The 56,781-nt window shown below is 64.6% G+C and carries 51 protein-coding genes and 1 other RNA gene (2 of these 52 running past the window's edge); 40 read left to right on the top strand and 12 right to left on the bottom strand.

Going from position 1 to position 56,781, the window contains the following annotated elements; genetic code table 11:
- Positions 1-845, top strand: the final stretch of a protein-coding gene (ppk1, locus tag ACIP21_RS12990) for a polyphosphate kinase 1 (RefSeq protein ID WP_400687930.1). 1,387 nt of this gene lie to the left of the window's left edge; only the last 845 of its 2,232 coding nucleotides appear in the window; the start codon falls outside the window, past its left edge; the stop codon is at positions 843-845.
- Here the strand turns inward: ppk1 and ppx are convergent.
- A complete protein-coding gene (ppx, locus tag ACIP21_RS12985) occupies positions 832-2,334 on the bottom strand; it encodes an exopolyphosphatase (RefSeq protein WP_400687928.1) in 1,503 nt (500 codons plus the stop codon). The genes ppk1 and ppx overlap by 14 nt on opposite strands.
- A 242-nt stretch (positions 2,335-2,576) precedes the next feature.
- Here ppx and trxA point away from each other — a divergent pair, with 242 nt between their 5' ends.
- From trxA to ACIP21_RS12960, 5 genes are all read left to right on the top strand, one after another.
- Positions 2,577-2,906, top strand: coding sequence for a thioredoxin TrxA (gene trxA, locus ACIP21_RS12980; protein ID WP_400687926.1), 330 nt, complete (start codon positions 2,577-2,579; stop codon positions 2,904-2,906).
- Positions 2,907-3,137: 231 nt separating this feature from the next.
- Positions 3,138-4,397 carry a transcription termination factor Rho gene (gene rho / locus ACIP21_RS12975; RefSeq protein WP_003253661.1) on the top strand — a complete coding sequence of 420 codons (1,260 nt, stop codon included), beginning with the start codon at positions 3,138-3,140 and terminating at the stop codon, positions 4,395-4,397.
- A 198-nt stretch (positions 4,398-4,595) separates the two neighbouring features.
- The gene (gene ubiD, locus ACIP21_RS12970) at positions 4,596-6,062 is read left to right on the top strand and encodes a 4-hydroxy-3-polyprenylbenzoate decarboxylase (protein ID WP_013974733.1); all 1,467 of its coding nucleotides are present in this window, start codon (positions 4,596-4,598) and stop codon (positions 6,060-6,062) included.
- Positions 6,062-7,030 (top strand): CDP-6-deoxy-delta-3,4-glucoseen reductase, encoded by a 969-nt coding sequence (locus ACIP21_RS12965; protein WP_400687924.1) that lies wholly within the window; start codon positions 6,062-6,064, stop codon positions 7,028-7,030. Before ubiD ends, ACIP21_RS12965 begins: the two co-directional genes overlap by 1 nt.
- A 246-nt stretch (positions 7,031-7,276) precedes the next feature.
- Complete coding sequence (locus ACIP21_RS12960) at positions 7,277-7,936, top strand: gamma-glutamylcyclotransferase (RefSeq protein ID WP_400687922.1); 660 nt, start codon at positions 7,277-7,279, stop codon at positions 7,934-7,936.
- A gap of 73 nt (positions 7,937-8,009) precedes the next feature.
- Here ACIP21_RS12960 and ACIP21_RS12955 read toward each other — a convergent pair whose 3' ends face one another.
- Positions 8,010-8,987: an NADPH:quinone oxidoreductase family protein gene (locus tag ACIP21_RS12955; RefSeq protein ID WP_400687920.1), complete on the bottom strand. Its 978-nt coding sequence runs from the start codon at positions 8,985-8,987 to the stop codon at positions 8,010-8,012.
- A 169-nt stretch (positions 8,988-9,156) separates the two neighbouring features.
- On the opposite strand from ACIP21_RS12955, the gene ACIP21_RS12950 reads away from it, so the two are divergent.
- Positions 9,157-9,564: a flagellar basal body-associated protein FliL gene (locus ACIP21_RS12950; RefSeq protein ID WP_400687918.1), complete on the top strand. Its 408-nt coding sequence runs from the start codon at positions 9,157-9,159 to the stop codon at positions 9,562-9,564.
- A 281-nt stretch (positions 9,565-9,845) separates the two neighbouring features.
- Here ACIP21_RS12950 and ACIP21_RS12945 read toward each other — a convergent pair whose 3' ends face one another.
- Positions 9,846-10,298, bottom strand: coding sequence for an EVE domain-containing protein (locus tag ACIP21_RS12945; RefSeq protein ID WP_400687916.1), 453 nt, complete (start codon positions 10,296-10,298; stop codon positions 9,846-9,848).
- Between the two features lie 178 nt (positions 10,299-10,476).
- Here ACIP21_RS12945 and ACIP21_RS12940 point away from each other — a divergent pair, with 178 nt between their 5' ends.
- On the top strand, positions 10,477-10,626 hold the full coding sequence (locus ACIP21_RS12940; protein WP_400687914.1) for a hypothetical protein: 150 nt from the start codon (positions 10,477-10,479) through the stop codon (positions 10,624-10,626).
- Positions 10,627-10,642: 16 nt separating this feature from the next.
- Here ACIP21_RS12940 and ACIP21_RS12935 read toward each other — a convergent pair whose 3' ends face one another.
- From ACIP21_RS12935 to ACIP21_RS12920, 4 genes are all read right to left on the bottom strand, one after another.
- Positions 10,643-11,251 (bottom strand): 5-formyltetrahydrofolate cyclo-ligase, encoded by a 609-nt coding sequence (locus tag ACIP21_RS12935; protein WP_400687912.1) that lies wholly within the window; start codon positions 11,249-11,251, stop codon positions 10,643-10,645.
- A gap of 57 nt (positions 11,252-11,308) precedes the next feature.
- Positions 11,309-11,488, bottom strand: a non-coding RNA gene (gene ssrS / locus ACIP21_RS12930) — 6S RNA.
- A 17-nt stretch (positions 11,489-11,505) separates the two neighbouring features.
- Entirely contained in the window at positions 11,506-11,826 is a 321-nt protein-coding gene (locus tag ACIP21_RS12925; protein ID WP_400687910.1) for a cell division protein ZapA, read from the bottom strand.
- On the bottom strand, positions 11,823-12,005 hold the full coding sequence (locus ACIP21_RS12920) for a TIGR02449 family protein (protein ID WP_031322377.1): 183 nt from the start codon (positions 12,003-12,005) through the stop codon (positions 11,823-11,825). Before ACIP21_RS12920 ends, ACIP21_RS12925 begins: the two co-directional genes overlap by 4 nt.
- Before the next feature lie 182 nt (positions 12,006-12,187).
- Here ACIP21_RS12920 and ACIP21_RS12915 point away from each other — a divergent pair, with 182 nt between their 5' ends.
- The 10 genes from ACIP21_RS12915 (at position 12,188) to gcvP (ending at position 24,697) form a co-directional block, all read left to right on the top strand.
- A complete protein-coding gene (locus ACIP21_RS12915; protein WP_400687909.1) occupies positions 12,188-12,742 on the top strand; it encodes a YecA family protein in 555 nt (184 codons plus the stop codon).
- Between the two features lie 22 nt (positions 12,743-12,764).
- Positions 12,765-14,099, top strand: a complete 1,335-nt coding sequence (pepP, locus tag ACIP21_RS12910; protein WP_400687907.1) for a Xaa-Pro aminopeptidase — start codon at positions 12,765-12,767, stop codon at positions 14,097-14,099.
- Complete coding sequence (gene ubiH, locus ACIP21_RS12905; RefSeq protein WP_400687905.1) at positions 14,096-15,295, top strand: 2-octaprenyl-6-methoxyphenyl hydroxylase; 1,200 nt, start codon at positions 14,096-14,098, stop codon at positions 15,293-15,295. The genes pepP and ubiH overlap by 4 nt, the downstream gene beginning before the upstream one ends.
- On the top strand, positions 15,292-15,774 hold the full coding sequence (locus tag ACIP21_RS12900; protein ID WP_400687903.1) for a DUF4442 domain-containing protein: 483 nt from the start codon (positions 15,292-15,294) through the stop codon (positions 15,772-15,774). Before ubiH ends, ACIP21_RS12900 begins: the two co-directional genes overlap by 4 nt.
- 9 nt (positions 15,775-15,783) lie before the next feature.
- Entirely contained in the window at positions 15,784-17,001 is a 1,218-nt protein-coding gene (locus ACIP21_RS12895) for a 2-octaprenyl-3-methyl-6-methoxy-1,4-benzoquinol hydroxylase (RefSeq protein ID WP_400688000.1), read from the top strand.
- A 201-nt stretch (positions 17,002-17,202) separates the two neighbouring features.
- A complete protein-coding gene (locus tag ACIP21_RS12890; RefSeq protein WP_400687901.1) occupies positions 17,203-18,204 on the top strand; it encodes an extracellular solute-binding protein in 1,002 nt (333 codons plus the stop codon).
- Positions 18,205-18,366: 162 nt separating this feature from the next.
- Entirely contained in the window at positions 18,367-19,989 is a 1,623-nt protein-coding gene (locus ACIP21_RS12885) for an ABC transporter permease (protein WP_400687899.1), read from the top strand.
- 123 nt (positions 19,990-20,112) lie between these two features.
- A complete protein-coding gene (gene gcvT / locus ACIP21_RS12880; RefSeq protein WP_400687897.1) occupies positions 20,113-21,195 on the top strand; it encodes a glycine cleavage system aminomethyltransferase GcvT in 1,083 nt (360 codons plus the stop codon).
- A gap of 48 nt (positions 21,196-21,243) precedes the next feature.
- Complete coding sequence (gene gcvH, locus ACIP21_RS12875) at positions 21,244-21,627, top strand: glycine cleavage system protein GcvH (RefSeq protein WP_400687895.1); 384 nt, start codon at positions 21,244-21,246, stop codon at positions 21,625-21,627.
- A 196-nt stretch (positions 21,628-21,823) separates the two neighbouring features.
- Complete coding sequence (gene gcvP, locus ACIP21_RS12870) at positions 21,824-24,697, top strand: aminomethyl-transferring glycine dehydrogenase (protein ID WP_400687893.1); 2,874 nt, start codon at positions 21,824-21,826, stop codon at positions 24,695-24,697.
- Between the two features lie 136 nt (positions 24,698-24,833).
- Here the strand turns inward: gcvP and ACIP21_RS12865 are convergent, their stop codons facing one another.
- From ACIP21_RS12865 to ACIP21_RS12855, 3 genes are all read right to left on the bottom strand, one after another.
- On the bottom strand, positions 24,834-25,148 hold the full coding sequence (locus ACIP21_RS12865) for a DUF2388 domain-containing protein (protein WP_400687891.1): 315 nt from the start codon (positions 25,146-25,148) through the stop codon (positions 24,834-24,836).
- Between the two features lie 88 nt (positions 25,149-25,236).
- On the bottom strand, positions 25,237-26,919 hold the full coding sequence (locus ACIP21_RS12860; protein ID WP_400687889.1) for a GspE/PulE family protein: 1,683 nt from the start codon (positions 26,917-26,919) through the stop codon (positions 25,237-25,239).
- Positions 26,920-27,123: 204 nt separating this feature from the next.
- Positions 27,124-28,491, bottom strand: coding sequence for a CYTH domain-containing protein (locus ACIP21_RS12855; RefSeq protein ID WP_400687887.1), 1,368 nt, complete (start codon positions 28,489-28,491; stop codon positions 27,124-27,126).
- Between the two features lie 114 nt (positions 28,492-28,605).
- On the opposite strand from ACIP21_RS12855, the gene argE reads away from it, so the two are divergent.
- Together argE and argA are read left to right on the top strand one after the other, a co-directional pair.
- Positions 28,606-29,748 (top strand): acetylornithine deacetylase, encoded by a 1,143-nt coding sequence (gene argE / locus ACIP21_RS12850; RefSeq protein ID WP_400687885.1) that lies wholly within the window; start codon positions 28,606-28,608, stop codon positions 29,746-29,748.
- 125 nt (positions 29,749-29,873) lie between these two features.
- The gene (gene argA / locus ACIP21_RS12845) at positions 29,874-31,172 is read left to right on the top strand and encodes an amino-acid N-acetyltransferase (protein WP_400687883.1); all 1,299 of its coding nucleotides are present in this window, start codon (positions 29,874-29,876) and stop codon (positions 31,170-31,172) included.
- A gap of 151 nt (positions 31,173-31,323) precedes the next feature.
- On the opposite strand, the gene ACIP21_RS12840 is transcribed toward argA, so the two are convergent.
- Positions 31,324-32,700 (bottom strand): glutamine synthetase family protein, encoded by a 1,377-nt coding sequence (locus ACIP21_RS12840; RefSeq protein WP_110734219.1) that lies wholly within the window; start codon positions 32,698-32,700, stop codon positions 31,324-31,326.
- Positions 32,701-33,273: 573 nt separating this feature from the next.
- Here ACIP21_RS12840 and ACIP21_RS12835 point away from each other — a divergent pair.
- From ACIP21_RS12835 to ACIP21_RS12805, 7 genes are all read left to right on the top strand, one after another.
- Entirely contained in the window at positions 33,274-34,632 is a 1,359-nt protein-coding gene (locus tag ACIP21_RS12835) for a glutamine synthetase family protein (RefSeq protein WP_400687881.1), read from the top strand.
- Between the two features lie 46 nt (positions 34,633-34,678).
- A complete protein-coding gene (locus ACIP21_RS12830) occupies positions 34,679-36,055 on the top strand; it encodes an aspartate aminotransferase family protein (protein ID WP_400687879.1) in 1,377 nt (458 codons plus the stop codon).
- 168 nt (positions 36,056-36,223) lie between these two features.
- Positions 36,224-37,321, top strand: a complete 1,098-nt coding sequence (locus tag ACIP21_RS12825; protein WP_400687877.1) for a polyamine ABC transporter substrate-binding protein — start codon at positions 36,224-36,226, stop codon at positions 37,319-37,321.
- A gap of 158 nt (positions 37,322-37,479) precedes the next feature.
- Entirely contained in the window at positions 37,480-38,574 is a 1,095-nt protein-coding gene (locus ACIP21_RS12820; protein WP_400687875.1) for a polyamine ABC transporter substrate-binding protein, read from the top strand.
- 71 nt (positions 38,575-38,645) lie between these two features.
- On the top strand, positions 38,646-39,788 hold the full coding sequence (gene potA / locus ACIP21_RS12815; RefSeq protein WP_400687873.1) for a polyamine ABC transporter ATP-binding protein: 1,143 nt from the start codon (positions 38,646-38,648) through the stop codon (positions 39,786-39,788).
- On the top strand, positions 39,785-40,705 hold the full coding sequence (locus tag ACIP21_RS12810; RefSeq protein ID WP_400687871.1) for an ABC transporter permease subunit: 921 nt from the start codon (positions 39,785-39,787) through the stop codon (positions 40,703-40,705). Before potA ends, ACIP21_RS12810 begins: the two co-directional genes overlap by 4 nt.
- Positions 40,702-41,595 carry an ABC transporter permease subunit gene (locus ACIP21_RS12805; RefSeq protein ID WP_400687869.1) on the top strand — a complete coding sequence of 298 codons (894 nt, stop codon included), beginning with the start codon at positions 40,702-40,704 and terminating at the stop codon, positions 41,593-41,595. Before ACIP21_RS12810 ends, ACIP21_RS12805 begins: the two co-directional genes overlap by 4 nt.
- 154 nt (positions 41,596-41,749) lie before the next feature.
- Here ACIP21_RS12805 and ACIP21_RS12800 read toward each other — a convergent pair whose 3' ends face one another.
- Positions 41,750-42,205, bottom strand: coding sequence for an REP-associated tyrosine transposase (locus ACIP21_RS12800; RefSeq protein ID WP_400687867.1), 456 nt, complete (start codon positions 42,203-42,205; stop codon positions 41,750-41,752).
- 318 nt (positions 42,206-42,523) lie between these two features.
- Between ACIP21_RS12800 and ACIP21_RS12795 the strand changes: the two genes are divergently transcribed.
- The 13 genes from ACIP21_RS12795 to ACIP21_RS12735 all read left to right on the top strand — a co-directional run.
- Entirely contained in the window at positions 42,524-43,612 is a 1,089-nt protein-coding gene (locus tag ACIP21_RS12795; protein ID WP_400687865.1) for an efflux RND transporter periplasmic adaptor subunit, read from the top strand.
- Entirely contained in the window at positions 43,609-44,676 is a 1,068-nt protein-coding gene (locus tag ACIP21_RS12790; RefSeq protein ID WP_400687863.1) for an efflux RND transporter periplasmic adaptor subunit, read from the top strand. Before ACIP21_RS12795 ends, ACIP21_RS12790 begins: the two co-directional genes overlap by 4 nt.
- Positions 44,673-47,738: an efflux RND transporter permease subunit gene (locus ACIP21_RS12785; protein WP_400687861.1), complete on the top strand. Its 3,066-nt coding sequence runs from the start codon at positions 44,673-44,675 to the stop codon at positions 47,736-47,738. Before ACIP21_RS12790 ends, ACIP21_RS12785 begins: the two co-directional genes overlap by 4 nt.
- A gap of 225 nt (positions 47,739-47,963) precedes the next feature.
- Positions 47,964-48,146 (top strand): sulfur starvation response protein OscA, encoded by a 183-nt coding sequence (gene oscA, locus ACIP21_RS12780; protein ID WP_012274726.1) that lies wholly within the window; start codon positions 47,964-47,966, stop codon positions 48,144-48,146.
- A gap of 50 nt (positions 48,147-48,196) precedes the next feature.
- A complete protein-coding gene (locus ACIP21_RS12775) occupies positions 48,197-49,204 on the top strand; it encodes a sulfate ABC transporter substrate-binding protein (RefSeq protein ID WP_400687859.1) in 1,008 nt (335 codons plus the stop codon).
- Between the two features lie 184 nt (positions 49,205-49,388).
- Positions 49,389-50,207: a sulfate ABC transporter permease subunit CysT gene (gene cysT, locus ACIP21_RS12770; RefSeq protein WP_400687857.1), complete on the top strand. Its 819-nt coding sequence runs from the start codon at positions 49,389-49,391 to the stop codon at positions 50,205-50,207.
- A gap of 10 nt (positions 50,208-50,217) precedes the next feature.
- On the top strand, positions 50,218-51,090 hold the full coding sequence (gene cysW, locus ACIP21_RS12765; protein WP_400687855.1) for a sulfate ABC transporter permease subunit CysW: 873 nt from the start codon (positions 50,218-50,220) through the stop codon (positions 51,088-51,090).
- A gap of 3 nt (positions 51,091-51,093) precedes the next feature.
- Positions 51,094-52,083 (top strand): sulfate/molybdate ABC transporter ATP-binding protein, encoded by a 990-nt coding sequence (locus ACIP21_RS12760; protein ID WP_400687853.1) that lies wholly within the window; start codon positions 51,094-51,096, stop codon positions 52,081-52,083.
- A 402-nt stretch (positions 52,084-52,485) separates the two neighbouring features.
- On the top strand, positions 52,486-53,274 hold the full coding sequence (locus tag ACIP21_RS12755; protein ID WP_400687852.1) for an energy transducer TonB: 789 nt from the start codon (positions 52,486-52,488) through the stop codon (positions 53,272-53,274).
- Positions 53,275-53,304: 30 nt separating this feature from the next.
- The gene (locus ACIP21_RS12750) at positions 53,305-54,024 is read left to right on the top strand and encodes a MotA/TolQ/ExbB proton channel family protein (protein WP_400687850.1); all 720 of its coding nucleotides are present in this window, start codon (positions 53,305-53,307) and stop codon (positions 54,022-54,024) included.
- Between the two features lies 1 nt (position 54,025).
- Positions 54,026-54,427 (top strand): ExbD/TolR family protein, encoded by a 402-nt coding sequence (locus ACIP21_RS12745; RefSeq protein WP_400687848.1) that lies wholly within the window; start codon positions 54,026-54,028, stop codon positions 54,425-54,427.
- 788 nt (positions 54,428-55,215) lie between these two features.
- Complete coding sequence (locus ACIP21_RS12740) at positions 55,216-55,734, top strand: Hcp family type VI secretion system effector (protein WP_400685093.1); 519 nt, start codon at positions 55,216-55,218, stop codon at positions 55,732-55,734.
- Between the two features lie 73 nt (positions 55,735-55,807).
- Positions 55,808-56,781 carry the beginning of a type VI secretion system tip protein VgrG gene (locus ACIP21_RS12735; RefSeq protein WP_400687846.1) on the top strand. Its footprint extends 1,981 nt past the window's final position, so the window shows 974 of its 2,955 coding nt (coding positions 1-974); the start codon lies at positions 55,808-55,810; its stop codon lies off the right edge, out of view.

The following is a 56,781-nucleotide window of genomic DNA, read 5'->3' as shown; positions in this document are numbered from 1 at the left end:
CCAACCTGCAGATGGCCAGCCGCCTGCAGGCCGCCGGCGCGGTGGTGATCTACGGTGTGGTCGGCTTCAAGACCCACGCCAAGATGATGCTGATCCTGCGTCGCGAGCAGGGCGAGATCGTCCGCTACGCGCACCTGGGCACCGGCAACTACCACGCCGGCAACGCCCGCCTGTACACCGACTACAGCCTGCTGACTTCCGACGACGCCCTCACCGAGGACGTCGGCAAGCTGTTCAGCCAGCTGATCGGCATGGGCAAGACCCTGCGCATGAAGAAGCTGCTGCATGCACCGTTCACCCTGAAGAAGGGCATGCTCGACATGATCGCCCGGGAAACCCAGTTCGCCCTGGAGGGCAAGCCCGCGCACATCATCGCCAAGTTCAACTCGCTGACCGACGCCAAGGTCATCAAGGCGCTGTACAAGGCCAGCCAGTCGGGCGTGAAGATCGACCTGGTGGTGCGTGGCATGTGCTGCCTGCGCCCGGGCATTGCCGGGGTGTCGCACAACATTCAGGTGCGCTCGATCATCGGCCGCTTCCTCGAGCACACGCGGGTGTTCTACTTCCTCAACGGTGGGGATGAGCAGATCTACCTGTCGAGCGCCGACTGGATGGAGCGCAACCTCGACAAGCGCGTCGAGACCTGCTTCCCGGTGGAAGGCAAGAAGCTGCTGCTGCGGGTGAAGAAGGAGCTCGAGGGTTACCTGACCGACAACACCCACGCCTGGACCCTGCAGCCTGACGGCCGCTACGTGCGCAGCTCGCCGACCGGCAACCAGAACCCGCGCAGTGCCCAGGCGACCCTGCTGGAGCGCCTGAGCAACCCGGTCCTCAACGTACGCTGAGGACGAAGCCGACCCGGGCCAGCCACTCCGCCTCGTTGGCGAAGTCGGCCTGGGTCAGCTGGTTCTGTTCCAGCCAACCATCAGGGAACACCACGTCGAGGTTGTCTTCACCCGCCTTGAGTTCCACCTTCGGCATCTGCTGGGTGCCACGGATGTGGTGGAACAGGATGGCGAAGCGCAGCAGTACGCACAGGCGAATCAGCTGCACGGCATCGTCGCCGAACTCCGAGAACTTGTCCTTGGGGATGTTGCGGCGATGGCCACGCACCAGCAGGGCCATCATCTGCTGCTCCTCCCGCGAGAAACCGGCCAGGTCGGAGTGTTCGATCAGGTAGGCGCCGTGCTTGTGGTAGTGGTAGTGGGCGATATCCAGCCCGATTTCGTGAATCTTTGCCGCCCAGCCAAGAAGATCGCGCCAGTTTCCATCTTTCAGCCCCCACGCATCGGCCACCTGGTCGAAGGCGTGCAGCGCCTTGCGCTCGACCCGCGCAGCCTGGCCCTGGTCGACGTGGTAACGCTCCATCAGCGAGTTCAGGGTGCGCTCGCGCACGTCTTCGTGATGATGGCGGCCAAGCAGGTCGAACAGCACGCCCTCACGCAGGGCGCCGTCGCAGTGGTCCATGCGCTGCAGTTCCAGGGCGTCGAAGATCGCCTCGAGAATCGCCAGGCCCGCCGGGAAGATGGTGCGCCGGTCCGGCTTGACGCCATCGAAGTCGATCTTGTCGACGTCGCCGAGCTTGAAGAGCTTGCGTTTGACCCAGGCCAGGCCTTCGGCATTGACCTCGCCGTTGCCCAGGCCGCCGGCCTTGATCGCGGCGCCGATGGCGCGGATGGTGCCGGACGAGCCGATGGCCTCGTCCCAGGTCAGGCGGTGCAGGCCGTTTTCGATGCTCATCAACTCCAGGCGCGCGGCGGTGTAGGCCTGGGCGTAGCGCGCCGGGGTGATCTTGCCGTCGCGGAAGTAGCGCTGGGTGAAGCTCACGCAGCCCATCTGCAGGCTCTCGCGCAGCAGCGGCTCGAAGCGCTGGCCGATGATGAACTCGGTGCTGCCGCCGCCGATGTCGGCGACCAGGCGCTTGCCCGGGGTGTCGGCCAGGGTATGCGACACGCCGAGGTAGATCAGGCGCGCCTCTTCACGGCCGGAGATGACCTCGACCGGGTGGCCGAGGATGGCTTCGGCGCGCTGGATGAATTCGTTGCGGTTGCGCGCTTCGCGCAGGGCGTTGGTGCCGACGATGCGCACGGCGCCTGCCGGCATGCCGTTGATCAGTTGGGCAAAACGCTTGAGGCAGTCCAGGCCTCGCTCCATGGCTTCTTCGCTGAGCATGCGCGCTTCGTCGATGCCGGCGGCCAGCTGAACCTTCTCGCCGAGGCGCTCGAGAATGCGGATCTCGGTGTGGTGCGCCTTGGCCACCACCATGTGGAAGCTGTTGGAGCCCAGGTCGATGGCGGCGATCAGGGACAGGTTCTTCGCGGAGGTATGCGGCATTCTGTGTGTTCTCGGTCGGTAACCCGGCAATCGTGCCACGATCCTTGGCTGACGCCAACGCGCACCACACCGGGCCTTGATGCAAGGCAATGTGCCATTCGATGCTATGACACTTGTGTGACAGTTTCGATTCGCGGCGTCTTGCACAACTATAGTGACACTCAATCGTCCGCGACTTCCTGTAGGGCCTGGGTGCGGCTATCATGGGCCACGTTTTTTTGCTTACGACCCTGGAGATATCCATGAGCAGCGATCTGATCAAACACGTCACCGACGCCACCTTCGAAGCCGAAGTCCTGCAGGCTCAAGGCCCGGTGCTGGTCGACTACTGGGCTGAATGGTGCGGTCCATGCAAGATGATCGCTCCGGTTCTGGACGACATCGCCGCCACCTACGACGGCAAACTGACCATCGCCAAGCTGAACATCGACGAAAACTCCGAGACCCCAGCCAAGCACGGCGTGCGTGGTATCCCGACCCTGATGCTGTTCAAGAACGGCAACGTCGAAGCCACCAAGGTTGGCGCCCTGTCCAAATCGCAGCTGGCCGCGTTCCTCGACGCCCACCTGTGATGTGAAGCAAAAAACCCCGCAAATGCGGGGTTTTTTCTTTTTCAGAGCACTAGACGCAGAAAAAAGCAAGTGTTACATTCGGCCTCGCACTGCTTCTCCAGTGCCCTCTGCACGCCGTCGCCGAAGCATCCCTAATTCGAATCAGTACGCGATCCTGTCGCCATCTAGCGGCGCGGCCTCATTAAGCCAACGCTTAATTCTCCCTTCTTACATGATTACGTCACTCCCCTTATGAACCTCACAGAACTCAAGCAAAAGCCGATTACCGATCTTTTGGAAATGGCCGAACAGATGGGCATCGAAAACATGGCCCGTTCGCGCAAACAGGACGTGATTTTCGCCCTGCTGAAAAAGCACGCGAAAAGCGGTGAAGAGATCTCGGGTGACGGCGTGCTGGAGATTCTCCAGGATGGTTTCGGTTTCCTGCGTTCGGCTGATGCGTCCTACCTGGCAGGCCCCGATGACATCTACGTCTCGCCAAGCCAGATCCGCCGTTTCAACCTGCGCACCGGCGACACCATCGTCGGCAAGATCCGCCCGCCGAAGGAAGGGGAGCGTTACTTCGCGCTGCTGAAGGTCGACACCATCAACTTCGACCGTCCGGAAAACGCGAAGAACAAGATCCTGTTCGAAAACCTGACGCCGCTGTTCCCCAACAAGCGCCTGAAGATGGAAGCCGGCAACGGTTCCACCGAAGACCTGACCGGCCGCGTCATCGACCTGTGCGCCCCGATCGGCAAAGGCCAGCGTGGCCTGATCGTCGCACCGCCGAAAGCCGGCAAGACGATCATGCTGCAGAACATCGCGGCGAACATCACCCGTAACAACCCCGAGTGCCACCTGATCGTCCTGCTGATCGACGAGCGCCCGGAAGAAGTGACCGAAATGCAGCGCACCGTGCGCGGCGAAGTGGTTGCCTCGACCTTCGACGAGCCGCCGACCCGCCACGTGCAGGTTGCCGAAATGGTCATCGAGAAGGCCAAGCGCCTGGTCGAGCACAAGAAGGACGTGGTCATCCTGCTGGACTCCATCACCCGTCTGGCGCGTGCCTACAACACCGTGATCCCGAGCTCCGGCAAGGTGCTGACCGGTGGTGTCGACGCCCACGCCCTGGAGAAGCCGAAGCGCTTCTTCGGCGCCGCGCGTAACATCGAGGAAGGCGGCTCGCTGACCATCATCGCCACCGCGCTGGTCGAAACCGGCTCGAAGATGGACGAAGTGATCTACGAAGAGTTCAAGGGTACCGGCAACATGGAGCTGCCCCTGGACCGTCGCATCGCCGAAAAGCGCGTGTTCCCGGCCATCAACATCAACCGCTCCGGCACCCGCCGCGAAGAGCTGCTGACCGCCGACGACGAACTGCAGCGCATGTGGATCCTGCGCAAGCTGCTGCACCCGATGGACGAGATCGCCGCCATCGAGTTCCTGGTCGACAAGCTCAAGCAGACCAAGACCAACGACGAGTTCTTCCTGTCGATGAAGCGCAAGTAAGCGTTTTCAGCCGACACTGATTGGGGCTGCTTTGCAGCCCATCGCGAGCAAGGCTCGCTCCTGCGGCTAGATCCTGTAGGAGCGAGCCTTGCTCGCGATGGGCCGCAAAGCGGCCCCAATCCATTTTTGCCCCCAAACAGATCCCGAACGGCGCTACACTCTGCACCCCGACCGATACGGCCAACACGAGGCTCATGCATGCAGTATCGCGATTTGCGCGACTTCATCCGTGGCCTGGAGCAGCGCGGTGAACTCAAGCGCATCCAGGTTCCGATTTCCCCTGTCCTGGAAATGACCGAGGTCTGCGACCGCACCCTGCGCGCCAAGGGCCCGGCGTTGCTGTTCGAAAAGCCTACTGGCTTCGACATCCCGGTGCTCGGCAACCTGTTCGGCACGCCGGAGCGCGTGGCCATGGGCATGGGCGCCGAGTCGGTCGACGAACTGCGCGAGATCGGCAAGCTGCTGGCCTTCCTCAAGGAGCCTGAGCCGCCCAAAGGCCTGAAGGACGCCTGGTCCAAGCTGCCGATCTTCAAGAAAGTCGTATCCATGGCACCGAAGGTGGTCAAGGACGCGGTGTGCCAGGAAGTGGTGATCGAGGGCGACGACGTCGACCTTGGCGCGCTGCCGATCCAGCATTGCTGGCCGGGCGACGTGGCGCCGCTGATCACCTGGGGCCTCACCGTCACCCGCGGCCCGAACAAGGACCGGCAGAACCTGGGCATCTACCGCCAGCAGGTGATCGGCCGCAACAAGGTGATCATGCGCTGGCTGAGCCACCGTGGCGGTGCGCTGGACTACCGTGAATGGTGCGAGAAAAACCCGGGCCAGCCGTTCCCGGTCGCGGTAGCCCTGGGTGCCGACCCGGCCACCATCCTCGGCGCCGTGACCCCGGTGCCGGACACCCTCTCCGAGTACGCCTTCGCCGGCCTGCTGCGCGGCAACCGCACCGAGCTGGTCAAGTGCCGCGGCAGCAACCTGCAGGTGCCGGCCACCGCCGAGATCATCCTCGAAGGCGTGATCCACCCAGGCGAAATGGCCCCGGAAGGCCCTTACGGCGACCACACCGGCTACTACAACGAAGTCGACAGCTTCCCGGTGTTCACCGTCGAGCGCATCACCCACCGGCAAAAACCGATCTACCACAGCACCTACACCGGCCGTCCGCCGGATGAGCCGGCGATCCTCGGCGTGGCGCTGAACGAAGTGTTCGTGCCGATCCTGCAGAAGCAGTTCCCGGAAATCGTCGATTTCTACCTGCCGCCGGAAGGCTGCTCGTACCGCATGGCGGTGGTGACCATGAAAAAGCAGTACCCGGGCCACGCCAAGCGCGTGATGCTGGGTGTGTGGTCGTTCCTGCGACAGTTCATGTACACCAAGTTCGTTATCGTCACCGACGACGACATCAACGCCCGCGACTGGAACGACGTGATCTGGGCCATCACCACGCGCATGGACCCCAAGCGTGATACGGTGATGATCGACAACACGCCGATCGACTACCTGGACTTCGCGTCGCCGGTATCGGGCCTGGGGTCGAAGATGGGCCTGGATGCCACGCACAAGTGGCCGGGCGAGACTACACGCGAATGGGGCCGGGTCATCGTCAAGGACGAGGCCGTCACCCGCCGTATCGATGAGCTGTGGGATCAGTTGGGAATAGATTGATGCAGGTAACGTTGCAACCGTCCGGGGCGGTGCTGGCGCTCGAACCCGGGGAACGGATCCTGGATGGTGCGCGGCGGCTGGGCTATGACTGCCCGAACAGCTGCCGCAATGGCAATTGCCATGTCTGCGCCGCGTTGTTGGTCGAAGGCAGGGTGCGCCAGGACGGCGAAGTCCGCGACCATGGCGAGTTGTTCACCTGCATCGCCGAACCGCTGGAGGATTGCGTGTTGCTCTGGGATGGTGTGCTCGCCCTGGGCGAGCTGCCAGTGCGCAAGCTGGCATGCACGGTCAGTGAGTGCGTCGAGGTCGGTGGCGACGTCTGGCGCGTGCGCCTGCGCGCGCCGGCTGGCAAGCCGCCGCGCTACCACGCCGGGCAGTACCTGATGATCGAGCGCGAAGGTGGCAAGCAGGCGGCGTTCTCGCTGGCCTCGGCGCCGCATGCCGGGCGTGACCTCGAGCTGCACGTGCTGGGCCGCGAAGACAGCGCCCGGCAATTGCTGGCGCAGTTGCAGCGTGATCGCCTGGCGCGTATCGAGATGCCGTTCGGCGACACCCACCTGGCCGAGCTGCCGGACGGGCCGCTGGTGCTGATTGCCGCGGGCACTGGCATGGGCCAGATGCACAGCCTGGTCGAGCACTGCCGCGCGCAGGGCTTCAAGCACCCGGTGCATCTGTACTGGGGCGTGCGCCGCCCTGAAGACTTCTATGCCATCGAACACTGGGACGAGTGGCTGCGCCTGCCCAACCTGTTCCTGCACAAGGTGGTCAGCGACCTGTGCGGCTGGGAAGGGCGTTGCGGCATGCTGCACGAGGCGGTCTGCGAGGACGTGAACGACCTCAATGCCGTGCACGTGTATGCCAGCGGCTCGCCGAACATGGTCTACGCCACCCTCGACGCCCTGGTCGAGGCCGGCATGGATGCGCACCGCATGCGCGCCGATGTGTTCGCCTACGCACCGCGCGGTTAATAACCGAAGTTTGAAGTAGTGGGTATAAGGCGGTGATTGTTACCGCCTTGGCCATTAACTTTCCTGGCCTTCGAAACAGTGCTCCCCAGTCGTCGGAACTGTGCATGAAAGTCTCTTCATGGGACTTGAGCAGTGGCGCGTTTCTATCCTATGGTTACTGCAAGCGCCCGTGGCGCGGCCGCCCAGGCCGCGTCGCCAGCGCCTCACGTTTCATGCGTAGCAAATAGGGAATAATGGCGGCAGCTTATGTCGGCACTGGAAAGTTTGTCCTGGAAAGTTTCATATCCACCGACGCTCGACTTCGGTCAGCAACTGACTCGCGAGCAACTGTGCAACTCGATGCAGACGACCATGGCACGCCATCAGGGCGGGCCGGTGTGGCTGTTTGCCTATGGCTCGTTGATCTGGCGACCGGAGTGCAACTCCGTGGAACGCCAGCGCGCACGGGTGCATGGTTATCACCGCGGGCTGTACTTGTGGTCCCACGAACACCGCGGCACGCCGGAGACACCGGGCCTGGTGTTCGGGCTGGACCGCGGCGGCTCGTGCAGCGGTTTTGCCTACCGGCTCGAAGAGAGCAACCTCGATGATTCGCTGATGGCGCTGTGGCAGCGCGAGATGCCGTACCCGGCCTATCGGCCGCACTGGCTCAGTTGCCGGTTGGGCGATGGCAGCAAGGTGCAGGCGCTGGGGTTCGTGCTGGAGCGGCACTTGCCGTGCTATGCGGGGGACCTGCCGGATACCTTGCTGAGCCAGATCCTGGCCAGTGCCAAGGGGCGCTATGGCAGCACGCGGGATTATGTCGAGCAGACCTTGAACGCTTTGCGTAGCCACCAGATGCCCGATCGCAACCTCGAGGCGCGGTTCAGGCGTTGCCATAACCTGCACGGGCCTCTTCGCGGGTGAACCCGCTCCCACAGGTATTGCGCAACGCGGTCTCTGTGGGAGCGGGTTCACCCGCGAAGAGGCCGGACCTGCCTTACCTGGCCATTACCACCAACTTACCCACAGCCTTGCGCTGCCCCAGTTGCTCGATCGCGGCCCCCGCCTCAGCCAGTGGATAAGTCTTCGACACCAGCGGCTTCAACTTCCCTTCGGCATGCCAGGCAAACAACTGCCGGAAGTTCGCCGCATTGTCCTCCGGCTGACGCTGGGCAAAGGCACCCCAGAATACCCCGAGCACCGCCGCGCCCTTGAGCAGCACCAGGTTCGCCGCCATCTGCGGGATCGTCCCGCTGGCAAACCCGACCACCAGCAGCCGCCCTTGCCACGCCAGCCCGCGCACGGCCTGGTCGAACAGCTCGCCGCCGACCGGGTCGTAGATCACGTCCACGCCCTGGCCGCCGGTCAGGCGCTTGATTTCCTCCTTGAGGCTGGCCTGGCTGTAGTCGATCAGCTCATCCGCCCCGGCGGCCTTGGCCACGGCAAGTTTGTCTGCGCTGCTGGCCGCCGCGATCACCTTGGCGCCCATGGCCTTGCCGATTTCCACCGCTGCCAGGCCGACGCCTCCCGAGGCGCCCAGTACCAGCAACGTCTCCCCAGGCTGCAACTGGCCGCGCTGCTTGAGCGCGTGCATCGAGGTGCCGTAGGTCATGCCGAACGCCGCCGCCGTGGCGAAATCCATGGTTTCGGGGATCGGCATCACGTTGTAGAACGGCGCCGCCACCTGTTCGGCGAACGCGCCCCAGCCGGTCAGGGCCATCACCCGGTCGCCGACCTTGAAGCTGCCCGCGCGCTCACCGGTTGCTGCGACCACGCCCGCCGCTTCGCCCCCTGGCGAGAAGGGCAGTGGCGGTTGGAACTGGTATTTGCCTTCGATGATCAAGGTGTCGGGGAAGTTGACCCCGGCCGCCTGCACGTCGATCAGCACTTCGTTCTTCTTCGGCACCGGGCTGGCCACGTCTTCCAGCACCAGGCCTTTGGCCGGGCCCAAGGTTTTGCACAACACAGCTTTCATCGGGGCTATTCCTTTGCGTGTGGTGGCCGATAATTGTAGGAACACCGCCTGCCGGGTCAACGAGCATGCCCCGCCCTGATGGGCTGGCATAAGTGCCGGCACAAGCCCGGGCTTGGGTTTGCGCGGCATGCTCGGTAAGCTGGCGCCAATTGTATTGAGGAGCGAATTCGTGAAAGCGTGGATCTTGATGGTACTGGCCCTGATGCTGCCGGTGGCGGCCATGGCCGAAGAAGCCAAGGAAGGAGATGCCAACAAGGTCTCCTACATCAGCCTCAGCCCACCCTTCGTCGGCAACTACGCCCTCGACGGCAGCCCACGGCTGCGGGTGTACAAGGCCGACGTGGCCCTGCGAGTGACCGGCGATGCCGCCGCCGCCGCGGTTAAGCACCAGGAACCGCTGATCCGCAACCAGCTGGTGGCGCTGTTCGCCCAGCAGGGTGTGGATAACATGAGCAACGTCGATGCCAAGGAAAAGCTGCGCCAGGAAGCGCTGAAGCAGGTGCAGCAGGTGATGGAATCGGAAGAGGGCAAGCCGATTGTCGAGGATCTGCTGTTCAATAACCTGATTGTGCAGTGATTGGCCTGGCTATAGAGATTTGGCGCCTGTGAGGTCGAGCGCCGCCCGCGCGGCGCATCGCGAGCAAGCTCGCTCCTACGTTTGTTTCGGGCCAGTAACGCTTGCGGCAGGCGCGCGCGACTGCCCTGTTTGTACGACGCGATATCACGCCATGCGCCAAAGCGTTCGCGCGCAAATCTCACAGGAATAACTGGCCCGAACAGACGTAGGAGCGAGCTTGCTCGCGATGCGCCGCGCGGGCGGCGCTCGATCGCAAGCGCGCTGCAACACCCAAGCCGAACTCAGCGCGCCAGCGCAATGATCGCCGCCCACTGCTCTTCAGTCACCGGCATCACCGACAACCGCGTGCCTTTCTGCACCAGCGGCAATTCCTCAAGCGCAACCTGCTGCTTCAGCAGCCCCAACCCCAGCACCTGGCGGAAGGTCTTCACGTGGGCCACATCCACCGCGCTCCATGGGTTTTTCTCGTCGTTGGCCTTGGCGTCGAAGTAGTGGCTCTCGGGGTCCAGCGCGGTCGGGTCGGGGTAGGCCTCCGCAGTAATCCGGGCAATCCCGGCGATGCCCGGCTGCGGGCAACTGGAATGGTAGAAAAAGAACTCATCGCCGACGCTCATGGCCCGCAGGAAGTTGCGCGCCTGGTAGTTGCGTACGCCGTCCCAGCGCGCCTCGCCCAGGCGGCCAAGGCCTTCGATCGAGAGCTCGTCGGGCTCGGATTTCATCAGCCAGTAGGCCATGGATACTGCTCCTGAAAAGGTTTGAAATAACCTGTTGCACGAAACCGACAGCCGGTTGGCGTCAACGTTTGCGTGAAGGCTCAGGTTGGCGGAAAATGCGCCGATTTTAAAGCTAGACGCTCCGGCGGCACCCAGAAGGTCGCCGAGCCTGAACGTATGCCTAGGGGGGCATTCTTCGATGAATCAACGCAAACCGGATCTGCTGTGGATCCTGGTCTTCATCTTTGGTCTTGGCGTGGTCACCACCGGTTATGCCCAGGGTTTCTGGGAGCGCAAGCTGGACAACGCCTACCAATCCCAGGTCGACGCCAGCCAGCCGCAACGCTGATTTTCCGGCAAACCGTTCAGTTCGGCGCCAGGTACCAGCCCCGGTCGCTGACCGTACCCTGCAGGGGTACGTCCCAACTGGCCTGAGCCAGTCGCTCGACCTTCTGGCATTCATGCGCCAGCCCCAGCAGCAAGGGTTTTTTCCACGTCTTGCGGCGTGCCTGGTAGGCCAGGCTGCGGTCGTAGAAACCACCGCCCATGCCCAGTCGCCCGCCCACTTCATCGAACCCCACCAAGGGCAGCAGGATCAGGTCCAGCGCCCAGATCGGCCGTTGACGCTTGCGCTCGGTCACCGGCTCCGGAATACGGAAGCGGTTGCGCTTGAGCTTTTCACCCTGTTCGAAACGCTGGAACACCATGCGCGTGCGCGGCCAGGCGTGCAGCACCGGCAGGTAGGTGCGCTTGCCCCGGCGCTGGGCCTCGCGCAGCAGCAGGCGCGGGTCGATTTCACCGTCGTTGGGCAAGTACAGGGCGATGTGCCGGGCGCGGCGGAACAGAGGGTCCTGGGCCAGCTGGCGGTACAGGCCGAGTGAGGCCTGGCGTTGCTGGGCGGGTGTCAGGGCGCGGCGGGCGTTGCGCAGCAGGCGACGAAGCTGGGGACGGGTGAGCGGTGCACTTTCGGTCATGGCTCGCGCGTTCCCAGGTGTCGGATTGCCTGCCGTGGAAGGCAGGCAAAGAGAATCAGGCTCCCCGATAAGACCGCTATCGGTGTAGCCCTTGAACCCGAAAGTTCAAGGTGGAGATTGCAGGGGGCGTTAAGGCTTTCCGTCGGGCGGACATGCACACCGGCCCCAGCGTGCAACCCCCGTGGTTGTGCGTATCGGCTCAGGGACATAACCGACTGGCGCATCCCCCAGGGAGTGGCGCCAGTATACCAATCTCAACCGATTTTGGTACCCGCGTCGTCGGACAAAGCCTGATCGACCCGTTCCAGCAGGTCGCGCACCTGTTCGCGGTTGGTGCCACTGGCCGGCACGTCGTTGCGGTCTTCCTGGCGATGCAGCATCTCGTGGGTGATGTTCAGGGCCGCCATCACCGCGATGCGGTCGGCGCCGATCACCTTGCCGCTGCTGCGGATCTCGCGCATCTTGCCGTCCAGGTAGCGCGCGGCGCTGACCAGGTTGTTGCGCTCCTCAGGCGGGCAGATGATCGAGTATTCCTTGTCGAGGATCTGCACGGTGACGCTATTGCTTGAACTCATGAGTCTTGCTCCAGGGCCTTCAGGCGTAAAATCATCGACTCGACCTTGCGCTTGGCGATTTCGTTCTTTTCGATGAGGTGGGCGCGCTCCTCGCGCCAGGATTTTTCCTGAGCTACTAGGAGTGCATTTTGCCGTTTTAGTTGCTCGATGCGCTCGATCAGCAACTCGAACCGGCTCATCAGCGCTTGCAGATCGTTCTCTTGCGTGGGTTGCACTCGCTTCGCTCCGTCGTTGATTCACCCTGCGATGATGCCTCGCCCTGCGCGATGCAGGCCAGTGCCGATGGTCTTGGCGCGCCTGCCGGTGCTAGGATACAAGGTCTTCATTCTAGTCAAATGCGCCGCCTGGCGCCTAGCCGACCATGCCTAATACCCAATCGCCCTACACCGCTTTCGCCGCCTTGCTGTCGAGCAATGGCCACCCAGTTTCCCCTGCCGAGCTGCACGGCCTGCTGATCGGCCGCAGCTGCGCCGGTGCCGGCTTCGATGCCGACGCCTGGCTGGCCGACGCCGCCGGCCTGCTGGAGAACGAGCCGCAAGACACCGTGCGCGCCGCGTTGCTCGGCCTGCAGGAGATGGTCAAGGCCGAGCTGACCGGCGAGGACATCGCCATCGTCCTGCTGCTGCCGGGCGACGAAACCGCGCTGACCGAACGCGCCACCGCGCTGGGCCAGTGGTGCCAGGGCTTCATCACCGGCTTCGGGCTGAACGCCGGTGGCAAGGAACTGTCCACCGATGCCAAGGAGGTGCTGCAGGACCTGGTGGCGATTTCCCAGGTCCAGGAAGCCCTCGAAGAATCCGAAGACGGCGAGAGCGACTACATGGAAGTCATGGAATACCTGCGCGTCGCACCGCTGCTGCTGTACACGGAGCTGGCCGCGCCTGCCGCACCCGCGCCGAAACCTTCGCTGCACTGATCAACCGGGGGTCGTCCTGCCCATGAGCCACATTCCCAAGGCCGAGTATGCCCGTCGGCGCAAGGCGCTGATGGCGCAGATGGTCCCCAACAGCATCGCCATCCTGCCCGCCGCCGCGGTTGCCATCCGCAACCGCGACGTCGAGCACGTGTACCGCCAGGACAGCGATTTCCAGTACCTCAGCGGCTTCCCCGAGCCCGAGGCGGTGATTGCGCTGATCCCTGGGCGCGAGCACGGCGAATACGTGCTGTTCTGCCGCGAGCGCAACCCGGAACGCGAGCAATGGGACGGCCTGCGTGCCGGCCAGGAAGGCGCGGTGCGGGATTTTGGCGCCGATGATGCGTTCCCGATCACCGACATCGACGAGATCCTGCCGGGCCTGATCGAAGGCCGCGAACGGGTCTACAGCGCCATGGGCAGCAACCCCGAATTCGACCGCCGGCTGATGGACTGGATCAACGTGATCCGCTCCAAGGCCCGCCTCGGCGCCCAGCCGCCGAACGAATTCGTTGCGCTGGATCACCTGTTGCACGACATGCGCCTGTATAAATCGGCGGCGGAAGTGAAAGTGATGCGCAGCGCCGCGGACATCTCCGCGCGCGCCCATGTGCGCGCCATGCAGGCCTGCCGCGCCGGGCTGCACGAGTACAGCCTGGAAGCCGAACTGGACTACGAGTTCCGCAAGGGCGGGGCGAAGATGCCGGCCTACGGTTCGATCGTCGCCGCCGGGCGCAACGGCTGCATCCTGCACTACCAGCAGAACGACGCCCCGCTCAAGGACGGCGACCTGGTGCTGATCGACGCCGGCTGCGAGATCGACTGCTACGCCAGCGACATCACCCGCACCTTCCCGGTCAGCGGGCAGTTCTCGCCGGAGCAGAAGGCCATCTACGAGCTGGTGCTCGCGGCCCAGGCCGCGGCGTTCGCCGAGATCGCCCCCGGCAAGCACTGGAACCACGCCCACGAGGCGACCGTGCAGGTGATCACCGAGGGCCTGGTGGCGCTGGGGCTGCTCAAGGGCGAGGTACAGGCGCTGATCGACAGCGAGGCCTACCGCGCCTTCTACATGCACCGCGCCGGGCACTGGCTGGGCATGGATGTGCATGATGTCGGCGAGTACAAGGTCGGTGGCGAGTGGCGGGTACTGGAGCCGGGCATGGCGTTGACCGTCGAGCCGGGTATCTACATCGCGGCCGACAACGAAGCAGTCGCGAAGAAATGGCGCGGCATCGGGATCCGCATCGAGGACGACGTGGTGGTGACCAGACAAGGCTGTGAAATCCTCACCTCGGGTGTGCCGAGGACAGTCGCCGAGATCGAGGCGCTGATGCAGGCGGCCCGTAAGGACGCGGCATGAACCGGGTCAACCTGGCAATCATCGGCGGCGGCCTGGTCGGCGCCAGTCTGGCCCTGGCCCTGCAGGCCGGTGCCAAGGCGCGGGGCTGGAAGATCCTGCTGATCGAGCCGTTCGCCCCGGGCGACAGCTTCCAGCCCAGCTACGATGCGCGCTCCTCGGCGCTGTCGTTCGGCACCCAGCAGATCTATCAGCACCTGGGCCTGTGGCAGGCGATCCGCCCGCGCGCCGAGCCGATCCGCCAGATCCACGTGTCCGACCGCGGCCGCTTCGGCAGCACCCGCCTGGACGCCATGGAGGAAGGCGTGCCGGCACTGGGCTACGTGGTGGAGAATGCCTGGCTCGGCCAGTGCCTGTGGCAAGGGCTGGACCGCGACGTGGTGAGCTGGCGCTGCCCGGCCGAAGTGAAGGCCATGCAGGCCATCGAAGGCGGCTACCGGCTGTTGCTGGACGACGACACGAGCCTGGAATGCGACCTGGCGGTGCTGGCCGACGGCGGCCGCTCCGGCCTGCGCGAGCAACTGGGCATTCATGTGCGCCGCACGCCTTACGAGCAGAGTGCGCTGATCGCCAACATTTCCCCGGGCGAGGCCCATGGCGGCCAAGCCTTCGAGCGTTTCACCGAACAAGGCCCGATGGCCTTGCTGCCGTTGCCCGAGAACCGCTGCGCGCTGGTCTGGACCCGGCAGGGGATGGATGCCAGGCGCCTGGCCGAGATCGACGAGCGCAGCTTCCTGCGCGAGCTGCAGCACGCTTTCGGCTACCGCCTTGGCGCCCTGCGCCAGGTCGGCGCGCGGCACCTGTACCCGCTGGCGCTGGTCGAGGCCCAGGAGCAAGTGCGCCCGCACCTGGTGGTGCTGGGCAACGCCGCGCACAGCCTGCACCCGATCGCCGGGCAAGGCTTCAACCTGTCGTTGCGCGACGTGCAGGCGCTGGCCGACGCCTTGCTCGCCGGTGCCCAGCACCCGGGCGAGCTGGCCACCCTGCAGGCCTACCAGCAGCGCCAGCGCCTCGACCAGGCCATGACCATCGGCTTCTCCGATCAGGTCACACGCCTGTTCGGCAGCAACCAGCCGCTGCTGGCGGCCGGGCGCAACCTTGGCCTGCTCGGCCTCGACCTGCTGCCCCCGGCAAAAAGCTGGTTCGCCCGCCAGGCCATGGGCCTGGGCACCCGTCCCGATCCGCGAGGCCAGGCATGAGCAACCCGCGCAAGCTGGCGCGCCGGGCGCGCCTGTTGCGCTGGCTGCTGAACCTCTACCCGCCGTACCTCGGCGCCGGCATCCGCATCCAGCACATCAGCCCCGACATGCGCAGCGTCAAGGTGCGCATGAAGCTGACCCGCTGGAACCGCAACTACGTCGGCACCCAGTTCGGCGGCAGCCTGTACTCGATGGTCGACCCGTTCTACATGTTGCTGCTGATCGAGCAACTGGGTCGCGAATACATCGTCTGGGACAAGGCCGCCAGCATCGATTTCATCGCCCCGGGCAAAGGCCCGGTGCATGCCGAATTCCACGTCGATGACGCACTGCTGGACGAGATCCGCCAGCAGACCGCCACCGGCAAGAAGTACCTGCCGCGTTTGCAGGTCGATATCCGCGACGACGCCGGCGAGCTGGTGGCGCGGGTCGATAAAACCCTATATGTGCGGCTCAAGCCGCAAGCGAGGCAGGCGTAAGGCATGGAAATGCGCGCAGATGTGTTGATTGTCGGTGCCGGTATGGTCGGCAGCGCCCTGGCCCTGGCCTTGCGCCACACGGGCCTGGACATTCTCCTGCTCGACGGCGGCCCGCTGTCGGTCAAGCCCTTCGACGCCCAGGCTCCCTTCGAGCCGCGGGTCAGTGCCCTGTCGGCGGCCAGCCAGCGGATCCTCGAGCGCCTCGGTGCCTGGGAAGGCATCGCCGGGCGCCGGGTGTCGGCGTATTCCGACATGCACGTGTGGGATGGCAGCGGTACCGGCCAGATCCACTTCTCGGCGGCCAGCGTGCATGCCCAGGTGCTCGGCCATATCGTCGAGAACCGGGTGGTGCAGGACGGCCTGCTGGAGCGCCTGCACGACAGCGACGTCGGCCTGCTGGCCAATGCCCGCCTGGAACAGTTGCGCCGCTCCGGCGACGAATGGCTGCTGACCCTCGCCGATGGCCGCCGCCTGCGCGCGCCGCTGGTAGTGGCCGCCGATGGCGCCAACTCGGCGGTACGCCGCCTGGCAGGTTGCGAAACCCGCGAATGGAATTACCTGCACCACGCCATCGTCACCAGCGTGCGCTGCAGCGCCGCACACCAGGCCACCGCCTGGCAGCGCTTCACCGACGAGGGGCCGCTGGCGTTCCTGCCGTTGTCGCGCGACGGCAGGCAGGACTGGTGCTCGATCGTCTGGTCCACGACACCGGAGCAGGCCGAACAGGTCATGGCGCTGGATGACGTGGCCTTCCTCAAGGCCCTGGAGCGCGCCTTCGAGGGCCGTCTGGGCGAGGTGCTGGAAGCCGACCCGCGGGTCTGCGTGCCGTTGCGCCAGCGCCATGCCAAGCGCTACGTGGACGAGGGCCTGGTGCTGATCGGCGATGCCGCGCACACCATTCACCCGTTGGCCGGGCAGGGCGTCAACCTGGGCTTTCTCGATGCCGCAGTGCTGGCCGAGGTGCTGGAAAGCGCCTGTGCCCGGGGTGAGCGGCTGGCGGATGTGAAGGTGCTGAGCCGCTACGAGCGCCGGCGCATGCCGCACAACCTGGCGTTGATGGCGGCGATGGAAGGGTTCGAGCGGTTGTTCCAGGCCAATCCGTTGCCGCTGCGCTGGTTGCGTAACAGTGGGTTGAAGCTGGTGGAGCAGATGCCGGAGGCCAAGGCGCTGTTCGTGCGCCAGGCGCTGGGGTTGACCGGGGACCTGCCGGAATTGGCCAGGGCTTGAGATTGTTGGGGCTGCTTCGCAGCCCTTTCGCGACACAAGGCCGCTCCTACAAGGGACTGCGGTTTCCTGTAGGAGCGGCCTTGCGTCGCGAAAGGGGCGCAAAGCGCCCCCCTGCAACATCCGGTAACTCCTCGGATGATGAGCTGAAAAATGGGATTCACTACCATTTGCGCCTCTCATACCGTCCGAGGAGTGCATTCCATGTTGCCACGCAAGCCCCTACTGGCCGCCCTGGCCCTGACCCTGCTGGGTGGCACCGCCCAGGCGGCGGATGAAGTGGTGGTGTACTCCTCGCGCATCGACGAACTGATCAAGCCGGTGTTCGACGCCTACACCGCCAAGACCGGGGTCAAGATCAAGTTCATCACCGACAAGGAAGCGCCGCTGATGCAGCGCATCAAGGCCGAGGGCGAGAACGGCGTGGCCGACCTGCTGCTCACCGTCGATGCCGGCAACCTCTGGCAGGCCGAGCAGATGGGCATCCTGCAGCCGATCCAGTCGGCCACCATCGACCAGAACATCCCGCCGCAATACCGCGCCTCATCCCATGACTGGACCGGCCTGAGCCTGCGCGCAAGGACCATCGTCTACTCCACCGAGCGGGTCAAGCCGGCCGAACTGACCACCTACGAAGCCCTCGCCGACCCGCAATGGGAAGGCCGCCTGTGCCTGCGCACGGCGAAGAAGGTGTACAACCAGTCGCTGACCGCCACGCTGATCGAGAACCACGGCGAGGCCAAGGCCGAGCAGATCGTCAAAGGCTGGGTCAACAACCTGTCCACCGACGTGTTCTCCGACGACAACGCGGTGATTCATGCCATCGAGGCGGGGCAGTGCGATGTCGGGGTGGTCAACACCTACTACTACGGCCGCCTGCATGCACAGAACCCCAAGCTGCCAGTGAAGCTGTTCTGGCCCAACCAGGGGGACCGTGGCGTGCACGTGAACCTGTCGGGTATCGGCCTGACCAAGCACGCCCCGCACCCGGAGGCGGCGAAGAAGCTGGTGGAGTGGATGACCGGCGAGGAGGCGCAGAAGCTGTTCGCCGACATCAACCAGGAGTTCCCGGCCAATCCGAAGGTCAAGCCGTCTGAAGAGGTGGCGGCGTGGGGCAGCTTCAAGGCCGACGGAATCCCGGTGGAAGTGGCCGGCAAGCGCCAGGCCGAGGCCATTCGCCTGATGGATCGGGCTGGCTGGAACTAAACTGCCAGGCATGACCTTTCCGGGGCCCGTGAGGGCCCTTTCGCGGGTAAACCCGCTCCCACAGGAATACCACCTCCCTCCAGAGTGGCAGCAAACCCTGTGGGAGCGGGTTTACCCGCGAACGACCGCAACGCGGTCGCCTTCTCCACCGAGACCCGAACCTTGCCCCACACCCTCCAACGCCGCTGGTACCTCCCGGTCACCCTGACCGCCGCCCTGGTGCTCCTGCCCCTGAGCGTGCTGCTGCTGTCCTGGCAGTCGCTCGACCTGCAGATCTGGTCGCACCTGCTCGACACCCAGATGGGCCGCCTGCTGGGCAATACCGTGACACTGGTGATCGGCGTGGGCATCGGCGTGACCCTGCTCGGCGTCAGCCTGGCCTGGCTCACCAGCCTCTGTGAGTTCCCTGGCCGGCGCTGGCTCGACTGGGCACTGATGCTGCCCTTCGCCATCCCCGCCTACGTGCTGGCGTTCGTCTTCGTCGGCCTGCTGGACTTCGCCGGCCCGGTGCAAAGCGCCCTGCGCGAGGCGTTCGGGCCCATGCGCCTGCCACGGGTGCGCTCCACCGGCGGGGTGATCGTCGTCCTGGTGCTGGTGTTCTACCCCTACGTCTACCTGCTGGCGCGCACCGCCTTCCTGGCCCAGGGCAAGGGCCTGATGGAGGCGGCGCGGGTGCTCGGCCTGTCGCCGCTGCAAGCCTTCTGGCGAGTGGCCCTGCCCATGGCGCGGCCGGCGATCGGTGCCGGCATCGCCCTGGCGCTGATGGAAACCCTGGCCGATTTCGGCGCGGTGGCGGTGTTCAACTTCGACACCTTCACCACGGCCATCTACAAGACCTGGTACGGCTTCTTCAGCCTGTCCAGCGCAGCCCAGCTCGCCAGCTTGCTGCTGCTGGCGGTGATGCTGGTGCTGTACGGCGAGCGCCGCGCCCGTGGTGCGACGCGCAGCGGCAACGAGCGCCCGCGTGGGCAGGCGCTGTACCACCTGCGGGGTATCAAGGCAGTGCTGGCCAGTGGCTGGTGCCTGCTGGTGTTCGCCTGCGCCTTCGTCATCCCGCTGTTGCAGCTGCTGGTCTGGTGCTGGCAGCGCGGTCGGCATGACCTGGACGAGCGCTATGTCGGCCTGGTGCTGCACACCCTGTACCTGGGCGGCATGGCCGCGCTGATCACCGTATGCGTGGCGCTGCTGCTGGCGTTCGCCCGGCGCCAGGCACCGAGCGCCGGTATCCGCGCCGGGGTCGGCCTGGCCAACCTGGGCTACGCGTTGCCGGGCTCGGTGCTGGCGGTGTCGATCATGCTGGCGTTCAGCTACCTGGACAACCAGCTGGTGATCCCGCTCTCCACCTGGCTTGGCGGTGCCGGCAAGCCGCTGCTGCTGGGCAGCCTGGCGGCCTTGCTGCTGGCGTATCTGGTGCGCTTCATCGCCGTTGCCTACGGGCCGCTGGAGAGCAGCCTGGCGCGCATCCGCCCGTCGCTGCCGGAGGCATCGCGCAGCCTGGGCGTGGGTGGCACGCGTTTGTTTTTCAGGGTGTATCTGCCGCTGCTGGTGCCCGGTGCACTGAGTGCCGCGCTGCTGGTGTTCGTCGATGTGCTCAAGGAAATGCCCGCCACCTTGCTGATGCGCCCGTTCGGCTGGGACACCCTGGCGGTGCGGGTGTTCGAGATGACCAGCGAAGGCGAGTGGGCACGGGCCTCGCTACCGGCGTTGTCGCTGGTGCTGGTCGGCCTGTTGCCGGTCATCGGCCTGATCCGCCGTTCCGCCCGTCGTCCAGGTCACAGTCACTAAGGATGCCAGCTTGCGCCCTTGCGGCTACAATGCGCGGCATTCGCGCGACGGGTCCTACAAGAAGAGCTGACGATCAAACGTCATCGACCGCCGCCGCTTCGCCACGCCCGGAAGGAGAAACCCATGGGACAGCGCACGCTTTTGTTCGACCTGCACCTGGCGCTGGGCGCCAAGACGGTCGATTTCGGTGGCTGGGACATGCCGCTGCACTATGGTTCGCAGGTCGAGGAGCACCACCAGGTGCGCAGCGACTGCGGCGTCTTCGATGTTTCCCACATGACGGTCATCGATATCGCCGGCAGCGACGCCACCGCCTGGCTGCAACGCCTGCTGGCCAACGACGTGGCCCGCCTCGACGCCGTCGGCAAGGCCCTGTACAGCCCGTTGCTCAATGAACAGGGCGGGGTGCTCGACGACCTGCTGGTCTATCGCACCGAGGCGGGCTACCGCCTTGTCACCAATGCCGCCACGCGGGCCAAGGTGCTCGATTGGCTTCAGGCCCAGCGTGCCGGCTTCAGCGTGGCCTTCGAGGCCCGGCCGGACCTCGCCATTCTCGCCATCCAGGGCCCGCAGGCCCGCGACAAGGTCGCCGCCCTGCTCAGCCCCGCCCGCGCGGCCCTGATCCGCGAGCTGCACCCGTTCGAGGGCATCGCCGAAGGCGACTGGTTCATCGCCCGCACCGGCTACACCGGTGAGGACGGCCTGGAGATCATCCTGCCCGGCGACCAGGCCGTGGCCTTCTACAACGACCTGGTCGGCGCCGGCATCGCCCCGAGCGGTCTGGGCGCGCGTGACACCCTGCGCCTGGAGGCCGGCATGAACCTGTACGGCCAGGACATCGACGAAGACCACACCCCGCTGACCTCCAACCTGGGCTGGTGCATCGCCTGGGAACCGGCCGCGCGCAACTTCATCGGCCGCGCCGCGCTGCTGGCGGAGATCGAACAGGGCGTGCAGGGCAAACTGGTCGGCCTGGTGCTGGAAGAACGCGGTGTTTTGCGGGCCCACCAGGTGGTTCGTGTCGCCGGGATTGGCGAAGGGGAGATCACCAGTGGTAGTTTCTCGCCTACGCTGAGCAAATCCATCGCCCTGGCGCGCGTGCCCATGGCCACCGGAGACCGTGCCGAAGTCGAGATTCGCGGCAAGTGGTACCCGGTGCGGGTGGTCAAACCGACCTTCGTGCGCCATGGCAAGATTCTGATCTGAACATTCAACGGCGGGCCGAACCGCTGACCCAAACGAGGAATTCAAGACATGAGCAATATCCCCGCCGATCTGCGTTTTGCCGAAAGCCATGAGTGGGCACGCCTGGAAGCCGACGGCACGGTGACCGTGGGCATCAGCGACCACGCCCAGCAAGCCCTGGGTGACGTGGTGTTCGTCGAGCTGGCCGAAGTCGGCAAGGTATTCGGCGCTGGCGACGCGGCTGGCGTGGTCGAGTCGGTCAAGGCCGCTTCCGACATCTACGCCCCGGTCGGTGGCGAAGTGATCGCCGTCAACGAAGAGCTGGCCGACAGCCCGGAGCTGCTCAACGAAGAACCTTACGAGTCGTGGATCTTCAAGCTCAAGCCAAGCAACCCGGCCGAGCTGGACAAGCTGCTGGATGCGGCGGCTTACAAAGCCGCTATCGGCGAGTAACACCGCGTCGCCTGCTTCGCGGCTAAAGCCGCTCCTACAGGTACAGCGCAGCCTTCGAGGTCGGTGCGATCCCCTGTAGGAGCGGCTTTAGCCGCGAAGAGGCCGGTACCGGCAACACAAGAATCCCCGCAGAATCGGCAATCCTTCCTAGACTTATAAGTCTCCATGAGACCTGGTCCAGGAAGAGAGCGTCGTCATGTCCCAATCGCCATCCCTGCATCAACTGCGAGACCCCAACCCGTTCCTGCGCCGCCACCTGGGCCCCGATGCCACGGAGCAGCAGGCCATGCTCGCCACCCTTGGCCTGAAGACCCGCAGCGAGCTGATCGAGCAGACCGTCCCGCCCGGCATCCGTTTCAACCGCGCCCTCGACCTGCCCCCGGCCCTGGATGAACAGGCCGCGCTGGCCAGGCTCGCCGGCTACGCCGCGCAGAACCAGGTCTGGACCAGCCTGATCGGCATGGGTTACCACGGTACCCTCACGCCCACCGTGATCCTGCGCAACGTCCTGGAAAACCCCGGCTGGTACACCGCCTACACGCCCTATCAACCCGAGATCGCCCAAGGCCGCCTGGAAGCGCTGCTGAACTTCCAGCAGATGGTCATCGACCTCACCGGCCTGGCCCTGGCCAACGCCTCGTTGCTCGACGAAGCCACCGCCGCCGCCGAGGCCATGGCCTTGGCCAAGCGGGTGGCGCGCAACAAGAGCAACGCCTTCTTCGCCGATGAACACTGCCACCCGCAAACCCTGTCGGTGCTCAAGACGCGCGCCGAAGGCTTCGGCTTCCAGCTAATCGTCGACTCTGTGGATAACATGGCCAGGCACCAGGTCTTCGGTGCCTTGCTGCAGTACCCGGACACCCACGGCGAGGTGCGCGACCTGCGCCCGCTGATCGACCAGCTGCACAGCCAGCAGGCCCTGGCCTGCGTCGCCGCCGACCTGCTCAGCCTGGTGGTGCTGGCGCCGCCGGGCGAGCTGGGCGCCGACGTGGTGCTGGGCTCGACCCAGCGCTTCGGCGTGCCCATGGGCTACGGCGGACCGCACGCGGCCTACTTCGCCTGCCGCGACGACTACAAGCGGGCCATGCCCGGGCGCATCATCGGCGTATCCCGCGATGCCCGTGGCAACACCGCGCTGCGCATGGCCCTGCAGACCCGCGAGCAACACATCCGCCGCGAGAAGGCCAACTCCAACATCTGCACCGCCCAGGTGCTGCTGGCCAACATCGCCGGTTTCTACGCGGTGTACCACGGCCCCGAGGGCCTGCGACGCATTGCCCAGCGCGTCCACCGGCTGACCTTCGTGCTGGCCGCAGGCCTGGAGGCCAAGGGCCTCAAGCGCCTCAACCAGCACTTCTTCGACACCCTGACCCTGGACGTGGGCGGTGCCCAGGCAGCGATCATCGAAAGCGCCGAAGCCGCGCACATCAACCTGCGCATCCTCGGCCGCGGCCACTTGGGCGTGAGCCTGGACGAGACCTGCAACGAAGCCACCGTGCTGCGCCTGCTGGACATCTTTCTCGGCGTCGACCACGGCCTCGACATCGCCACCCTCGATCAGTTGGCGCACCCTGAGGGCATCCCCGCCGCGCTGGTGCGGCGCACGCCGTTCCTCGAGCACCCGGTGTTCAACCTGCACCACAGCGAAACCGAGATGCTGCGCTACCTCAAGCAGCTGGAAAACAAGGACCTGGCGCTGAACCAGTCGATGATCCCGCTCGGCTCCTGCACCATGAAGCTCAATGCCAGCAGCGAGATGATCCCCATCACCTGGCCCGGCTTCGCCCAGTTGCACCCCTTCGCCCCGGCAGCGCAGGTGACTGGCTACAAGGCGATGATCGACGAGCTGGAAAGCTGGTTGTGCGCGATCACCGGCTTCGACGCCATCTGCATGCAGCCCAATTCCGGAGCCCAGGGCGAGTATGCCGGGCTGATGGCGATCACCCATTATCACCGCAGCCGCCACCAGCCTCGGCGCACCCGGTGCCTGATCCCGTCATCGGCCCACGGCACCAACCCGGCCTCGGCGCAGATGGCTGGCATGGAGGTGGTGATCGTCGACTGCGACGATGACGGCAACGTCGACCTCGACGACCTCAAGGCCAAGGCCAGTGCGGCCGGCGACACGCTGTCGTGCCTGATGATCACCTACCCCTCGACCCATGGCGTGTACGAAGAGGGCATCCGCGAAATCTGCGAGGTGGTGCACCAGCACGGTGGCCAGGTGTACATGGACGGCGCCAACCTCAACGCCCAGGTCGGCCTGGCGCGGCCGGCGGACATCGGCGCCGACGTGTCGCACATGAACCTGCACAAGACCTTTTGCATTCCCCACGGCGGCGGCGGCCCGGGCATGGGGCCGATCGGTATCCGCGCCCACCTCAAGCCGTTCGTCGCCAGCCACCCGGTGGTGCCGGTGCCGGGGCTCGAGCCGAACAACAGCGCGGTCAGCGCCGCACCCTGGGGCAGCGCGAGCATCCTGCCGATCAGTTGGATGTACATCGCCATGATGGGGCCGCAACTGGCCGATGCCAGCGAGGTGGCGATCCTCTCGGCGAACTACCTGGCCAGCCAGCTCGAAGGTGCCTTCCCGGTGTTGTATCGCGGGCGCAACCAGCGCGTGGCGCACGAATGCATTCTTGATTTGCGCCCGCTGAAGGCACTCACCGGCATCAGCGAGGAGGACGTCGCCAAGCGCCTGATGGACTATGGCTTCCACGCCCCGACCATGTCGTTCCCGGTGCCCGGGACCTTGATGGTGGAGCCGACCGAGAGCGAGTCGAAGGCCGAGCTGGACCGCTTCGTCGAGGCGATGCTGGCGATTCGCGCGGAGATCGGCGAGGTGCAGGAGGGTAACTGGCCGGCGGAGGACAACCCGCTCAAGCATGCGCCGCATACCCTGGCGGACGTGCTGGCGCCGTGGAGCCGGCCTTACAGCCTGGAACAGGCGGTGGCGCCCAGTGCCCATGTGCGTCAGCACAAGTACTGGCCAGCGGTGAACCGGGTCGACAACGTGTATGGGGACAGGAACCTGTTCTGTGCCTGTGTGCCGGTGGAGGCTTATCGGTAAGGCTGGGGAGCGGTGTTGGATTCTTCGCGGGTAAACCCGCTCCCACAGGGGCGGGACGCACAGTCCTTAGTGTTGTGCGGTCCGTGTGGGAGCGGGTTCATCGGACCGCCGCACCGCCGCGAAGCAGGCGACGCGGTTATTCGTCTACCGCGTTCTTGGCCAGGATGGCATTGGCCAGTTCCATGTCCGACGCCTGCATCCCCGGGTTCTCAGCGCGCACCTGGTGCAGCGCCGCCTCGAGGAACGGCCCGCGGACAGCGCCGTCGCTGGCCACGAAGCTGCCCGCGTCGTCCTGCGCGGCGATCACCAGCTTGTGATCGTGGGAGGTGATGTAGCTCGACGCCGTGGTCGCGCCGGAGGTCATGACATTACGCCAGAAGGTATCGGCCATGGCAGATCCAACGGGTAGCGAAAGCAGGGCTGCGGCTGCGATGGCGGTTTTGAGACGCATGATGAAACACCTCGACGGGTGAGTGTTGATGGTGCCCGCTTTGATTGTGGATAACCGGCGTAAGTTCCTTGAATACAAGGGCTTTTCGTCAGGAACATACCCGTAGAACCTCTTCCGGGCGAGTCATTCCACGCGCCACTTTTGCCTCTCCGCATCGGCGCAGGCTGTGCAATCCTTCCGCTAGCGCCTGGCGTTGCAGGCTGGCCAGATCCGCCCCGCTGCCGATCCTCGCGCGCAGGGCATCGCTGGGCACCAGCAACTCGAACAGACCGGTACGGCCGTGAAAGCCGGTGCCCCTGCAAAGCGGGCAAGCCTGGCCAGCCGGCAGGGCATCGCCCTGGCATTCCCGGCACAGCAGGCGCACCAGGCGCTGGGCCATGACCCCGGCCAGGGTGGCGCGGATCAGGTAGTCGGCCACCCCCAGCTCCTGCAGGCGGGTGATGGCGCCGACGCTGTCGTTGGTGTGCAGGGTCGACAGCACCAGGTGCCCGGTGAGCGCCGCCTGCACGGCGACCAGCGCGGTCTCGCGGTCGCGAATCTCGCCGATCATGATGATGTCCGGGTCCTGGCGCAGCAGGGCCCGCACGCCACTGGCAAAACCCAGCTCCAGGGCGGGTTGGACCTGGAGCTGGTTGAAGGCCGGTTCCAGGCGTTCGATCGGGTCTTCGATGGTGCACAGGTTGACCTCGGGCGTGGCCAGTTGCTTGAGGCTGGCGTAGAGCGTGCTGGTCTTGCCCGAGCCGGTGGGGCCGGTGACCAGCAGGATGCCCTGGCGGCGCTGCAGCAAGGCCAGCCATTGCCGCAGTTGTTCGCGCTCCAGGCCAAGCTGGTCGAAGTCCTCCTGCACCTGCTGCGGGTCGAACAGCCGTAGCACCAGCTTTTCGCCGAAGGGCGTCGGCAGGGTCGACAGGCGCAGCTCCACGTCGCCGCCACTGGGCAGGCGGCTGTTCACCCGGCCATCCTGCGGCCGGCGTTTTTCCGCCACGTCCATGCGGCCCAGGTGCTTCAGGCGGCTGACCACGGCCAGGGTCACGCTGGCGGGGAAGCTGTAGACGGTGTGCAGCAGGCCGTCGATGCGGTAGCGCAGGCGGCCCACCTCGCGGCGCGGCTCCAGGTGGATGTCGCTGGCGCGTTGTTCGATGGCGTACTGCAGCAGCCAATCGACGATGTGCACGATATGGGCGTCGTCAGCCGTGGCCTCGGCCTGGCGCTTGCCCAGCTCCAGCAACTGCTCCAGTTCGCCCAGGCGGGTCGATTGCTGGTGCTGCGCGCCCTGTACCGAGTGGGCCAGGCGGGACATGGACTGGCCCAGCTGGCGGATCTGCAGCGGGCTGGCCAGCACTCGACGGACCGGCTTGCCCAGGCTGCGGGCGAGGTCGGCCTGCCAGTGCTGCTGGTAGGGCTGGGCGCTGGCGACGGTGATGGCGTCGCTGTCGTTGGCGACGATGAGGATGCCGTGGCGCTGGGCGAAGGCCGGGGAGATCAGGCCGTTGACCTGGGCCAGGTCGAAATGCAGAGGGTCGATGCGCAGGTAGGGCTGGCCGACCTTGCTGGCCAGCCATTGGCACAGGGCGTCCAGGTGCAGGCGCTGGCCGGGCTGGCGGCGGTCTTCCAGGCCCAGGGCGGCGATGGCTTCGAGGGGATGATGGGTGGCGTAGCGCGCGGCCTGTTCGCGGACCTGGTTGGCGTCGCTGGCAGCCAGGTGCTGGTCGGCCTGCAGGGCGTCGAGCAGGTGGGTGAGGTCGAGGGAATGGTCGTCGGGGGTGTGCATGGGTGGCTTCCGTGCCGGGACTTTGAGGTCTGGGCAAGGCTAGCCGGGTTGTGAGGGGTGAAGAGTGGGGAAGCGTTTCGGGATTTTGCGCTGCCTGTGCCGGCCTCTTCGCGGGCAAGCCCGCTCCCACAGGTACACCACAGCATTCGAGCCTGGTGTGATCCCTGTAGGAGCGGGTTTACCCGCGAAGCAAGCGACTCGATGTCAAGCCTTGAGCAGATGCTTCCAGCCGCGGCTCTGATCGATAGCCCGAGCCTGCTCGATCCGTGCTTCCAGCACTTCATCGCTGATCGGCAGTTCCGCCAGCTCATGCAGCTTGCGCAGGTCGCCGTACAGGCGGTCCATCTGCGGCGCCTCGAGCACCTGGCGCGCATGGTGCAGCCAGGCCAGCAACTGCTCGATGCGCGGCAGCTGCTCGGCCAGGTCTTCCGGGCGCTGGGCATAGAGTGGCAACTTCAGCGCACGGCCTTCCTCGCCCAACAGGTGCGCCACGCAGCTGGCCAGCTGCGCCTTGCCCTGGCGCTCGCCGCGGCCCTTGCGCTCCACGGTCCAGGCACGGGCCAGCAGCCAGCGCGAGGTTTCCAGGGAGAACTGGCCCCAGCGCACATCCTCGAGTTCTTCGATGAACTGCTCGGGCGCGGCGCGGCGGATGTCTTCGTCGTCGTTGCCGGCCTGTACCAGCGGGCGCCAGTCTTCCAGCAGGGCGTCGAGGCTGGCGCGCAGCTCGCGGGTGGTGGGGCGCGGCGCGGCCTGGCCGAGGCTTGCGACCAGGGCGCGCAGTTCGGCCAGGCACTGTACCCAGTCCTGCAGCAGGCGCCAGTGGCCATTGTGGCGATACTGCTCGGCCAGGCGCTGGCTGCTGCCCAGCAGCTGCCAGGCGAGGGCGGCGAAGGCGTCGTCCAGGGCCATTTCGGCGTCCAGCTCGGTGCCTGGCAGGCCCAGCTCGTAGCTGTCCGGCTCCAGCAGGCGGTAGCCGCGCTCGGCCTTGCTGATATCGCACGGCATCAGCGGCAGGCTGGCGGCCAGCTCGGCGGCCAGTTCCAGCAACGCCTCAGGGGCGCCTTCGCGCAGCTCCAGCTCCAGTTCGCAGATTTCTTCCTTCTGCTTGCCGGCGATCACGAAGCCCTGGTCCAGCGCGGCCTCGATCACCACCTTGCTCTTGCCACGGCCCCAGGCGATTTCGGCGAACTCGCGGGTGAAGTCGGTGGTGAACAGCGGCTTGATGGTCTTCTTGTCCAGGTCGGCCAGTTGCTCCGGCCAGCAGGTGGCGTCGAGCTTTTTCAGGTCGAGCTTGACCTTGTCCAGGTTCCATTCGAATTCGTTGCGCTCGGACAGGCCGGCAACGCTCTGGCCCCGGCACTTGAGGGTCTGGATGATGGCGTCGCCATCACGGCGCAGGCGCAGGGCGACACGGGCGGCGGACAGCTCGCGCGCCGGGGTGTCGAAGTACTGGTTGAGCAGCTCGCGAGTCTGCCAGCCGGACTTGTTGCGCTTTTTCAGCAAGGGGTGCTCGCGCAGGGCGGCCAGTGTTTCGCGGCTGGCGCGGAGCTTGAGTTCGGTTTCTTTGTGCATCGCAGGCTCGAAGAGGGGCGTGATTCCCCGGGAGTTTACAGGAGTCGGCCGGCAACGGTTTATTCCAGACGGCGGATGGTCCTATGATGGGCAACGCTTCCGAGGAGTACGCGCATGCCGTTGCCGACGCTGAAAGACCAGTTTGCCGCCTTGATCGCCGCGCCTTCGGTCAGTTGCACCCAACCGTCGCTGGACCAGTCCAACCGCCAGGTCATCGACCTGCTGGCCGGCTGGCTGGGCGACCTGGGCTTCCATTGCGACATCCAGCAGGTCAGCCCCGGCAAGTTCAACCTGCTGGCCAGCCGTGGCACGGGCCCTGGCGGCCTGGTGCTGGCCGGCCACAGCGACACCGTGCCCTACGACGAACAGTTGTGGTCCAGTGACCCGCTCAAGCTGACCGAGGTCGACGGCCGCTGGGTAGGCCTGGGCAGCTGTGACATGAAGGGCTTCTTCGCGCTGATCATCGAAGCGCTGATCCCGTTGCTCGAGCACGATTTCAAGCAGCCGCTGCTGATCCTCGCCACCTGCGACGAGGAAAGCTCCATGTCCGGCGCCCGCGCCCTGGCCGAAGCCGGCCAGCCGCTCGGCCGCGCCGCGGTGATCGGCGAGCCTACGGGCCTGCGGCCGATCCGCATGCACAAGGGCATCCTCATGGACCGCATCGACATCCTCGGCCGCAGCGGCCATTCGTCGGACCCGAGCCTGGGCCACAGCGCCATGGAGGCCATGCACGAGGTGATGGGCGAGCTGATGGGCCTGCGCCGGCAATGGCAGGAAACCTACCGCAACCCGCAGTTCAGCGTGCCCACGCCGACGATGAACTTCGGCTGCATCCACGGTGGCGACAACCCCAACCGCATCTGCGGCCAGTGCGCCCTGGAATTCGACCTGCGCCCGCTGCCGGGCATGGACGTCGAGCAGCTGCGCGAGGCCATTCGCGGCAAGCTGCAACCGGTGGCCGAGCGCCACGAGGTGCGCATCGACTATGCGCCGCTGTTCCCCGAAGTGCCGCCATTCGAGCAGGCCGCCGATGCCGAGCTGGTGCAGGTGGCCGAACGGCTCACCGGGCATCGCGCCGAAGCGGTGGCGTTCGGCACCGAAGCGCCTTATCTTCAGCAGCTGGGTTGCCAGACCATCGTCATGGGCCCTGGCGACATCGCCTGCGCCCACCAGCCCGGCGAATACCTTGAAATGTCACGCATCGAGCCTACCGTGCGTCTATTGCGTGACCTGATCCGGCACTATTGCCTTACCTAAACGTCAATCGAGCTGATTCGTTCTTGCCTAGAGGAGACCGCGCGTGACCGCAAGCCTGTTCCGACGATGATCCTGAACGCCATGTAACCCACCGTTCTCCGTCCACTTTATCCACAGGCCCTGTCATGCCCGATTACGTCAACTGGCTGCGTCATGCCTCCCCGTACATCAATGCCCATCGCGACTGCACCTTCGTGGTCATGCTCCCCGGCGATGGCGTGGAACACCCGAATTTCGGCAACATCGTCCACGACCTGGTGCTGCTGCACAGCCTTGGCGTGCGCCTGGTGCTGGTACACGGTTCGCGCCCACAGATCGAAAGCCGCCTGGCCGCTCGCGGCCTGACCCCGCACTACCACCGCAGCCTGCGCATCACCGATGCGGCCACCCTGGACTGCGTGATCGATGCCGTCGGCGCCCTGCGCCTTGCCATCGAGGCGCGCCTGTCGATGGACATCGCCGCTTCGCCGATGCAGGGCTCGCGCCTGCGCGTGGCCTGCGGCAACCTGGTCACCGCGCGGCCGATCGGCGTGCTCGAAGGGGTGGATTACCACCACACCGGCGAAGTGCGGCGCATCGACCGCAAGGGCATCAGCCGCCTGCTCGACGAGCGCTCCATCGTGCTGCTGTCGCCGCTGGGCTACTCGCCGACCGGTGAAATCTTCAACCTGGCCTGCGAAGACGTGGCCACCCGCGCCGCCATCGAGCTGGGCGCCGACAAGCTGCTGCTGTTCGGCGCCGAACCGGGCTTGCTGGACGAAAACGGCAAGCTGGTGCGCGAACTGCGCCCGCAACAGATCGCCCCGCACCTGGCGCGCCTGGGCAGCGATTACCAGGGCGAGCTGCTGGACGCCGCCGCCGAGGCCTGCAAGGGCGGCGTGGCGCGCAGTCATATCGTCAGCTATGCCGAGGATGGCGCGCTGCTGACCGAGCTGTTCACCCGTGGCGGTGGCGGCACGCTGGTCTCCCAGGAGCAGTTCGAGGTGGTGCGCGAGGCGACCATCGAAGACGTCGGTGGCTTGCTGGAGCTGATCAGCCCGCTGGAAGAGCAGGGCATCCTGGTGCGCCGTTCGCGGGAGGTGCTTGAGCGGGAGATCGAGCAGTTCAGCGTGGTCGAGCGCGAGGGCATGATCATCGCCTGTGCGGCGCTGTACCCGATCGCCGACTCCCAGGCCGGTGAGCTGGCGTGCCTGGCGGTGAACCCGGAGTACCGCCATGGCGGGCGCGGGGATGAGTTGCTGGAGCGGATCGAAGGGCGGGCGCGGCAGTTGGGGTTGAATACCTTGTTCGTGCTCACCACGCGCACGGCGCACTGGTTCCGCGAGCGCGGCTTTGCGCCTAGCGGCGTCGAGCGGCTGCCGGCGGCGCGGGCATCGCTGTACAACTACCAGCGCAATTCGAAGATCTTCGAGAAATCCCTGTAAGCCTGCACCGGCCTCTTCGCGGGTGAACCCGCTCCCACAGGGACCGCACAAGCCTTGTGGCTGGCGCTATACCTGTGGGAGCGGGTTTACCCGCGAAGCAGGCGACGCAGTACCCAATGAAAAACGCCGCCCTCAGGGGCGGCGTCTTTGTTTACACGGTATGCAGGTACCAGTTGTACTCGAGGTCGGAGATCGAGTGCTCGAACTCCTCCAGCTCGCTCTCCTTGCACGCGACGAAGATGTCGATGTACTTCGGATCGATGTACTTGTTGAGGATCTCGCTGTCGTCCAGCTCGCGCAGGGCATCGCGCAGGTTGTTCGGCAGGCTCTGCTCCAGCTGCTCGTAGGAGTTGCCTTCGATCGGCTCGCCCGGCTCGATCTTGTTGGTCAGGCCATGGTGCACGCCTGCCAGCACGGCCGCCATCATCAGGTACGGGTTGGCGTCGGCACCGGCCACACGGTGTTCGATGCGCACGGCGTCCGGCGAGCCGGTCGGCACGCGCAGGGCCACGGTGCGGTTGTCCAGGCCCCAGCTCGGCGCGTTCGGCACGTAGAACTGGGCGCCGAAGCGGCGGTACGAGTTGACGTTCGGGCAGAGGAACGCCATGGACGCGGGCAGGGTCTCGAGCACACCGCCGACAGCGTGACGTAGCGCGGCGTTCTGCTCGGGATCCTCGCTGGTGAAGATGTTGTTGCCATCTTTGTCCAGCACGGAGATGTGAACGTGCAGGCCGTTGCCTGCCTGGCCCGGGTAGGGCTTGGCCATGAAGGTGGTGTCCATTTCATGGTCGTAGGCGATGTTCTTGATCAACCGCTTGAGCAGCACCGCGTAGTCACAGGCCTTGAGCGGGTCGGCGACGTGGTGCAGGTTGACTTCGAACTGTGCCGGGGCGCTTTCCTTGACGATGGCGTCGGCCGGAATACCCTGCTCCTTGGCACCTTCGAGGATGTCCTGGAGGCAGTCGGCGTATTCGTCGAGGTCGTCGATCAGGTACACCTGGGTCGACTGTGGGCGCTTGCCCGAGATCGGCGAGCGTGGCGGCTGCGGGCGGCCGTTCACGTTTTCCTGGTCGATCAGGTAGAACTCGAGCTCGAACGCGGCGCAGATGGTCAGGCCCATGTCGGTGAACTTGCTCACCACCTGGCGCAGCACTTCACGCGGGTCGGCGAAGAACGGCTCGCCTTCGATCTCGTGCATGGTCATCAGCAGTTGCGCGGTCGGGCGCTTCTGCCAGGGTTCGTTGGAGAGGGTGCCGGGGATCGGGTAGCAGATGCGGTCCGCATCGCCGATGTCCAGGCCCAGCCCGGTGCTTTCGACGGTGGAACCGTTGATGTCCAGGGCGAAGAGGGAGGCCGGCAGGTTGATGCCTTTCTCGTAAACCTTGTGGAGGCTGGTGCGCTCTATGCGTTTGCCACGCACCACACCATTCATATCTGCAATCAGAAGGTCAACGTAGAGAACCTCAGGATGTTCCTTAAGGAACGCGTTCGCTTCGTTAAGCTGAACGGCACGCGGGGGTACCGACATGATGCAACACCTTTGTTGTTAAAAATATCAATCAAGGGGGGCTTGCAGGACCAGTCAATCGAAAAGACAAACTGATGTCAAGCCAACCCCATGATGCCCTGAAATGGCACATCGACGGCAGATTTGCTGCATATGAGGGCGCGCCATTATCCGCTATTTCCTTCGTCGGCGGCTATCTCCGACATGCCGTGTTTTATTTTTTACGGAGGTGTTGTGTAAAAAAATGAACAAGGCTAAGCTCGGACTCAACCCAGAACACAATAATACGAGGGTCACATGGTCCGCTTGTCGCGACCTGAACGCGCTGCCTGCGCAGTGCAGTCGGGTATCCCTGCCGTTCCCGCACGCATCCGTCAAGCGGTGGCCTGCATGGCCGCAATAATTGACGCTTTGCGCCCCTGGACCCCACCTCGTAACGCTTTTTCGTTGCTCTTCCTGTCTATCTGCCCTTCGAAACCGCTGCGGACACGCTCATTTCCAGTGTATCCACGGTGCGCCTGCGCGTGTGTTTTGCTTTAGCAATGTACTCCATCCAGAATCAGGGCGCGGATAACCTTACCTCCTGAGGTATTTATGAGTAACAACCTCGACCAGCTCACCGATTGGTTGAAAGAGCACAAGATCACCGAAGTCGAATGCCTGATCAGCGACCTGACCGGCATCACCCGCGGCAAGATCTCGCCAACCAACAAGTTCATCGCCGAAAAAGGCATGCGCCTGCCCGAGAGCGTGCTGCTGCAGACCGTGACCGGCGACTATGTCGACGATGACATCTATTACGACCTGCTCGACCCGGCCGACATCGACATGATCTGCCGTCCCGACCAGGACGCCGTGTTCCTCGTGCCCTGGGCCATCGAACCGACCGCCCAGGTGATCCACGACACCTACGACAAGAAGGGCAACCCGGTCGAGCTGTCGCCGCGCAACGTCCTGAAAAAGGTGCTCCAGCTCTACGCCGACAAAGGCTGGCAGCCGATCGTCGCGCCGGAGATGGAGTTCTACCTGACCAAGCGCAGCGAAGACCCGGACTTCCCGCTGCAACCACCGGTGGGCCGTTCCGGCCGCCCGGAAACCGGCCGCCAGTCGTTTTCCATCGAGGCCGCCAACGAATTCGACCCGCTGTTCGAGGACGTCTATGACTGGTGCGAACTGCAGCGCCTGGACCTCGACACGCTGATCCACGAAGACGGCACGGCGCAGATGGAAATCAACTTCCGTCACGGCGACGCGCTGCACCTGGCCGACCAGATCCTGGTGTTCAAGCGCACCATGCGCGAGGCCGCGCTCAAGCACAACGTGGCCGCCACCTTCATGGCCAAGCCGATGACCGGCGAGCCGGGCAGTGCCATGCACCTGCACCAGAGCGTGGTCGACGTGGCCACCGGCAAGAACATCTTCAGCAACGCCGACGGCAGCATGAGCGAGCTGTTCCTGCACCACATCGGTGGCCTGCAGAAGTTCATCCCCGAGGCGCTGCCGCTGTTCGCCCCCAACGTCAACTCGTTCCGCCGCTTCCTGCCCGACACCTCGGCGCCGGTGAACGTCGAGTGGGGCGAGGAAAACCGCACCGTCGGCCTGCGTGTACCGGATGCCGGCCCGCAGAACCGCCGGGTCGAGAACCGCCTGCCGGGCGCCGACGCGAATCCCTACCTGGCCATCGCCGCCAGCCTGCTGTGCGGGTACATCGGCATGGTCGAGGGCATCGAGGCCAGCGCGCCGGTCCAGGGCCGCGGCTACGAGCGGCGCAACCTGCGCCTGCCGCTGACCATCGAGGACGCCCTGGAGCGCATGGAAATCAGCCGTGCGCTGGTGCAGTACCTGGGCAAGAAGTTCATCACCGGCTACGTCGCCACCAAGCGTGCCGAGCACGAGAACTTCAAGCGCGTCATCAGCTCCTGGGAACGTGAATTCCTGCTGTTCGCTGTCTGATCAACCCTGAGGCCGCCTGTGCGGCCGCCGGAAAATGGAGAGGCACATGAGCGTCAACAACCCGCAAACCCGTGAATGGCAAACCCAGGCTTGGCGCAAAATGAGCAGCGAGCATCACCTTGCACCCTTCAGTGACTACAAGCAGTTGAAGGAGAAGGGGCCGCGCATCATCACCAAGGCGCAGGGTGTGCATTTGTGGGACAGCGAGGGGCACAAGATCCTCGACGGCATGGCCGGCCTGTGGTGCGTGGCGGTCGGCTACGGCCGTGAAGAACTGGTGCAGGCGGCAGAAAAGCAGATGCGCGAGCTGCCGTACTACAACCTGTTCTTCCAGACCGCCCACCCGCCAGCCCTGGAGCTGGCCAAGGCGATCACCGACGTGGCCCCCGAAGGCATGACCCATGTGTTCTTCACCGGCTCCGGCTCCGAAGGCAACGACACCGTGCTGCGCATGGTCCGCCACTACTGGGCGCTGAAGGGCAAGCCGCACAAGCAGACCATCATCGGCCGCATCAACGGCTACCACGGCTCCACCGTCGCCGGTGCAAGCCTGGGCGGCATGAGCGGCATGCACGAGCAGGGCGGCCTGCCGATCCCGGGCATCGTGCACATCCCGCAGCCGTACTGGTTCGGCGAAGGCGGCGAGATGAACCCGGATGAGTTCGGCGTGTGGGCGGCCGAGCAGCTGGAGAAGAAAATTCTCGAAGTCGGCGAGGACAACGTCGCCGCCTTCATCGCCGAGCCGATCCAGGGCGCGGGCGGCGTGATCATCCCGCCGGAAACCTACTGGCCGAAGGTCAAGGAGATCCTCGCCAAGTACGACATCCTGTTCGTCGCCGACGAGGTGATCTGCGGTTTCGGCCGCACCGGCGAGTGGTTCGGTTCCGACTACTACGACCTCAAGCCCGACCTGATGACCATCGCCAAGGGCCTGACCTCCGGCTACATCCCCATGGGCGGTGTGATCGTGCGTGACACGGTGGCCAGGGTGCTCAGCGAAGGCGGCGACTTCAACCATGGCTTCACCTATTCCGGCCACCCGGTGGCGGCCGCCGTGGGCCTGGAAAACCTGCGCATCCTGCGCGACGAGCACATCGTCGAGAAGGCCCGCACGGAAGTGGCACCCTACTTGCAAAAGCGACTGCGTGAGCTGCAGGACCATCCGCTGGTGGGCGAGGTGCGCGGCCTGGGCCTGCTTGGCGCGATCGAGCTGGTCAAGGACAAGGCGACCCGCAGCCGTTACGAAGGCAAGGGCGTGGGCATGGTGTGCCGCAACTTCTGCTTTGAAAACGGCCTGATCATGCGCGCGGTAGGCGACACCATGATCATCGCCCCGCCGTTGGTGATCAGCCATGCCGAGGTGGACGAACTGGTGGAAAAAGCGCGCAAATGCCTGGATTTGACCCTGGAGGCGATCCGATAACCACCTGCTAGGCTAGCGATGTGACATTAAGTCGTTACAAGGCCCTGCTTTCCTTGAAACAGAGCCTTGTAACTTGCCAGACTAGCGGCTGTTTCAGTGGCCGCGCGCTCTGCACCATGGGTCCTGGCTTCTGGACAGTTGCTAAATAAAAAATCTGGAGCATTACGCATGAATAAAATGGGCAAGACGTTGCTGGCCGCAGCCCTGATGGGGACCATGGCTACCGCTGTTCAGGCTGAAGACAAGGTGTTGAACGTCTACAACTGGTCGGACTACATCGCCCCGGACACCATCGCCAAGTTCGAGAAGCAGACCGGTATCAAGGTCAAGTACGACGTCTTCGACAGCAACGAAACCCTGGAGGCCAAGCTGCTGGCCGGCAAGTCGGGCTACGACGTGGTCGTGCCGTCGAACAACTTCCTGGCCAAGCAGATCAAGGCCGGTGTCTACGAGGAGCTGGACCGCTCCAAGCTGAGCAACTGGAAGAACCTCGACAAGGACCTGCTCAAGGCCGTTGGCGATGCCAGCGACAAGGACAACCAGCACGCCTTCCCGTACATGTGGGGCTCGATCGGCATCGGCTACAACCCGGAGAAGGTCAAGGCCGCGCTGGGCGTGGACAAGATCGACTCGTGGGACGTGGTGTTCAAGCCTGAGAACATCGCCAAGCTCAAGAGCTGCGGCGTGAGCTTCCTGGATGCACCGACCGAGATGATCCCGGCCGCGCTGCACTACCTGGGCAAGCCGACCAACAGCACCACCAAGGAAGACATCAAGGCCGCCGAGGACCTGTTCCTCAAGATCCGTCCTTCGATCACCTACTTCCACTCGTCCAAGTACATCGGCGACATGGCCAACGGCAACATCTGCGTGGCCGTCGGCTACTCGGGTGACCTGGAGCAGTCCAAGGCCCGCGCCCACGAAGCGGGCGACAAGGTGAAAGTCGACTACATCATTCCGAAAGAGGGTGCCGGTACCTTCTACGACATGGTCGCCATCCCCAAGGATGCCGAGCACAAGGATGCCGCCTACCAGTTCATGAACTTCCTGCTGCAGCCGGAAATCATGGCCGAGATCACCAATGCCGTGCGCTTCCCGAACGGCAACGAGGCCGCTACCCCATTGGTCGACAAGGACATCACCAGCGACCCGAGCATCTATCCGCCAGCTGACGTGAAGAAACAACTGTACGCGATCGCAGCGCCAGAAGCTGCCGCCCAGCGTCTGATCACCCGCAGCTGGACCAAGATCAAGTCGGGCAAGTAAGCCCGATGCGGAGCCTCTGGGCCGGGGTTTCCCGGCCTGGAGGCAGTGAAAGGCAATTGATGATTGCGGCATCGAAGCTGCGAAGGTAAGTTGCGCGCCGGTTTTGCGTGTGCGGCAGCATTGTCGCTACCCAGGCACTGATTGTGAGGACCACCCACTTGTCTATTTCCGTATTACGCAAGGCCTTGATGGCTGGAGCGGGCCTGACGCTGGCATGCAGCGTCCAAGCGGCGCCTACGGTGCACTTCTACAACTGGTCGGACTATATCGGCCCGAACACCCTCGCCGACTTCGAGAAAACCACGGGCATCAAGCCCGTGCAGGACGTGTTCGACTCCAACGAAACCCTGGAAGGCAAACTGCTGGCCGGCAACACCGGCTATGACGTGGTGGTGCCGTCCAACCATTTCCTCGGCAAGCAGATCAAGGCGGGCGCGTTCCAGAAGCTCGACAAGGCCCTGCTGCCCAATTATTCCAACCTCGACCCGGCCCTGATGAAGCGCCTGGAAAAGAACGACCCAGGCAACCAGTACGCCGTACCCTACCTGTGGGGCACCAACGGCATCGGCTACAACGTCGACAAGGTCAAGGCCACCCTGGGCGTGGACAAGATCGACTCCTGGGCCGTGCTGTTCGAGCCCGAGAACATGAAGAAGCTCTCCAAGTGCGGTGTGGCCTTCCTCGACTCGGCGGACGAAATGCTCCCGGCGGTGCTCAACTACATGGGCCTGAGCCCCAACAGCACCGACCCCAAGGACTACGCCAAGGCCGAGCAGAAGCTGCTGGCGGTACGCCCGTACGTGACCTACTTCCACTCGTCCAAGTACATCACCGACCTGGCCAACGGCGACATCTGCGTCGCGGCAGGTTTCTCGGGCGACGTGTTCCAGGCCAAGGCCCGCGCCGAAGAGGCGAAGAAGGGCGTGAACCTGGCCTACGCCATTCCCAAGGAAGGCGGCAACCTCTGGTTCGACGTGCTGGCGATCCCCAAGGATGCCAAGAACGTCAAGGAGGCCCATGCCTTCATAAACTATTTGCTGAAACCTGAGGTTATCGCCCAGGTCAGTGATTACGTCGGTTACGCCAACCCGAACCCCAAGGCTGGCGACCTGATGGACCAGGCCGTGAGGACTGACGCCGCGGTTTATCCACCGCAGGAAGTGCTGGACAAGATGTTCGTGAACGCAGAGCTGCCCCCCAAGGTGCAGCGTCTGATGACCCGCAGCTGGACCAAGGTCAAGTCGGGCAAGTAATCATCCAGACCCGCCGCGGCTCCTGCAGAACAGGCCGCGCGGGCACAAAAATCTTGTTGGGAGTTTCACTCATGGCAGTTGCCTCCGGTGCCTATAAGAAAGCCCTCGAGGGTGGCCAGCAACCCAAGCAGGTGCTGGTCAAGATCGACCGGGTCACGAAAAAGTTCGACGAAACGGTAGCCGTGGACGATGTGTCCCTGGAAATCCGTAAAGGCGAGATCTTCGCCTTGCTGGGTGGCTCCGGTTCCGGCAAATCGACCCTGCTGCGGATGCTCGCCGGTTTCGAGCGTCCCACCGAAGGGCGGATTTTCCTCGATGGCGTCGACATCACCGACATGCCGCCCTACGAGCGGCCGATCAACATGATGTTCCAGTCCTACGCGCTGTTCCCGCACATGACCGTGGCGCAGAACATCGCCTTCGGCCTGCAGCAGGACAAGATGCCCAAGGCCGAGATCGACGCCCGCGTGGCCGAGATGCTCAAGCTGGTGCACATGAGCCAGTACGCCAAGCGCAAGCCGCACCAGCTCTCCGGTGGCCAGCGCCAGCGGGTGGCGCTGGCCCGTTCCCTGGCCAAGCGCCCCAAGCTGCTGCTGCTCGACGAGCCGATGGGCGCGCTGGACAAGAAGCTGCGCTCGCAGATGCAGCTGGAGCTGGTGGAGATCATCGAGCGCGTGGGCGTGACCTGCGTGATGGTGACCCACGACCAGGAAGAGGCCATGACCATGGCCCAGCGCATCGCCATCATGCACCTGGGCTGGATCGCCCAGATCGGCTCGCCGGTGGACATCTACGAGACCCCGACCAGCCGCCTGGTGTGCGAGTTCATCGGCAACGTCAACCTGTTCGAAGGTGAGGTGGTCGACGACGCCGAAGGCCACGCGATCATTGCCAGCCCGGAGCTGGAGCGCAAGATCTACGTCGGCCACGGCATCACCACCTCGGTGGAAGACAAGCACATCACCTACGCCCTGCGCCCGGAAAAGATGCTGGTCACCACCCAGCAACCGACCTGCGAGCACAACTGGTCGCGCGGCAAGGTCCACGACATCGCCTACCTGGGTGGCCACTCGGTGTTCTACGTCGAGCTGCCGAGCGGCAAGATCGTCCAGTCGTTCGTCGCCAACGCCGAGCGCCAGGGCACGCGCCCGACCTGGGGCGATGAAGTGTTCGTGTGGTGGGAAGACGACAGCGGCGTGGTACTGCGGTCATGAAGGTGCGCAAGCTCAAGCGAGCCTTCCAGCGCCTGGTCCCGGAGGGGCGGCACGTGGTGATCGGGGTTCCGTTCATCTGGCTGTTCCTGTTCTTCATGCTGCCGTTCTTCATCGTGCTGAAGATCAGCTTTGCCGAAGCCGACGTGGCGATCCCGCCGTACACCGAGATCTACAGCTACGTCGAAGACAAGATCCAGCTGGTGCTGAACCTGGCCAACTATGGCCTGCTGACCGAGGATGAGCTGTACATCTCGGCCTACCTGGGCTCGCTGAAGATGGCCTTCTTCAGCACCCTGCTGTGCCTGCTGATCGGCTACCCGATGGCCTACGCCATCGCCAACGCCAAGAAGGAGACCCAGACGGTCCTGCTGCTGCTGATCATGATGCCGACCTGGACCGCGATCCTGATCCGCGTCTATGCCTGGATGGGCATCCTCAGCAACAACGGGCTGCTCAACGGCTTCCTGATGTGGACCGGGCTGATCGACCAGCCGCTGCAGATCCTCAATACCAACCTGGCGGTGTACATCGGCGTGGTCTATTCGTACCTGCCGTTCATGATCCTGCCGCTGTTCGCCAACCTGGTGAAGCATGACCCTTCGTTGCTGGAGGCGGCTTCCGACCTGGGTTCGAGCACCTTCAACAGCTTCTGGAAGATCACCGTGCCGCTGTCGAAGAACGGCATCATCGCCGGCTGCATGCTGGTGTTCATCCCGGTGGTGGGCGAGTTCGTGATTCCTGAACTGCTTGGCGGCCCGGAAACCCTGATGATCGGTAAAGTGCTGTGGCAGGAATTCTTCAACAACCGTGACTGGCCGGTGGCATCCGCCCTGGCAGTGGTGATGCTGGCGATCCTGATCGTACCGATCCTGCTGTTCAACCGCAGCCAGGCCAAAGAGATGGAGGGCCGCGCATGAAACGCTTCAGTTTCTCCAAGCTGATGCTGGTGCTCGGCTTGCTGTTCATCTACCTGCCGATGCTGATCCTGGTGATCTACTCGTTCAACGCCTCGAAGCTGGTGACGGTGTGGGGCGGCTGGTCGGTGAAGTGGTACGTCGGCCTGCTCGACAACACCCAGCTGATGGGTTCGGTGATGCGCTCGCTGGAAATCGCCTGCTACACGGCGGTGGCTGCGGTGGCGCTGGGTACCCTGGCGGCCTTCGTGCTGACCCGGGTCACCCGCTTCAAGGGCCGCACGCTGTTCGGTGGCCTGGTCACCGCGCCGCTGGTGATGCCCGAAGTGATCACCGGCCTGTCGCTGCTGCTGCTGTTCGTGGCCATGGCGCAGATGATCGGCTGGCCGCAGGAGCGCGGCATCGTCACCATCTGGATCGCCCACACCACGTTCTGTGCGGCCTATGTGGCGGTAGTGGTGTCGGCACGCCTGCGCGAGCTGGACCTGTCGATCGAGGAAGCGGCGATGGACCTGGGCGCCAAGCCGTGGAAGGTGTTCTTCCTGATCACCATCCCGATGATCGCGCCGTCGCTGGCGGCGGGCGGCATGATGTCGTTCGCTCTGTCGCTGGATGACCTGGTGCTGGCGAGCTTCGTCTCCGGCCCGGGTTCGACCACGCTGCCGATGGAAGTGTTCTCGGCCGTGCGCCTGGGCGTGAAGCCAGAGATCAACGCCGTGGCCAGCCTGATCCTGCTGTCGGTGTCGCTGGTGACCTTCTTTGTCTGGTTCTTCAGCCGCCGTGCCGAAGAGCGTCGCCGCAAGGCGATCCAGCAGGCAATCGAAGAAGGCGCGGCAGCCAATGCCTCGCAGCCGCAGGTCAAGCGGCCGAGCCAGGTGGCAGCGTCCGCCTGACCTGGCCTCTTCGCGGCTAAAGCCGCTCCCACAGGGAGTATCACTGCCTTCAGGCTTGTGGTGATCCCTGAGGGAGCACAGGGAATATCACTGCCTTCAGGCCTGTGGTGATCCCTGTGGGAGCGGGTTTACCCGCGAAGGCCCCAGCACCGGTTCAAAGCCAGACCGCATCCCAATGTGGGTAATCCCGAACACTCTTGACCAACCCGGCCCTCAAGGGATTGGCAACGATGTACCGGGCCACATGTGCCACACTTTCTTCCCGCCGCAGTGCCCGGTCCTGATACCCAGCTTGCCAAACTGGATCTTGCTCGACTCCCGCCTGATGCAGAACCAGGCTGGATCTGGATTTGAATCTGCGCATCAGGGTTCCCAGCGTCGTTCCTTTCAACTCGATCAACCAGTGCAGGTGGTCCGGCATCAACACCCAGGCCAGTGACCGGCAGTCGTGGTCCTGTTCTGATTGGCGCAACTGTCGGATCACCAACCGAGCATGGTGGAAATCATGGAACAGAGGTTTGCGCTGGTGAGTCACGGTGGTCAGCAAGTAGAGCCTGCCGAGTTCCGAATAGCGACCACGGCGCAGCAGGTGAGATTGGGCGCGAGGCATCGAGATCATCCTTGAAAGCAGATGGCCTCTCAAAGGTAGTGGTTGTGCTGCAGGCCCCTTGAAGTTGTTGGTTTCAAAGCATTTCGGTGGCTGTGCCGGCCCTTTCGCGGGTAAACCCGCTCCCACAGGTACTGCATCTGGCTTGAGACCTGCGCGATCCCTGTGGGAGCGGGTTTATCGAGGCGTCGAACCGCCGCGAAAGGGTCGGTACAGGCGCTACAAATGCCAGCTTGACCCCCGTCAGTGATGTTTATCGAACCCTGATCTACGCTAACAGTCGCATTCCACGAATCTTTTGCGCGCAAGCCAGGAGCCTGCATGTCGCTCACGCGTCCGCTGTCGTTCGTTGGTCTGGGGCTGGCCATTCTGCTCGCGGGCTGTAGCAAGGAGGAGGCGCCCGAAGTGTTGCCCCGGGTCGGCGTGGTACGGGTCGAACCCACCGATTTCGCCGCCAGGGTCACCTTGACCGGCGACGTGCAGGCGCGGGTGCAGACCGACTTGTCGTTCCGCGTGGGCGGCAAGATCATCGCGCGCAGCGTCGACGTCGGCGACCACGTCAAGGCCAACCAAGTGCTGGCGCGGCTCGACCCCAAAGACCTGCAGAACAACGTCGACTCGGCCAAGGCCGAAGTGTTCGCCGCCCAGGCGCGGGTCACCCAGACCAGCGCGGCCTTCGTCCGCCAGCAAAAGCTGCTGCCCAAGGGCTACACCAGCCAGAGCGAATACGACGCTGCCCAAGCCCAGCTGCGCAGCAACCAGAGCGCGCTCAAGGCCGCCCAGGCGCAACTGGCCAATGCCAACGAACAACTCCGCTACACCGCCCTGGTGTCCGAAGCCGATGGCGTGATCACCCAGCGCCAGGCCGAGGTCGGCCAGGTGGTGCAGGCGACCATGCCGATCTTCACCCTAGCCCGCGACGGCGACCGCGACGCGGTGTTCAACGTCTACGAATCGCTGCTGGTCGCCCCGCCCAGCGACGCCGGCCTGACGGTGAGCCTGCTGGACGACCCGAACGTCAAGGCGCAAGGCGTGGTGCGTGAGGTCACCCCCACCGTGTCGGCCCAAAGCGGTACGGTGCAGGTCAAGGTGGCGCTGCACGACGTGCCCGCCGCCATGCGCCTGGGCGCACCGGTGACCGCTACTGGCAACACCCAGGGCCGGCCCAGCGTCGAGCTGCCCTGGTCGGCGCTGACCAAGGCGTTGAAGGCGCCGGCGGTATGGGTGGTGGGCGAGGGCGACAAGGTCGAGCTGCGCCAGGTCGAGGTGGGCCGCTACCTCACCGGCAAGGTGGTGATCGCCCAGGGCCTGGAAGGCGGCGAAACCGTGGTGGTGACCGGGGGGCAGCTGCTGCACCCGGGCATGCAGGTGGAAAAGGTCGATGCCAAGGCACAGGGGGGTGAGCGATGAAGCGCGTTCTGCTGATGCTCCCGATGAGCCTGCTGCTGGCTGGCTGTGGCGGCGAAGAACAGGCCGTCGAAGCTGTCCGGCCGGTGTTGTGGGTCAAGGTCGAACCCCAGGTGCAAGCGCAGCTGGGCCGTTTTGCCGGCACCATCCAGGCCCGCTACGAAAGCACCCTGGGCTTTCGCGTCGGCGGGCGCATCGCGCGTCGCTGGCTCGATGTCGGCGCCCTGGTCAAACCCGGCGATACCCTGGCCACGCTGGACCCGACCGACCAGCAGAACCAGCTGCGCGCCGCCGAAGGCGACCTGGCGCGGGTCCAGGCGCAGTGGATCAACGCCCAGGCCGATGCCCGCCGCCAGCAGCAGTTGTATGACCGGGGTGTCGGCGCCAAGGCCAGCCTGGACATCGCCCAGACCAACCTGAAAACCACCGGCGCTTCGCTGCAGCAGGCGCGTTCGTCGCTCAGCCAGGCCCGCGACCAGCTCGACTACAGCACCCTGCGCACCGACCACGCCGCCGTGATCACGGCCTGGCAGGCCGAGGCCGGGCAGACCGTCACGGCGGGCCAGGCCGTGGTCACCCTGGCCAGGCCGGACGTGAAAGAGGCGGTCATCGACCTGCCGATCAGCCTGGCCGAGCAGTTGAACAAAGGCCTCACCTTCACCGTCGCTGCCCAGCTCGACCCGGGCATCGAGACCACCGCCACCCTGCGCGAGCTGGAGCCGCAGGCCGACGCCACCACCCGCACCCGCCGCGCCCGTCTGACCTTGGCCAGCACCCCTGCAGCCTTCCACCTGGGCACTGCCATCAGCGTGACCTTGAGTTCGGCTGTGGCGCCACGCAGCGAGCTCCCCCTGAGCGCCCTGCTCGAACGCGACGGCAAGACCCAGGTGTGGGTGATCGACCCGCAGCAGAAGACCGTGGCCACCCGTGACGTGACCCTGATCGACCGCACCGACCAGAGCATCGTCGTGGCCTCGGGCGTGCAGCCCGGCGAACGGGTGGTGAGCGCGGGCGTGAACAGCCTCAAGCCTGGCCAGAAGGTCGCCTTCGACGAGGATGCGCAATGAAAGGAAGCTTCAACCTCTCCGAATGGGCGCTCAGGCACCAGTCGTTCGTCTGGTACCTGATGTTCGTCGGCTTGCTGATGGGCATCTTCTCGTACTTCAACCTCGGCCGTGAGGAAGACCCCTCGTTCACCATCAAGACCATGGTGATCCAGACCCGCTGGCCCGGCGCGACCCAGGACGAGACCCTGTACCAGGTCACCGACCGCATCGAGAAGAAGCTCGAGGAGCTCGACTCGCTCGACTACGTGAAGAGCTACACCCGGCCCGGCGAGTCCACGGTCTACGTGTACCTGCGCGACACCACCAAGGCCAAGGACATCCCGCAGATCTGGTACCAGGTGCGCAAGAAGATCCAGGACATCCGCGGCCAGTTCCCCGAGGGCATCCAGGGGCCCGGCTTCAACGATGAATTCGGCGATGTCTACGGCTCGATCTATGCGTTCACGGCCGACGGCCTGAGCCTGCGGCAACTGCGCGACTACGTGGAGCAAGCCCGCGCCGAAGTGCGGGAGGTGCCCAACATCGGCAAGATCGAGATGATCGGCACCCAGGACGAGGTGCTCTACCTCAACTTCTCCACGCGCAAGCTGGCCGCCCTGGGCATCGACCAGCGCCAGGTCATGCAGGCGCTGCAATCGCAGAACGCGGTGACCCCGGCGGGCGTGATCGAGGCTGGCCCGGAACGCATCTCGGTGCGCACCACCGGCCAGTTCGCCTCGGAAAAAGACCTGCAGACCGTCAACCTGCGCATCAACGACCGCTTCTTCCGCCTGGCGGACATCGCCGAGATCAAGCGTGGCTACAGTGACCCGCCGTCGCCGATGTTCCGCTACAACGGCCAGGCCGCCATTGGCCTGGCGATCGGCATGAAGGCCGGTGGCAACATCCAGGTGTTCGGCGAGGCGCTGAAGGCGAAGATGGACCGGGTTGTCAACGACCTGCCGGTGGGGGTGGGCGTGCACACCGTCTCCGACCAGGCGGTGGTGGTGAAGAAGGCCGTGGGCGGCTTCACCAGCGCCTTGTTCGAAGCGGTGGTGATCGTGCTGGCGGTGAGTTTCGTCAGCCTCGGCGTGCGCGCGGGCCTGGTCGTCGCCTGCTCGATCCCGCTGGTGCTGGCCATGGTCTTCGTGTTCATGGAATACAGCGGCATCACCATGCAGCGTATTTCCCTGGGTGCCCTGATCATCGCCCTGGGCCTGCTGGTGGATGACGCAATGATCACCGTCGAGGTCATGGTCACGCGCCTGGAAATGGGCGAGAGCAAGGAGCAGGCGGCCACCTTCGCCTACACCTCCACGGCGTTCCCGATGCTTACCGGCACCCTGGTGACGGTGGCGGGCTTCGTGCCGATCGGGCTCAATGCCAGCTCGGCGGGCGAATACACCTTCACCCTGTTCGCGGTCATCGCCGTGGCGCTGATGGTGTCGTGGGTGGTGGCGGTGTTCTTCGCCCCGGTGCTGGGCGTGCATATCCTCGACAGCAAGAAACTCAAGGCCCACGACGCCGAGCCCGGGCGCATCGGCCGGGGCTTCGAGCATGGCCTGCTGTGGTGCATGCGCCACCGCTGGCTGACCGTGGTCGGCACCGTGGTGCTGTTCGTGCTCTCGGTGTTCTGCATGCGCTTCGTGCAGAACCAGTTCTTCCCGTCGTCCGATCGCCCCGAGATCCTGGTCGACCTGAACCTGCCGCAGAACGCCTCGATCGAGGAAACCCGCAAGGTGGTGGACCGCTTCGAGGCGAGCTTCAAGGGCGACCCCGACATCGTCAGCTGGAGTACCTACATCGGCCAGGGTGCGATCCGCTTCTACCTGCCCCTCGACCAGCAGTTGCAGAACCCGTATTACGCCCAGTTCGTCATCGTCAGCAAGGGCCTGGAAGAACGCGGCGGCCTGATTGCGCGCCTGCAGAAGCGCCTGCACGAAGACTTCGTCGGCATCGGCAGCAACGTCCAGTCGCTGGAAATGGGCCCGCCGGTGGGGCGGCCGATCCAGTACCGGGTCAGCGGCAAGGACATCGACCAGGTGCGCAAGCACGCCATCGAACTGGCAACCTTGCTCGACCAGAATGAACACATCGGCGAGATGATCTACGACTGGAACGAGCCGGGCAAGGTGCTGCGCATCGAGATCGCCCAGGACAAGGCGCGCCAGCTGGGCTTGTCGTCCGAGGACGTGGCCAACGTGATGAACAGCATCGTCAGCGGCGTGCCGATCACCCAGGTCAACGACAGCATCTACCTGGTCGACGTGGTCGCCCGCGCCGAGGACAGCGAGCGCGGCTCGCCCGATACCCTGCAGAACCTGCAGATCCTCACCCCCAACGGCACCTCGATCCCGCTGCTGTCGTTCGCCACCGTGCGCTACGAGCTGGAGCAGCCGCTGGTGTGGCGGCGCGACCGCAAGCCGACCATCACCATCAAGGCGTCGGTCACCGACGAAATCCAGCCCACCGACCTGGTGGCGCAGCTGAAACCGAAGATCGATGAGTTCGCCGGCAAGCTGCCGGTGGGCTACGAGGTGGCCACCGGCGGCACGGTGGAGGAGAGCGGCAAGGCCCAGGGCCCGATCGCAGCGGTAATCCCGCTGATGCTGTTCCTCATGGCGACCTTCCTGATGATCCAGCTGCACAGCGTGCAGAAGCTGCTGCTGGTGGTCAGCGTGGCACCGCTGGGGCTGATCGGCGTGGTCCTGGCGCTGGTGCCGACGGGCACGCCGATGGGCTTCGTGGCGATCCTCGGCATCCTCGCGCTGGCGGGCATCATCATCCGCAACTCGGTGATCCTGGTGACCCAGATCGACGAGTTCGAGGCCCAGGGCCTCGCGCCCTGGGATGCGGTGGTGGAAGCCACCAACCACCGCCGCCGGCCGATCCTGCTGACGGCGGCGGCGGCGAGCCTGGGCATGATCCCGATTGCCCGCGAGGTGTTCTGGGGGCCGATGGCCTACGCCATGATCGGCGGGATCATCGTCGCGACCCTGCTGACGCTGTTGTTCCTGCCGGCGCTGTATGTGGCCTGGTACAAGATCCGCGAGCCTGAGCACAAAGCTGGAACCCATCACTGAACCTTGTGGGAGCGGGCTCACCCGCGAATGCGATGGTGGATTCACCGTCGCATTCGCGGGTAAACCCGCTCCCACAGAGGGCCGACGCCGGCTTTTGAAAATGGTTATATAAACATTCTTAAACAGTATTTTTAAGAATAACTCCGCCTCACTACTATTGCCCTCAAGCCAGGCGCAAACCCCTTCATACCTCAGCCCGGCACCCTCACTCCAAGGAGAACGAGCATGAGTGCATCGCTGCGTAGCATCGACGGTCAGGACGAAGCCACCATTCTGCGTGAGATCCAGAGCGCCCTGCGCGACCTGCGCTTCGGCGCGGTGGAAATCACCGTGCACAACGCCCAGGTGGTGCAGATCGAGCGCAAGGAGAAATTCCGCCTGCAACAGCCTGGCAACAAGCCCAGCTGATTCGCGCCACAACATTCAAAACTAGAAAAATGCCAATCGGGAGCTTCACCATGTCCATCCGCCGTTATGCGCTCGCCGCTCTGGCCAGTGCTGTTTTTGCCGGTTCCGCCATCGCCAAGGACTACGAACTGCTGAACGTGTCCTACGACCCGACCCGTGAGCTGTACCAGCAGTACAACGCCGAATTCATCAAGCACTGGCAACAGGCCCACCCGGACGACAAGGTGAAGATCCAGCAATCCCACGGCGGCTCGGGCAAGCAGGGCCGCGCGGTGATCGACGGCCTGCGCGCCGACGTGGTGACCCTGGCCCTGGCCGGCGACATCGACGAAATCGCCAAGCTCGGCAAGACCCTGCCGGACAACTGGCAGACCCGCCTGCCGGACGCCAGCACCCCGTACACCTCGACCATCGTGTTCCTGGTGCGCAAGGGCAACCCGAAAGGCATCAAGGACTGGGGCGACCTGATCAAGAAGGACGTCTCGGTGATCACCCCGAACCCGAAAACCTCCGGCGGCGCTCGCTGGAACTTCCTCGCCGCCTGGGCCTATGGCCTGAAGACCGGTGGCAGCGAAGACAAGGCCAAGGCCTACGTGCAGGAGCTGTTCAAGCACGTGCCAGTGCTGGACACCGGTGCCCGCGGCTCGACCATCACCTTCGTCAACAATGGCCAGGGCGACGTGCTGCTGGCCTGGGAAAACGAAGCCTTCCTGGCGCTGAAGGAAGACGGCGGCGCCGACAAGTTCGACATCGTCGTGCCGTCCCTGTCGATCCTCGCCGAACCTCCGGTGGCGGTGGTCGACAAGAACGCCGAGAAGAAGGGTAATACCGAGATCGCCACCGAGTACCTCAAGCACCTGTACAGCCCGGCCGGGCAGAAGATCGCCGCCGAGAACTTCTATCGCCCGCGTGACGCGAAAGTGGCGGCCGAATTCGGCAAGCAGTTCCCGAAACTGGACCTGGTGACCATCGACAAGGACTTCGGTGGCTGGAAGACTGCACAGCCTAAGTTCTTCAATGATGGTGGTGTGTTCGACCAGATCTACCAGGCACAGTAAGGCCAGGGAGACGCGGGGGCTGCTGCGCAGCCCTTTCGCGACGCAAGGCCGCTCCTACAGGGAATCGCGATCCATGTAGGAGCGGCCTTGCGTCGCGAAAGGGCCGCAAGGCGGCCCCAGGATTCAAAAGCCTGCACCGTCCCCGGATCATCACCGGGCCAAGTGCGTTCAACCAGGGATATTTATGTCACGTCGCATTTCCCCCGTCATACCCGGCTTCGGGCTGACGCTGGGCTACACCTTGGTGTACCTCAGCCTGATCGTGCTGATACCGCTGGCCGCCATGTTCGTGCATGCCGCGCAGCTCACCTGGGAGCAGTTCTGGAACATCATCAGCGCACCGCGGGTGATCGCCGCGCTCAAGCTGAGTTTCGGCACCGCCCTGTTCGCCGCCATCATCAACGGCGTGATCGGCACCCTGCTGGCCTGGGTGCTGGTGCGCTACACCTTCCCCGGGCGCAAGATCATCGACGCGATGATCGACCTGCCGTTCGCCCTGCCCACCGCCGTCGCCGGCATCGCCCTGACCGCCCTGTACGCGCCTGCCGGCTGGGTCGGCCAGTTCGCCACCGACCTCGGTTTCAAGATCGCCTACACGCCGCTGGGCATCACCCTGGCGCTGACCTTCGTGACCCTGCCGTTCGTGGTTCGCACGGTGCAGCCGGTGCTGGCCGACATCCCCCGGGAAGTCGAGGAAGCCGCGGCATGCCTGGGTGCCAAGCCGTTGCAGGTGTTCCGCCATATCCTCGCCCCGGCCCTGCTGCCTGCCTGGCTCACCGGCTTCGCCCTGGCCTTCGCCCGCGGCGTGGGCGAGTACGGCTCGGTGATCTTCATCGCCGGCAACATGCCGATGAAGACCGAGATCCTGCCGCTGCTGATCATGGTCAAGCTCGACCAGTACGACTACACCGGCGCCACCGCCATCGGCGTATTGATGCTGGTGGTTTCCTTCATCCTGCTGCTGCTGATCAACCTGCTGCAGCGCCGCATCGAAACCCCTTGAAGGAGGCCGCATGTCCAGTTCAACCCTGAGTGCAAGCGCCGCCGCCAACGCCGCCCGGCGTGGCAGCGCCACCTCGCGGCGCATCCTGATCGGCCTTGGCTGGCTGGTGTTCGCGCTGTTCCTGGCGCTGCCGCTGGTGATCGTGGTGTCCCAGGCGCTGAAGAACGGCTTCGGCACCTTCTTCGAGGCGATCTTCGAGCCCGACGCCCTGTCGGCGCTGAAGCTGACCTTGCTCGCCGTGGTCATCTCGGTGCCGCTGAACCTGGTGTTCGGCGTCAGCGCCGCGTGGTGCGTGAGCAAGTACAGCTTCCGTGGCAAGAGCATCCTGGTGACCCTGATCGACCTGCCGTTCTCGGTGTCGCCAGTGATCGCCGGCCTGGTCTACGTGCTGATGTTCGGTGCGCAGGGCCTGTTCGGCCCGTGGCTGCAGGACCACGACATCCAGATCGTGTTCGCCCTGCCGGGCATCGTCCTGGCGACCATCTTCGTCACCGTGCCGTTCGTCGCCCGTGAACTCATCCCGCTGATGCAGGAGCAGGGCACGCAGGAGGAGGAGGCCGCGCGCCTGCTCGGCGCCAACGGCTGGCAGATGTTCTGGCACGTGACCTTGCCGAACATCAAGTGGGGCCTGATCTACGGCGTGGTGCTGTGCACCGCCCGGGCCATGGGCGAGTTCGGCGCGGTGTCGGTGGTGTCCGGCCACATCCGCGGCGTCACCAACACCTTGCCGCTGCACGTGGAGATCCTCTACAACGAGTACAACCACGTCGCGGCCTTCAGCGTGGCCAGCCTGCTGCTGATCCTGGCGCTCTTCATCCTGCTGCTCAAGCAGTGGAGCGAGAACCGAATTAACCGCCTGCGCCACAGCGCCGCGGAGGAATGAGTCATGTCGATCGAAGTTCGTAACGTCAGCAAGCGCTTCAACAGCTTCCAGGCTTTGAACAACATCAACCTGGACATCAACAGCGGCGAGCTGGTGGCCCTGCTCGGCCCGTCCGGCTGCGGCAAGACCACCCTGCTGCGGATCATCGCCGGCCTGGAAACCCCCGACCAGGGCAACATCGTGTTCCATGGCGAGGACGTCTCCGGCCACGACGTGCGTGACCGCAACGTCGGGTTCGTGTTCCAGCACTACGCGCTGTTCCGCCACATGAGCGTGTTCGACAACGTCGCCTTCGGCCTGCGCATGAAGCCCAAGGGCGAGCGCCCGAGCGAGAGCAAGATTGCCGAGAAGGTCCATGAGCTGCTGAACATGGTGCAGCTCGACTGGCTCTCCGACCGCTACCCCGAGCAGCTGTCCGGCGGCCAGCGCCAGCGCATCGCCCTGGCCCGCGCCCTGGCGGTGGAGCCCAAGGTGCTGCTGCTCGACGAGCCGTTCGGCGCGCTCGACGCCAAGGTGCGCAAGGAGCTGCGCCGCTGGCTGGCACGGCTGCACGAGGACATCAACCTGACCTCGGTGTTCGTAACCCACGACCAGGAAGAAGCCATGGAAGTGGCCGACCGCATCGTGGTGATGAACAAGGGTGTGATCGAGCAGATCGGCTCGCCGGGCGAGGTGTACGAGCAGCCGGCCAACGATTTCGTCTACCACTTCCTGGGTGATTCCAACCGCCTGGCCCTGAGCGAAGGCAACCATGTGCTGTTCCGGCCGCATGAGGTGTCGCTGTCGCGGCATGAGACCGAGGGGCACCATGCGGCTGAAGTGCGTGATATCCGGCCGCTGGGCGCGACTACGCGGGTGACCTTGAAGGTGGAAGGGCAGAGCGAGCTGATCGAGGCCGAGGTGGTCAAGGATCATGACAGCCTGAGCGGGTTGGCGCGGGGGGAGACATTGTTCTTCCGGCCGAAGGTTTGGCAGAAGGTGGCGGATATCTAAGCCATCCTTTGCTATTAAAGCCCGGGCCTGGTCCCGGGCTTTTTTATTGCCTGCAACATAGCGGGGGCTGCTGTGCAGCCCTTCGCGGGTAAACCCGCTCCCAACAGGTACAGCGCTGTCCTCGAGTTCGGCGCGGTCCCTGTGGGAGCGGGTTTACCCGCGAACGAGGGCGCAGCCCTCGCGGCAATCTCATGCCTTTCACGAATATTTAATATGCCGCCTAAGCATCGTTTGCAACCCGTATCCCTGAACCCCCCGAACCCCGCGGCCTAGAGCCATCACCTCCAAATCAATATTCCCAAAAGCTCTAACTTTAACTTCAAAGATTACTTTCAGAGATAAGCCCCTGCCCCCGATGATTCAGCCACACACCTGAATCAAGAACCCCCAGGAGTTTGATCAATGGGTAATGTCCAGTCGGCCGTCAGGGCCTACGACCAGCCATGGCGCCCGGCCCCGGGTGACCTGGTCGAGCTTGGACGGACGCTTCGCCTGCCACTGGGCCAGCTGCGCCTGCAACGCACACCGGTCAGCGGCCTCAAGCGCCGCGACAAGCTGGCGCTGGGCCTGTTGGTGCTGGCCCTGCACGGCGCCGCCGCCTACTGGGTCAGCCAGGCCCCCACGCCCGCGCTGCCCATCGTGCCGCCGCAGATCCCGCCCATGACCATCGAGTTCGCCGCACCGGCACCGCCGGTGGTGCAGCCACCACCGCCCGCCCCGGCGCCACCCGTGGTCGAGCCGCCGCCGCCAGTGATCGACGAACTGGCCGCCAAGCCCAAGCCCAAGCCGAAACCCGTGCCGAAGCCGGTGGCCAAGCAACCGCCCAAGCCCCAGCCGAAACCGGTCGAGGCGCCACCACCCGCCCCGGTCGCCGCCCCGGCACCACCTGCGCCACCCGCGCCGGCCCCGGTCACGCCGCCGTCGGCCAACGCCGCGTATTTGAAGAACCCGGCGCCGGAGTACCCGCAGATGGCCCAGCGCCGCGGCTGGGAAGGCACCGTGCTGCTGCGCGTGGAGGTGCTGCCCAGCGGCAAGCCCGGGCAGATCCAGATTCAGCAGAGCAGCGGCCGCGACGCCCTCGACGCCGCCGCCCTGGCCGCGGTCAAGCGCTGGAGCTTCGTCCCCGCCAAGCAGGGCGACGTGGCCCAGGCCGGCTGGGTCAGCGTGCCGATCGATTTCAAGCTTCGTTAACTATTTCGCAGAACACAGGAAGACATCACCATGAGCCTGCTGGCATCCCCCCTCGAATCCGTTGAAAGTGCAGTCATCTGGCTGCTGGTCGGTTTTTCCGTCGCCACCTGGGGCCTGGCCCTGGTCAAGGTCGCGCAGTTCGTGCGCTTGAAGAACCAGGACAAACGCTTCCACCAGCAATTCTGGGCAGCCTCCAGCCTAGACTCGGCCGCCGAGCTCAGCCACGAGCTGCCCGGCCCGGCCGCCCGCGTCGCGCAATCCGGCTATGCCGCCATCGCCGTCGGTGACACCCAGGCCAACGACCTGAGCCACGCCATCAACCACCAGGACCGCCTCGAACGCGCCCTGCGCCAGCAGATCGTGCGTGAGCGCCGCTCGCTGGAAACCGGCCTGGCGGTGGTCGCCAGCATCGGCAGCACCTCGCCCTTCATCGGCCTGTTCGGCACGGTGTGGGGCATCATGGAAGCGCTCAAGGGCATCAGCGCGGCCGGCTCCGCCAGCCTGGAAACAGTGGCCGGCCCGATCGGCGCGGCGCTGGTCGCCACCGGCGTGGGTATTGCCGTCGCGGTGCCGGCGGTGCTGGTCTACAACTACTTCCTGCGCCGCCTCAAGCTGACCGCAGCCGACCTCGACGATTTCGCCCATGACTTCTACAGCCTGGCGCAGAAGAGTGCCTTCCGCGTGCTGGTGCACCCTGCCGTGCACAAGGCCCAGGCCGGTTTCACCCAGCCGGTGAAGGAGGCGTCCTGAAATGGCCTTTTCGACCCAGGACAGCGACGAAGTCCTCAGTGAAATCAACGTCACCCCGCTGGTGGACGTCATGCTGGTGCTGCTGGTGGTGTTCATCGTCACCGCGCCGCTGCTGACCAACGCCATCCCGATCAACCTGCCCAAGACCGAGGCCGTGGCCCCGGTGGAGCAGAAGGATCCGCTGGTGGTGAGCATCGACGGTGCTGGCAAGCTGTTCATCAACAAGGATGAGATCCAGCCCGATCTTCTGGAGACCAGCCTCAAGGACGCCAAGGCCAAGGATGCCGAGGTGCGTGTGCAGCTGCAGGCTGACGATGGGGTGAATTACGGCGAAGTGGCGCGGGCCATGGCGGCCATCGAGCGGGCCGGGATCAGCAAGTTGGCGGTGATTACGGCGCGTTAGCGGCGGAATTCTTCAGGCAAGTGACTCTCGCAAGTGCGTTGGGGCCATATCTCTTGACAGGGGTTGGCCCTTTTTTTTGGGCTTGAGAAGGTGGGGGCCTGGGGTGTTCGCCACAACAGTTTCAGCGCCTGTGAGATCGAGCGCCGCCCGCGCGGCGCATCGCGAGCAAGCTCGCTCCTACGTCTGTTTCGGTCCAATCATTCCTGGGGGATTTGCGCGCGATCGCCTTGGCGCCTGTCGCGCTATCGCGTCGTACCGACAAGGCGGTCGCGCGCACCTGCCACAGGCGTTACTGGCCAAAAACAAACGTAGGAGCGAGCTTGCTCGCGATGCGCCGCGCGGGCGGCGCTCGATCTCATAGGCGCTGAATATCTTTCGGCAAACACCTCTCAGCCTCAAGAGTACCGTTCGTCGGAAAATTTCTGGCTCCGATTTCACCCCTCCTGAAATCACCTCTTTTCCGCCCATTTTTACTCACTGACCTCTGAGTCAACTGCGCAAGAAGTTGCGCACTCAAATGTGGATAACTCTGTGCATACATCGCTACAAGCCACGCAATCCGTTCTGTACAGCCAACTGCGCAACTTTTTGCCACCACTGCGCAAGAAGTTGCGCAACTTTTGAATGGATTCGAAAAGTTGGCACACCCGTTTGAATAGGTGATTTTCCTAACATATTGAAACTAAACAATAAATTATTTCTGGCACGCCTTTTGTAACCCTCCTTGCCCGCCAAATGGCACTTTTCAGCCGATTTTCGGCACCCAAACCCAGCAAGGAGAGCCCTCCATGGCAACACCAGCGTACATGGCCGTCACCGGCGAAAAACAAGGCCTGATCACCGCCGGCGCCTTCACCGCCGACTCCGTGGGCAACACCTACCAGGAAGGCCACGAAGACCAGGTCATGGTCCAGGGCTTCGAACACGAAGTGATCATCCCGCGTGACCCACAATCCGGCCAGCCAACCGGCCAGCGCGTGCACAAGCCGGTGAAAATCACCAAGGTCTTCGACAAGGCCTCGCCCCTTCTGCTGGCGGCCCTGACCTCCGGCGAGCGCATGACCAAGGTCGAGATCAAGTGGTACCGCACCTCGGCTGCCGGTACTCAAGAGCACTACTACACCACCGTCCTGGAAGACGCGATCATCGTCGACATCAAGGACTACATGCACAACTGCCAAGACCCGGCGAACTCGCACTTCACCCACCTGGAAGACGTGCACTTCACCTACCGCAAGATCACCTGGACCCACGAAGTGTCCGGTACTTCCGGTTCCGACGACTGGCGCGCGCCGGTCGCAGGCTAAGCCTGGACCCCTCCGTCGCCTGCCGCGCCCTGCGCGGCGGGCCTCGTTGTGACTTGAAAAAAGGAGGACAGGGATGTTTGCCGCAGCAAACCAGACCCATTTCAGCTTGCACATCGACGGCCTGGAACACGATTTCCAGGTCCTCGCCTTCGACGGCACGGAAGCCATCAGCCAAGCCTATGCCATCGACCTCGAGCTGGTCAGCGAGAACCCTTCGCTGGACCTGGAAAGCCTGCTGCACAAGCCCGCGTTCCTTCAACTCGGCGATGACGGGCGTGGCCTGCATGGCCTGATCTACCGCGCCGCACAGGGCGAGTCGGGCAAGCGCCTGACCCGCTACCAGGTGACCCTGCGTCCGCAGCTGGCCTACCTGAAACACCGCATCAACCAGCGCATGTTCCAGCACAAGACCGTGCAGGAGATCATCGCCCAGGTGCTCGAGGAGCATGGCATCCTCGCCAACGCCTACCAATTCCAATTGGGTGCGACGTATCCGCAGCGCGAGTATTGCGTGCAGTACGACGAATCCAATTTGCAGTTCATTCAACGGCTGTGTGAGGAGGAGGGGATTCACTACCACTTCCGCCACAGTGCGGACGGTCATCTGCTGGTGTTCGGCGATGACCAGACGGTGTTCCCGAAACTGGCGCCCGTAAGCTTCCAGCACGACTCTGGCTTGGTCGCCGATACGCCTATGATCAAGCGCTTTGCGCTGCGTCTGGAGACCCGGACCAGCAGCGTTACGCGCCGCGACTACGACTTCAAGAAGCCCTTGATCACACTTGAGGGCGAGGTCGACAGCCACGACGAGCCAGCGCTGGAAGATTACGACTATCCCGGTCGTTTCCTCGACCGCACGCGCGGCAAGCACCTCGCCAACCGAGCGCTTGAGCGCCATCGCAGCGACTACCGCCAAGCCCAGGGCGACAGTGACCAGCCACTGCTTGCCAGCGGCCACTTCCTGACGCTGGCCAGCCATCCGAACGCCAGTTGGAACGACCTTTGGCTGCTCACTGAAGTGCACCACCAGGGCCGTCAGCCACAAGT

Origin of the sequence: Pseudomonas sp. NPDC089401, from assembly GCF_044749485.1 — a bacterium.
In the GTDB taxonomy this organism is placed as follows: domain Bacteria; phylum Pseudomonadota; class Gammaproteobacteria; order Pseudomonadales; family Pseudomonadaceae; genus Aquipseudomonas.
The sequence above is the reverse complement of the archived record's forward strand: the minus strand, read 5'-3'. Positions and strand labels throughout refer to the sequence as shown.

Bases quoted from the DNA above. Each gene is read 5' to 3' on its own strand.
- ppx (WP_400687928.1), bottom strand. From the start codon at position 2,334: ATGCCGCATACCTCCGCGAAGAACCTGTCCCTGATCGCCGCCATCGAC.
- trxA (WP_400687926.1), top strand. From the start codon at position 2,577: ATGAGCAGCGATCTGATCAAACACGTCACCGACGCCACCTTCGAAGCC.
- rho (WP_003253661.1), top strand. From the start codon at position 3,138: ATGAACCTCACAGAACTCAAGCAAAAGCCGATTACCGATCTTTTGGAA.
- ubiD (WP_013974733.1), top strand. From the start codon at position 4,596: ATGCAGTATCGCGATTTGCGCGACTTCATCCGTGGCCTGGAGCAGCGC.
- ACIP21_RS12965 (WP_400687924.1), top strand. From the start codon at position 6,062: ATGCAGGTAACGTTGCAACCGTCCGGGGCGGTGCTGGCGCTCGAACCC.
- ACIP21_RS12960 (WP_400687922.1), top strand. From the start codon at position 7,277: ATGTCGGCACTGGAAAGTTTGTCCTGGAAAGTTTCATATCCACCGACG.
- ACIP21_RS12955 (WP_400687920.1), bottom strand. From the start codon at position 8,987: ATGAAAGCTGTGTTGTGCAAAACCTTGGGCCCGGCCAAAGGCCTGGTG.
- ACIP21_RS12945 (WP_400687916.1), bottom strand. From the start codon at position 10,298: ATGGCCTACTGGCTGATGAAATCCGAGCCCGACGAGCTCTCGATCGAA.
- ACIP21_RS12940 (WP_400687914.1), top strand. From the start codon at position 10,477: ATGAATCAACGCAAACCGGATCTGCTGTGGATCCTGGTCTTCATCTTT.
- ACIP21_RS12935 (WP_400687912.1), bottom strand. From the start codon at position 11,251: ATGACCGAAAGTGCACCGCTCACCCGTCCCCAGCTTCGTCGCCTGCTG.
- ACIP21_RS12925 (WP_400687910.1), bottom strand. From the start codon at position 11,826: ATGAGTTCAAGCAATAGCGTCACCGTGCAGATCCTCGACAAGGAATAC.
- ACIP21_RS12920 (WP_031322377.1), bottom strand. From the start codon at position 12,005: ATGAGCCGGTTCGAGTTGCTGATCGAGCGCATCGAGCAACTAAAACGG.
- ACIP21_RS12915 (WP_400687909.1), top strand. From the start codon at position 12,188: ATGCCTAATACCCAATCGCCCTACACCGCTTTCGCCGCCTTGCTGTCG.
- pepP (WP_400687907.1), top strand. From the start codon at position 12,765: ATGAGCCACATTCCCAAGGCCGAGTATGCCCGTCGGCGCAAGGCGCTG.
- ubiH (WP_400687905.1), top strand. From the start codon at position 14,096: ATGAACCGGGTCAACCTGGCAATCATCGGCGGCGGCCTGGTCGGCGCC.
- ACIP21_RS12900 (WP_400687903.1), top strand. From the start codon at position 15,292: ATGAGCAACCCGCGCAAGCTGGCGCGCCGGGCGCGCCTGTTGCGCTGG.
- ACIP21_RS12895 (WP_400688000.1), top strand. From the start codon at position 15,784: ATGCGCGCAGATGTGTTGATTGTCGGTGCCGGTATGGTCGGCAGCGCC.
- ACIP21_RS12890 (WP_400687901.1), top strand. From the start codon at position 17,203: ATGTTGCCACGCAAGCCCCTACTGGCCGCCCTGGCCCTGACCCTGCTG.
- gcvT (WP_400687897.1), top strand. From the start codon at position 20,113: ATGGGACAGCGCACGCTTTTGTTCGACCTGCACCTGGCGCTGGGCGCC.
- gcvH (WP_400687895.1), top strand. From the start codon at position 21,244: ATGAGCAATATCCCCGCCGATCTGCGTTTTGCCGAAAGCCATGAGTGG.
- gcvP (WP_400687893.1), top strand. From the start codon at position 21,824: ATGTCCCAATCGCCATCCCTGCATCAACTGCGAGACCCCAACCCGTTC.
- ACIP21_RS12865 (WP_400687891.1), bottom strand. From the start codon at position 25,148: ATGCGTCTCAAAACCGCCATCGCAGCCGCAGCCCTGCTTTCGCTACCC.
- ACIP21_RS12860 (WP_400687889.1), bottom strand. From the start codon at position 26,919: ATGCACACCCCCGACGACCATTCCCTCGACCTCACCCACCTGCTCGAC.
- ACIP21_RS12855 (WP_400687887.1), bottom strand. From the start codon at position 28,491: ATGCACAAAGAAACCGAACTCAAGCTCCGCGCCAGCCGCGAAACACTG.
- argE (WP_400687885.1), top strand. From the start codon at position 28,606: ATGCCGTTGCCGACGCTGAAAGACCAGTTTGCCGCCTTGATCGCCGCG.
- argA (WP_400687883.1), top strand. From the start codon at position 29,874: ATGCCCGATTACGTCAACTGGCTGCGTCATGCCTCCCCGTACATCAAT.
- ACIP21_RS12840 (WP_110734219.1), bottom strand. From the start codon at position 32,700: ATGTCGGTACCCCCGCGTGCCGTTCAGCTTAACGAAGCGAACGCGTTC.
- ACIP21_RS12835 (WP_400687881.1), top strand. From the start codon at position 33,274: ATGAGTAACAACCTCGACCAGCTCACCGATTGGTTGAAAGAGCACAAG.
- ACIP21_RS12830 (WP_400687879.1), top strand. From the start codon at position 34,679: ATGAGCGTCAACAACCCGCAAACCCGTGAATGGCAAACCCAGGCTTGG.
- ACIP21_RS12825 (WP_400687877.1), top strand. From the start codon at position 36,224: ATGAATAAAATGGGCAAGACGTTGCTGGCCGCAGCCCTGATGGGGACC.
- potA (WP_400687873.1), top strand. From the start codon at position 38,646: ATGGCAGTTGCCTCCGGTGCCTATAAGAAAGCCCTCGAGGGTGGCCAG.
- ACIP21_RS12810 (WP_400687871.1), top strand. From the start codon at position 39,785: ATGAAGGTGCGCAAGCTCAAGCGAGCCTTCCAGCGCCTGGTCCCGGAG.
- ACIP21_RS12805 (WP_400687869.1), top strand. From the start codon at position 40,702: ATGAAACGCTTCAGTTTCTCCAAGCTGATGCTGGTGCTCGGCTTGCTG.
- ACIP21_RS12800 (WP_400687867.1), bottom strand. From the start codon at position 42,205: ATGCCTCGCGCCCAATCTCACCTGCTGCGCCGTGGTCGCTATTCGGAA.
- ACIP21_RS12795 (WP_400687865.1), top strand. From the start codon at position 42,524: ATGTCGCTCACGCGTCCGCTGTCGTTCGTTGGTCTGGGGCTGGCCATT.
- ACIP21_RS12790 (WP_400687863.1), top strand. From the start codon at position 43,609: ATGAAGCGCGTTCTGCTGATGCTCCCGATGAGCCTGCTGCTGGCTGGC.
- ACIP21_RS12785 (WP_400687861.1), top strand. From the start codon at position 44,673: ATGAAAGGAAGCTTCAACCTCTCCGAATGGGCGCTCAGGCACCAGTCG.
- oscA (WP_012274726.1), top strand. From the start codon at position 47,964: ATGAGTGCATCGCTGCGTAGCATCGACGGTCAGGACGAAGCCACCATT.
- ACIP21_RS12775 (WP_400687859.1), top strand. From the start codon at position 48,197: ATGTCCATCCGCCGTTATGCGCTCGCCGCTCTGGCCAGTGCTGTTTTT.
- cysT (WP_400687857.1), top strand. From the start codon at position 49,389: ATGTCACGTCGCATTTCCCCCGTCATACCCGGCTTCGGGCTGACGCTG.
- cysW (WP_400687855.1), top strand. From the start codon at position 50,218: ATGTCCAGTTCAACCCTGAGTGCAAGCGCCGCCGCCAACGCCGCCCGG.
- ACIP21_RS12760 (WP_400687853.1), top strand. From the start codon at position 51,094: ATGTCGATCGAAGTTCGTAACGTCAGCAAGCGCTTCAACAGCTTCCAG.
- ACIP21_RS12755 (WP_400687852.1), top strand. From the start codon at position 52,486: ATGGGTAATGTCCAGTCGGCCGTCAGGGCCTACGACCAGCCATGGCGC.
- ACIP21_RS12750 (WP_400687850.1), top strand. From the start codon at position 53,305: ATGAGCCTGCTGGCATCCCCCCTCGAATCCGTTGAAAGTGCAGTCATC.
- ACIP21_RS12745 (WP_400687848.1), top strand. From the start codon at position 54,026: ATGGCCTTTTCGACCCAGGACAGCGACGAAGTCCTCAGTGAAATCAAC.
- ACIP21_RS12740 (WP_400685093.1), top strand. From the start codon at position 55,216: ATGGCAACACCAGCGTACATGGCCGTCACCGGCGAAAAACAAGGCCTG.